This window comes from Klebsiella oxytoca NBRC 105695, assembly GCF_001598695.1.
GTDB classification, from domain to species: domain Bacteria; phylum Pseudomonadota; class Gammaproteobacteria; order Enterobacterales; family Enterobacteriaceae; genus Klebsiella; species Klebsiella oxytoca.
This window is the reverse complement of record NZ_BCZK01000024.1, coordinates 1-43,731: the sequence shown is the minus strand read 5'-3', so window position 1 is coordinate 43,731 and position 43,731 is coordinate 1. Positions and strand designations below refer to the sequence as shown.

Annotated in this window: 40 protein-coding genes; 18 read left to right on the top strand and 22 right to left on the bottom strand. The window is 53.5% G+C overall.

What is annotated here, in order from left to right; translation table 11 throughout:
* Window positions 1-12 precede the first annotated feature (12 nt).
* The 8 genes from oadA to mdh all read right to left on the bottom strand — a co-directional run bounded on the left by oadA (window position 13) and on the right by mdh (window position 7,713).
* Entirely contained in the window at window positions 13-1,788 is a 1,776-nt protein-coding gene (oadA, locus tag KO1_RS25825) for a sodium-extruding oxaloacetate decarboxylase subunit alpha (protein WP_064360169.1), read from the bottom strand.
* Window positions 1,789-1,803: 15 nt separating this feature from the next.
* On the bottom strand, window positions 1,804-2,058 hold the full coding sequence (locus KO1_RS27770; RefSeq protein ID WP_004106216.1) for an oxaloacetate decarboxylase subunit gamma: 255 nt from the start codon (window positions 2,056-2,058) through the stop codon (window positions 1,804-1,806).
* Window positions 2,059-2,331: 273 nt separating this feature from the next.
* Window positions 2,332-2,949, bottom strand: coding sequence for a L(+)-tartrate dehydratase subunit beta (ttdB, locus tag KO1_RS25815; RefSeq protein ID WP_004106218.1), 618 nt, complete (start codon window positions 2,947-2,949; stop codon window positions 2,332-2,334).
* The gene (gene ttdA, locus KO1_RS25810; RefSeq protein ID WP_004106220.1) at window positions 2,949-3,848 is read right to left on the bottom strand and encodes a L(+)-tartrate dehydratase subunit alpha; all 900 of its coding nucleotides are present in this window, start codon (window positions 3,846-3,848) and stop codon (window positions 2,949-2,951) included. Before ttdA ends, ttdB begins: the two co-directional genes overlap by 1 nt.
* A 32-nt stretch (window positions 3,849-3,880) precedes the next feature.
* Window positions 3,881-5,149 carry an SLC13 family permease gene (locus tag KO1_RS25805; protein WP_032729210.1) on the bottom strand — a complete coding sequence of 423 codons (1,269 nt, stop codon included), beginning with the start codon at window positions 5,147-5,149 and terminating at the stop codon, window positions 3,881-3,883.
* A 211-nt stretch (window positions 5,150-5,360) separates the two neighbouring features.
* On the bottom strand, window positions 5,361-6,026 hold the full coding sequence (locus KO1_RS25800) for a GntR family transcriptional regulator (protein WP_049593656.1): 666 nt from the start codon (window positions 6,024-6,026) through the stop codon (window positions 5,361-5,363).
* Window positions 5,998-6,642: a GntR family transcriptional regulator gene (locus KO1_RS25795; protein WP_004106223.1), complete on the bottom strand. Its 645-nt coding sequence runs from the start codon at window positions 6,640-6,642 to the stop codon at window positions 5,998-6,000. Before KO1_RS25795 ends, KO1_RS25800 begins: the two co-directional genes overlap by 29 nt.
* A gap of 132 nt (window positions 6,643-6,774) precedes the next feature.
* Complete coding sequence (gene mdh, locus KO1_RS25790) at window positions 6,775-7,713, bottom strand: malate dehydrogenase (protein ID WP_004106224.1); 939 nt, start codon at window positions 7,711-7,713, stop codon at window positions 6,775-6,777.
* A 411-nt stretch (window positions 7,714-8,124) separates the two neighbouring features.
* Here mdh and argR point away from each other — a divergent pair, with 411 nt between their 5' ends.
* From argR to yhcN-B, 3 genes are all read left to right on the top strand, one after another.
* Window positions 8,125-8,595, top strand: coding sequence for a transcriptional regulator ArgR (gene argR, locus KO1_RS25785; protein WP_004106225.1), 471 nt, complete (start codon window positions 8,125-8,127; stop codon window positions 8,593-8,595).
* 354 nt (window positions 8,596-8,949) lie between these two features.
* Entirely contained in the window at window positions 8,950-9,213 is a 264-nt protein-coding gene (gene yhcN, locus KO1_RS25780) for a peroxide/acid stress response protein YhcN (protein WP_004106226.1), read from the top strand.
* Between the two features lie 102 nt (window positions 9,214-9,315).
* Window positions 9,316-9,582: a DUF1471 family stress response protein YhcN-B gene (yhcN-B, locus tag KO1_RS25775; protein WP_004106229.1), complete on the top strand. Its 267-nt coding sequence runs from the start codon at window positions 9,316-9,318 to the stop codon at window positions 9,580-9,582.
* A gap of 50 nt (window positions 9,583-9,632) precedes the next feature.
* On the opposite strand, the gene KO1_RS25770 is transcribed toward yhcN-B, so the two are convergent.
* The 4 genes from KO1_RS25770 to aaeX form a co-directional block, all read right to left on the bottom strand.
* Window positions 9,633-9,911 carry a barstar family protein gene (locus KO1_RS25770; protein ID WP_049593657.1) on the bottom strand — a complete coding sequence of 93 codons (279 nt, stop codon included), beginning with the start codon at window positions 9,909-9,911 and terminating at the stop codon, window positions 9,633-9,635.
* A gap of 139 nt (window positions 9,912-10,050) precedes the next feature.
* Window positions 10,051-12,018, bottom strand: a complete 1,968-nt coding sequence (gene aaeB, locus KO1_RS25765) for a p-hydroxybenzoic acid efflux pump subunit AaeB (RefSeq protein ID WP_016808196.1) — start codon at window positions 12,016-12,018, stop codon at window positions 10,051-10,053.
* 5 nt (window positions 12,019-12,023) lie between these two features.
* Entirely contained in the window at window positions 12,024-12,956 is a 933-nt protein-coding gene (aaeA, locus tag KO1_RS25760; RefSeq protein WP_004106235.1) for a p-hydroxybenzoic acid efflux pump subunit AaeA, read from the bottom strand.
* 7 nt (window positions 12,957-12,963) lie between these two features.
* Entirely contained in the window at window positions 12,964-13,167 is a 204-nt protein-coding gene (gene aaeX, locus KO1_RS25755; RefSeq protein ID WP_004106237.1) for a p-hydroxybenzoic acid efflux pump operon protein AaeX, read from the bottom strand.
* A gap of 131 nt (window positions 13,168-13,298) precedes the next feature.
* Between aaeX and aaeR the strand changes: the two genes are divergently transcribed.
* Window positions 13,299-14,228, top strand: coding sequence for an HTH-type transcriptional activator AaeR (gene aaeR / locus KO1_RS25750; protein WP_004106239.1), 930 nt, complete (start codon window positions 13,299-13,301; stop codon window positions 14,226-14,228).
* On the opposite strand, the gene fucR is transcribed toward aaeR, so the two are convergent.
* The 9 genes from fucR to csrD all read right to left on the bottom strand — a co-directional run bounded on the left by fucR (window position 14,225) and on the right by csrD (window position 27,335).
* Window positions 14,225-14,971 (bottom strand): L-fucose operon activator, encoded by a 747-nt coding sequence (gene fucR / locus KO1_RS25745; protein WP_017145338.1) that lies wholly within the window; start codon window positions 14,969-14,971, stop codon window positions 14,225-14,227. The two genes, aaeR and fucR, sit on opposite strands and share 4 nt — an antisense overlap.
* A 58-nt stretch (window positions 14,972-15,029) precedes the next feature.
* Window positions 15,030-16,475: a metalloprotease TldD gene (tldD, locus tag KO1_RS25740; RefSeq protein WP_016808194.1), complete on the bottom strand. Its 1,446-nt coding sequence runs from the start codon at window positions 16,473-16,475 to the stop codon at window positions 15,030-15,032.
* Between the two features lie 88 nt (window positions 16,476-16,563).
* A complete protein-coding gene (yhdP, locus tag KO1_RS25735) occupies window positions 16,564-20,361 on the bottom strand; it encodes an AsmA2 domain-containing protein YhdP (protein WP_004106244.1) in 3,798 nt (1,265 codons plus the stop codon).
* A gap of 78 nt (window positions 20,362-20,439) precedes the next feature.
* Window positions 20,440-21,909, bottom strand: coding sequence for a ribonuclease G (gene rng, locus KO1_RS25730; protein ID WP_004106246.1), 1,470 nt, complete (start codon window positions 21,907-21,909; stop codon window positions 20,440-20,442).
* 2 nt (window positions 21,910-21,911) lie between these two features.
* Window positions 21,912-22,493, bottom strand: coding sequence for a Maf family protein (locus KO1_RS25725; protein ID WP_004106247.1), 582 nt, complete (start codon window positions 22,491-22,493; stop codon window positions 21,912-21,914).
* A gap of 7 nt (window positions 22,494-22,500) precedes the next feature.
* On the bottom strand, window positions 22,501-22,989 hold the full coding sequence (gene mreD, locus KO1_RS25720) for a rod shape-determining protein MreD (protein ID WP_004106250.1): 489 nt from the start codon (window positions 22,987-22,989) through the stop codon (window positions 22,501-22,503).
* Window positions 22,989-23,975, bottom strand: coding sequence for a rod shape-determining protein MreC (gene mreC / locus KO1_RS25715; protein WP_004106252.1), 987 nt, complete (start codon window positions 23,973-23,975; stop codon window positions 22,989-22,991). Before mreC ends, mreD begins: the two co-directional genes overlap by 1 nt.
* Window positions 23,976-24,045: 70 nt before the next feature.
* Complete coding sequence (gene mreB / locus KO1_RS25710) at window positions 24,046-25,089, bottom strand: rod shape-determining protein MreB (RefSeq protein WP_002918653.1); 1,044 nt, start codon at window positions 25,087-25,089, stop codon at window positions 24,046-24,048.
* Window positions 25,090-25,394: 305 nt separating this feature from the next.
* A complete protein-coding gene (gene csrD / locus KO1_RS25705; RefSeq protein ID WP_024274767.1) occupies window positions 25,395-27,335 on the bottom strand; it encodes an RNase E specificity factor CsrD in 1,941 nt (646 codons plus the stop codon).
* A 219-nt stretch (window positions 27,336-27,554) separates the two neighbouring features.
* On the opposite strand from csrD, the gene acuI reads away from it, so the two are divergent.
* From acuI to fis, 11 genes are all read left to right on the top strand, one after another.
* Entirely contained in the window at window positions 27,555-28,529 is a 975-nt protein-coding gene (gene acuI, locus KO1_RS25700) for an acrylyl-CoA reductase (NADPH) (RefSeq protein ID WP_004106258.1), read from the top strand.
* Between the two features lie 78 nt (window positions 28,530-28,607).
* A complete protein-coding gene (msrP, locus tag KO1_RS25695; RefSeq protein WP_004106261.1) occupies window positions 28,608-29,609 on the top strand; it encodes a protein-methionine-sulfoxide reductase catalytic subunit MsrP in 1,002 nt (333 codons plus the stop codon).
* Window positions 29,609-30,208, top strand: coding sequence for a protein-methionine-sulfoxide reductase heme-binding subunit MsrQ (msrQ, locus tag KO1_RS25690; RefSeq protein ID WP_004106263.1), 600 nt, complete (start codon window positions 29,609-29,611; stop codon window positions 30,206-30,208). The genes msrP and msrQ overlap by 1 nt, the downstream gene beginning before the upstream one ends.
* A 393-nt stretch (window positions 30,209-30,601) precedes the next feature.
* Window positions 30,602-31,075 (top strand): acetyl-CoA carboxylase biotin carboxyl carrier protein, encoded by a 474-nt coding sequence (gene accB, locus KO1_RS25685; protein ID WP_004106265.1) that lies wholly within the window; start codon window positions 30,602-30,604, stop codon window positions 31,073-31,075.
* Window positions 31,076-31,085: 10 nt separating this feature from the next.
* Complete coding sequence (gene accC / locus KO1_RS25680; protein ID WP_004106267.1) at window positions 31,086-32,435, top strand: acetyl-CoA carboxylase biotin carboxylase subunit; 1,350 nt, start codon at window positions 31,086-31,088, stop codon at window positions 32,433-32,435.
* Window positions 32,436-32,545: 110 nt separating this feature from the next.
* Window positions 32,546-32,788 (top strand): YhdT family protein, encoded by a 243-nt coding sequence (locus KO1_RS25675; RefSeq protein WP_004106269.1) that lies wholly within the window; start codon window positions 32,546-32,548, stop codon window positions 32,786-32,788.
* Window positions 32,778-34,229 carry a sodium/pantothenate symporter gene (gene panF, locus KO1_RS25670; RefSeq protein ID WP_004106270.1) on the top strand — a complete coding sequence of 484 codons (1,452 nt, stop codon included), beginning with the start codon at window positions 32,778-32,780 and terminating at the stop codon, window positions 34,227-34,229. The genes KO1_RS25675 and panF overlap by 11 nt, the downstream gene beginning before the upstream one ends.
* Before the next feature lie 11 nt (window positions 34,230-34,240).
* Window positions 34,241-35,122, top strand: a complete 882-nt coding sequence (gene prmA / locus KO1_RS25665; RefSeq protein ID WP_004115921.1) for a 50S ribosomal protein L11 methyltransferase — start codon at window positions 34,241-34,243, stop codon at window positions 35,120-35,122.
* Between the two features lie 138 nt (window positions 35,123-35,260).
* A complete protein-coding gene (locus KO1_RS25660; RefSeq protein WP_004106274.1) occupies window positions 35,261-36,001 on the top strand; it encodes a carbonic anhydrase in 741 nt (246 codons plus the stop codon).
* Window positions 36,002-36,329: 328 nt separating this feature from the next.
* On the top strand, window positions 36,330-37,295 hold the full coding sequence (dusB, locus tag KO1_RS25655; RefSeq protein ID WP_016808190.1) for a tRNA dihydrouridine synthase DusB: 966 nt from the start codon (window positions 36,330-36,332) through the stop codon (window positions 37,293-37,295).
* 24 nt (window positions 37,296-37,319) lie between these two features.
* The gene (fis, locus tag KO1_RS25650; protein WP_000462905.1) at window positions 37,320-37,616 is read left to right on the top strand and encodes a DNA-binding transcriptional regulator Fis; all 297 of its coding nucleotides are present in this window, start codon (window positions 37,320-37,322) and stop codon (window positions 37,614-37,616) included.
* Window positions 37,617-37,689: 73 nt separating this feature from the next.
* Here the strand turns inward: fis and envR are convergent, their stop codons facing one another.
* Window positions 37,690-38,331 (bottom strand): acrEF/envCD operon transcriptional regulator, encoded by a 642-nt coding sequence (gene envR, locus KO1_RS25645; RefSeq protein WP_004106278.1) that lies wholly within the window; start codon window positions 38,329-38,331, stop codon window positions 37,690-37,692.
* Window positions 38,332-38,709: 378 nt separating this feature from the next.
* Between envR and KO1_RS25640 the strand changes: the two genes are divergently transcribed.
* The 3 genes from KO1_RS25640 to KO1_RS25630 all read left to right on the top strand — a co-directional run bounded on the left by KO1_RS25640 (window position 38,710) and on the right by KO1_RS25630 (window position 43,482).
* Window positions 38,710-39,849 carry an efflux RND transporter periplasmic adaptor subunit gene (locus KO1_RS25640; RefSeq protein ID WP_004106280.1) on the top strand — a complete coding sequence of 380 codons (1,140 nt, stop codon included), beginning with the start codon at window positions 38,710-38,712 and terminating at the stop codon, window positions 39,847-39,849.
* 13 nt (window positions 39,850-39,862) lie between these two features.
* Complete coding sequence (locus KO1_RS25635; protein ID WP_064407174.1) at window positions 39,863-42,979, top strand: efflux RND transporter permease subunit; 3,117 nt, start codon at window positions 39,863-39,865, stop codon at window positions 42,977-42,979.
* 281 nt (window positions 42,980-43,260) lie between these two features.
* On the top strand, window positions 43,261-43,482 hold the full coding sequence (locus tag KO1_RS25630; RefSeq protein ID WP_004106283.1) for a putative periplasmic lipoprotein: 222 nt from the start codon (window positions 43,261-43,263) through the stop codon (window positions 43,480-43,482).
* Window positions 43,483-43,731: the final 249 nt, after the last annotated feature.

Below are 43,731 nucleotides of genomic sequence, written 5' to 3'. Positions count from 1 at the left end.
CGTTCCTTTTCCTTACGCCAGGGTCATCAGGGTGTCGCCCACCGCCACCGCATCCCCGGATTTCACCGCGATACCGCGCACGGTCCCGGCCTGTGCGGCGCGGATTTCGGTTTCCATCTTCATGGCTTCCAGAATCAGCAGCACGTCGCCTTCGGCCACCGTCTGGCCTTCCGCGGCAATGACCTTCCAGATAGTGCCCGCCAGCGGCGCGGTCACCGGCGTGCCGGCGCCTGCCGGGGCGGCCGCCTGAGCCGGGGCGGAAGAGGCTGCCGGCGCGGCCGCCGTCAGCTGGCTGATATCGCCGCCGTCGCTGACCTTCACCACAAAGGCTTTACCTTCCACTTCCACGGTGTAGACGCCGGACGCGGCCGGTTTATCGGCTTTTGGCGCCGGTTTTGTGTCTTCCGCCTGCGGCAGCGGCTCAAAGGCCGCCGGGTTGTGGCGGTTCGCCAGGAACTTCAGGCCGATTTGCGGGAACAGGGCCACGGTCAGCACGTCATCGATGGCGTTCTCCGCCAGAACGATGCCCTTCTCCTGCGCCTGACGTTTAACATCGGCTTCCAGCTGCGCCAGCTCCGGTTTGAGTAAATCCGCCGGGCGGCAGGTGATGGCTTCTGCCCCTTCCAGCACGCGGGCCTGCAATGCCGCATTCACCGGCACCGGGGTGTGGCCGTATTCGCCTTTCAGAATCCCGGCCGTTTCCTTCGCGATGGTTTTGTAGCGCTCGCCGGTCAGGACGTTCAGCACCGCCTGGGTGCCGACAATCTGCGAGGTGGGGGTGACCAGCGGGATGAAGCCGAGGTCCTCACGCACGCGGGGGATTTCCGCCAGCACCTCATCCAGACGGTGGGCGGCGTTCTGCTGCTTCAGCTGGCCCTCGAGGTTGGTGAGCATCCCGCCCGGCACCTGGGCCACGAGGATACGGCTGTCGGTGCCCTTCAGCTGGCCTTCGAAGGCGTGGTATTTCCTGCGCACCTCGCGGAAGTACGCCGCGATGCTCTCAAGCTTCAGGATATCCAGCCCGGTGTCGTGCTCAGTACCCGCCAGGGTGGCGACCAGCGCCTCGGTGGCCGGGTGGCCGTAGGTGGCGCTCATGGAAGAGATGGCGGTATCAACGCCGTCGACGCCCGCCTCGATGGCCTTCAGCAGGGCCATCTCCGCCATCCCGGTGGTGGCATGAGCATGCAGGTGCAGCTTCACGTCGTAGCGTTTTTTGATTTCACTCACCAGCTCAAAGGCGGCCCCCGGGGTGAGAATGCCGGACATGTCTTTAATCGCGATGGAGTCGACGCCGGTTTCCAGCAGCTGTTCGGTCAGGTCCAGCCAGGTCTGTAGCGTGTGCGCCGGGCTGGTGGTGTACGAGAGCGTCCCCTGGGCGTGGGCGCCGTGGCTGCGGACGGCCTGCAGGGCGGCTTTCATATTGCGCGGGTCGTTCATGGCGTCGAAGACGCGGAACACGTCCATGCCGTTTTTGACGGCGCGCTCAGTGAAGCGCTCCACCACGTCATCGGCGTAGTGGCGGTAGCCGAGGAGGTTCTGGCCGCGGAGCAGCATCTGCAGGGGGGTCTTCGGCATGGCCTTTTTGAGCTCGCGCAGGCGGACCCAGGGGTCCTCGCCGAGGAAGCGGATGCAGGCGTCAAAGGTGGCGCCGCCCCAGCATTCAAGGGACCAGTAGCCCGCGTCGTCGAGCTGAGCGGCAACCGGCAGCATATCGTCAAGGCGCAGGCGGGTGGCGAAAAGGGACTGGTGGGCGTCGCGCAGGACGACATCGGTAATGGCAACGGTCATGGATTCCTCCGTGAATTAAGGGTTAAGTCGGCGATGGTGGTGGAGAGCGGCGGCAATCACCGGCTTCAAGCGGGCGAAATCGTCAGCGTGCGCGGCGGCGGGCGCAGGTGCCGCCTTCGGCGCGACAGCCGGTTCGGGGAAGAAGCGGTTGACGGCGGCGGACATGCCCTGAATGGCGAAAATCAGCAGAAACAGAAACGCCAGCACGAACCCCATGCCGAGGAACATCAGGGTGAAGCCTTCGCCTAATAGCAGTGCTGCATCAGTCATAGAATAGCCTTCGAGCAGGAGGCACGATAATGATGTTATTTATCCCCGTCGTCTTTCAAGTTGCTTCTTTGTTGGCCAGGTTCATTCACCCCAGTCACTTACTTGAGTAAGCTCCTGGGATTCTCTCTTGCCGCCTCAAAGCAACTCAAAATCCATGGGGTATATAACGAAAATAATAAGGGTGGATTTCCCTGAACCGCCCCGGTCAGAGTCCCTGTTTATTACCGTCATAAACATAACGCCATCATTATCGTGCGAATGATATAAATCAGATTATTTGATAAAACTTACGTTCTGGCATATTTCATCAGCGACAATCTCTTTACGCTGATTGAAAATAACTTTGTTCTGTTCAAACAGGTTATTACCATGCGTATCAATAGAAACAATTAACGGGCCAAACTCTTTCACCCGGCATACCCACAGCGTTTCCGGCATTCCCAGATCGCGCCACTGCGCATCTTCAATCTCTTCCACGCATACTGCCGCCACTACCGCACAGCCTGCCGGGAATACGCAGTGCAGCGCTTTATGCTCCGCACAGCCCTCTTCGGTGCCTTTCCCCATTCCGCCTTTACCAACGATTAATTTCACACCCGTTTTGGCAATGAATTCTTTTTCGAATTTTTCCATGCGCATACTGGTGGTTGGACCAACGGAGACCATTTCAAACTTATCGTCTTCGCCTTTAATTGGGCGGACGATTGGACCAGCGTGCAAAATAGCGCCACCGTTAACGTCTACGGGTAATTCGCGGCCACCTTCAATTAAGCGACGGTGCGCCACATCGCGACAGGTAACAATATGGCCATTGAGGTAAATAATATCGCCAGCTTTAATATCGGCTAAATCTTCATCTTTAATTGGCGTGGTAAGAATTTTTTTAGTCATCAGAAATTCACTCCGCTGTGAGACGTAATGGTGTAGTTCAAGTCTTTATCAAAAACGATATGCCCTTTACGGTGCGACCAGCAGCCGACGTTCACCGCCACTCCGATGGTGGATGGATGGCGCGCGGTGTTTTCAATATTCACGCCCATAACGGAAGTATTACCGGACATGCCCTGCGGCCCGAGGCCAATTTTATTGATGCCGTCTTCAAGCATTTTTTCCAGCGAAGCCGCACGCTCATTCTCATTATGCGAACCAATCGGACGCATCAGCGCTTTTTTCGACAGCAGCGCCGCCGTTTCAACGGAAGTCGCCACGCCCACGCCCACCAGCAGCGGCGGACACGCGTTCAGGCCATAGCTGGTCATCACATCGAGGACAAAGCGAGTGACGCCTTCATAACCCGCGCCCGGCATCAGCACCATCGCTTTCCCCGGCAGGGAGCAGCCGCCGCCCGCCATATAGGTATAAATGCTGCACTGGTCGGAATCCGGGACAATCTCCCAGAATACCGTCGGCGTCCCTTTACCCACGTTTTTGCCGGTATTGTATTCATCAAAAGTTTCGACGCTGTTATGGCGCAGCGGAGAATCGACGGTCGCTTTGATCACCGCTTCACGCAGCAGCGCTTCCAGTTCGCCGATCAGCGGGAAGTTCGCCCCGCACTCCACCAGAAACTGAATCACCCCGGTATCCTGGCAGGAAGGACGATCCAGCTCTTTCGCCAGGCGCTGGTTCTCAATCATGGTCGTAAAGATGACGTCGGCCAGTTTACTGGTCTCTTTTTTATGCAAATCTTCCAGTTTTGCAGTGACGTCATCGGGCAAGACTTTGCCGGTGTATCCCACAAACTTGGCCATAATATTGGTCATATGGGATATCTGTTCACTTTTGCTCATAAATGCTCCTTAGTCAGAACAGCTTCCGTGAGTTACGGATGAAACGGGAAAAGGATTGGCAGCAGAATCAGGCTGACAATGGTGGAAACGATAATCAGAGGGATGCCGGATTTGGCATAGTCGACAAACTTATATCCACCCGCCGACAGCACCATCATGTTGGCAGGCATACCGATTGGGGTGGCATAGGCGCAGGAACTGCCAATCACCGTGGCCATCAGCACGGCGCGCGGATCGGCCCCCATACCGGCAGCAATCGACAGGCTCACCGGTACCAAAAGCGCAACGGTCGCAGTATTGGACATAAAGTTGGTCATAACGACGGATAGTGCGAAAACCACCACCAGCAGCATGAATGGCGAAGAGTTGTTCCCCAGCATGCCGATAACCTGATCGGCAACCAGCTTTCCGGCACCGGTCATTTCCAGCGCTTTTGCTAACGCCAGGGTGCCGCCGAAGATAAAAATAGTTTGTGAATCAATGGCTTTATAGGCCTGCTTTTCGCTCAGCACCCCGGTGATTACCAGCACCAGCGCGCCAATACAGCCCGCTACCGCCAGGCTAATACCGGTCTGTTTTTCGAAAATCATGCCCAGGATCGTGGCAATCAAAACGACCAGCGACAGGATCTGCTTCCAGCGCGGAACGTGGCTGTAATCGCGCTGTTCACCGATGCTGCCGACTTCGCTGCTATTCGGGTTATTGGGCAGAAACTTATAGCCAATCGTCAGGAAATAAATGATGCCGCAAACCAGCATCGGTAGACCCACTTTGGCATATTCAAAAAATCCGAAACCGCTGCCGATATTCTGCAACGCCGATTGTGCAATCAGATTGCCCGGCGCGCCGATCAGCGACAGGTTGCCGCCAAGCGCTGCGGCAAAAACCAGCGGCATCAGCAGACGAGAACGGGTAAAGCCGGATTTCGCCGCCACGCCGATGACGACGGGGATCAATACTGCGGCAGTACCGGTATTTGAAAGAAAGCCGGACATCACGCCGACCACCACCATAATCGTGAAAATCAGCTGCTTTTCAGTTTTGGCGAAGTGCGTAATCACGCCGCCAACTTTATTCGCCATCCCGGTTTCAAATAGCGCGCCGCCGACGATGAACATAGCGACGAAAAGAATAACGTTGGTGTCGATAAAGCCGGCAAAAGCCTGTTTGAGGTCAAGTACGCCGGTGAGAACCAGCGCTACGCAAACCACCATCGAAGTGACCGCAAGGGGAATTTTCTCCCACACGAACATGGCGATAGCAAACACCAGCAAACATAGAGTAATGGTAATCGGTTCCATATTTATAATTGTCCCATCAATGATATATGATATTGTATCCAATATTGACGAGAGGGAAATTATTCCCATGCAAAGAGTAAGTCAATGCGTTTTTCAGGAAAGCGTCAGGAGTGCGATCTTTATCAAAATATCGCAAAAGCAGTCACTTAGCGTAATTAATTGAGCAGATAAATAAGTAAGACGCCTGTAGCGATCGTACAGGCGGGGGGCGTCAAGCGCCGGGATCGTCAACGTAGCGCGTCAGCATATTCTCCATCGAACGGATAATATGTTCGCGCATTCGCAGGCGCGCCAGCTCTTCATCATGCAGCTCCAGGGCCTGTAAAATGCCCTTGTGCTCGCGTATCGAAATGGAAGCGTACTCTTCCTCAGTGACCTTATGTCCCATCGACAGCCCGTTCCACATATTGCTGAGCAAGAGCTTCATTTTAGCATTTCCGGCCGCATTCCATATCTCCATATGAAAGGCCTGATTCATGTCGGAATATTCAGCCGAGTTATTTTCGGCCAGCGCTTTTTCTGCTGAGTAGTGCACTTCGGCAATTCGCGAAATATCCGTCCCGGGATGAGAGGCTTTAGCGACCGCTTCACTCTCCAGCAGCGCGCGAATCTCATAATGCTCGCGAATCGTTTGTTCGTTAATCCCCAGCACGACCGCCCCTTTATTGGGCCGGACTTTAATCAGCCCATCCGCGGCCAGGATCTGAAATGCTTCACGCACGGGCATACTGGAGACGCCGACCATGCTGGCGATCCCTTCAAGGGTAATTTCTTGCCCTTCAACTAAATCGCGCGACAGTATAGCTTTACGTAATACTGCCGCGACCTGCTCTTTCGCTGAAAGAAGCTTAATTTTCCCTAATCGAGGCTTCTGCACTTTCCCAATCCTTCATGTGTTGACGCATTATTTCTGCCAGAGAGAGGAAATAACGCTGCGTTTCCTGCGCGATCTCATCACCATCGCCCCGACGGATAGCGTCCATCAGAGAGCTGAGTATTTGCGCCGACTCCTGATTATCCTCTTTCAGATACAGAATGACATAGCTGATATAGCCATCCAAAAACTGCTGATAAATCTTTTGCAGATAGCGGTTATCAATATATGAAATTAGCGTCTGGTGGAACGCCAACTCCCGCGACCGCTCACCCGGATGCGCCAGCGCGCGCGCGCGCGCAGCGAGCGATTCGCCTGCCGCCGCGGGCACCAATAAAAAAAGCTCCGTGGCCATCACCGCAATTGCCCGAAAAATGTGGCTGACATGGTCAGGCTCCAGCTTCGCGACCTGCATATGGCGGTTTGGCAAGCGCACCAGAAACCCTTCCTGCTCAAGGGCCTGTAGCGCTTCCCGAACCGGCATACGAGAGAGCCCCAGCTGTTCCGCAATACTTTCCTGCGCAAGCTCCTCTCCGGGTTTCATCCCACCGGAAAGGATCTCATAACGGATCATCTGAGTAATGTGGTCCCTGGTCTGCTTTCTTTCAATTTTTTTCACGATGTCCTCATTTGTAGCCGCTTAAGACGCGGGGGAGTTTAGCAGATTTACCAGGCGGGTGAGTCATTCAGAGGCAGGAGAAAACCATAAAAAAGCCGGAACCCAGGTCCCGGCTTCTCTTTTTATGCCAGATTATTTATTCACAAAATCTTCGCCAAGGGCGATATCTTTCTGCAACGTATCCAGCATCCCTTCAAGCGCCTGTTGCTCAAACGCACTGAGTTTGCCAATAGGCTGACGCTGCTCTACGCCATTTTTCCCCAGCAGTAGCGGCTGAGAGAAGAAACGGGCATATTGACCATCACCTTCCACGTAGGCGCATTCCACCACCCCTTTCTCTCCCTGCATGGCGCGAACTAAAGAGAGACCAAATCGGGCTGCGGCCTGACCCATCGACAGGGTTGCTGAGCCGCCGCCAGCTTTGGCTTCAACGACTTCAGTACCGGCGTTTTGAATACGTTTAGTCAGATCCGCCACTTCCTGCTCGCTGAAGCTCACGCCTGGAATTTGTGATAATAAAGGAAGAATAGTTACGCCTGAGTGGCCGCCGATTACCGGAACCTCAACATCGGATGAAGATTTGCCTTTCAGTTCCGCCACAAAGGTATTCGAGCGGATAATATCCAGCGTGGTTACGCCAAACAGCTTGTTCTTGTCGTAAACGCCGGCTTTTTTCAGCACTTCTGCGGCAATCGCCACGGTGGTATTCACCGGGTTGGTGATAATCCCGACGCAGGCCTGCGGGCAGGTTTTAGCAATTTGCTGAACCAGATTTTTCACAATACCGGCGTTAACGTTAAATAAATCGGAGCGATCCATACCGGGCTTACGCGCTACGCCCGCGGATATCAGCACCACATCCGCGCCTTCGAGTGCAGGGGTGGCGTCTTCGCCGGAAAAACCTTTGATTTTTACATCGGTAGGGATATGGCTAAGATCAACCGCCACGCCCGGAGTTACCGGAGCGATGTCGTACAACGAGAGTTCTGAACCTGAAGGCAGTTGGGTCTTAAGTAGTAGGGCAAGCGCCTGGCCAATTCCACCAGCGGCGCCGAGGACTGCAACTTTCATCCTAAACTCCTTATTATGGTTAAAATAATCTTTCGTTACTCCGTCGCCTGGACCTTAATTCACAAGATGAACAATTACAATAAGTATGGCTGAAGAATGCGTGGTCGTGCGCAGCGATGCAGCAGCTTCGCATTTTCCTCCCTGAGACTGACCATCCAGCAAAGTAGTACCGGATCGACTATTGGTTACAATACACCCAGCGTATTGAGCAGAACAACATCATTTAATAACATTTCATTTACTTTTGTAGCAACTCACACGCCGTGACGAAGGCATGTTCCTTATTAGAGTTTTTTGCTAAAATATGCGCCCTTCATAACATTATTTACGCTTCTCCCCTGTGGATTATTTGCATAAAAATGCATTGTTATGCATAATGATGTTGTTTTTACCACCATAATTGGGTGACTTATGCGAAGTTCGGCAAAACAAGAAGAACTGGTTAAAGCGTTTAAAGCGCTGCTTAAAGAAGAAAAATTCAGCTCTCAAGGTGAAATCGTCCAGGCACTACAGGAAGAAGGCTTCGATAATATCAACCAATCGAAAGTCTCACGTATGCTCACCAAATTTGGCGCTGTACGCACGCGCAACGCCAAAATGGAAATGGTTTACTGCCTGCCCGCCGAGCTTGGCGTCCCGACGACCTCCAGCCCGCTGAAAAATCTGGTGCTGGATATCGATTATAACGATTCAGTCGTGGTCATTCACACCAGCCCTGGCGCGGCACAGCTTATCGCCCGGCTTCTCGACTCGCTTGGCAAGGCTGAAGGCATCCTCGGGAGTATTGCTGGTGATGACACCATCTTTACCACCCCCGCCAGAGGTTTTACCGTTAAAGAGCTGCATGACGCCATTCTTGTTCTGTTTGAGCAAGAACTCTGATCCCCTCCCCTCAGGTTAACGCCAGAGGGGAACCCTTCAAAAAATTATCATTCCTTTAACATTTTGTGTGTTTTTCCGCTTCTATACATTCATTTACTTGATGAAATTAACGTAAGCGCACAAAAGATCAAATTATCCTATCTTCATGATTTAAAAAGCTATAAAAGCAATCCATGTCGAAAAAATGACATTTCTAATACTTATACGTTATAAAAACGACGTTTCTTTGTAATTATTTACATGAACAACAATTAGCAAGGTATTAATATTTTCAGTTATTAGTGTATACTTGATTTTGTGATGAGGGTCACGAAACAAAAGACCCCAACAAAAAGATTCGACGAGGTGAACATCATGAAAATCAAAACCACTGTAGCTGCATTGAGCATCCTTTCCGTTCTCTCCTTTGGCGCCTTTGCCGCTGACTCTATCAACAGCGAACAGGCTCAGGGCCGTCAGGCAATCGGCACCGTTTCCGTCGGCGCGGTAAGTTCTTCCCCGATGGATATGCATGAAATGCTGAACAAAAAAGCGCAGGAAGAAGGTGCTTCTTCTTATCGCATTATTGAAGCACGTACCGGTGACCACTGGCACGCAACGGCTGAACTGTATAAATAAGATTTAACGATTGTCGGTCATTAACTAAACAGAATCTCTTCAGCGGCCTCAAGTTGATTACAACTTTCCGCCGCTGAAAATATGAAGGTTGGAGAAAAGATTATGAAAAGCGCAATTATCATCGCATCCCTGGGTCTGGCTTCCGTTCTCTCTTTCGGTGCAAACGCCGCCGTTAACCAAGTGAACGCAGAACAGGCGCAAAATCTACAGTCCATGGGCACCGTTTCCGTTTCTCAGGTAGGCAGCGCACCGATGGATATGCGTCAGGAGCTGGCGGCTAAAGCTGAAAAAGAAGGCGCCAGCAGCTACCGCATCATTGAAGCCCGTACCGGCGATAACTGGCACGCTACGGCTGAACTGTACAAATAAACCCTCGTCGTCTTATCCGACGACTTGCCCCCGCTCTGTCGGGGGCTTTTTTATGAATGCCGCACATTAAAACGAAGCTCTCCTTCCAGCTCCTCTTCCGCCTCATCAAAAAGCAGAATTAATGCGCCGAATCGGCGTCGCTGATTATCGCTTAAATGAATAAACTCAATCTCCAGCGGTAGCGGCAGCAACCCGGCGATCACCGCATCCCATAATGAATCAAGGTTGTTCACTTTCTCACGCTCTAAGTGAAAAGTACGTGAAAACTCGCGATAAAAATCCTGCTGCTCAGCTATTTCGTCAAAATCAAAGGTATAGGTAGTCCTCATTGCCCGCATCCTGTCCACACCTGCAGCTCGTCTTAGCCCGATATTCCGGCGTATCGTCCCACTCTGCTGGAGGAATTCGTTTTCTGACGATTAAGTATAGCGATAAAAAAACCGACGCTTCAGGCGTCGGTTATGGATGCTAGCTGTTGGTGAGTACGTGCTGATACTTATGCAGCATATCCACCAGCCTTCGTACCGGCTCGGTCACCTGGGAAGAGGCTTCCCAGTGCTGTAATTTTTGCTGATAGATATCCAGTTCATCAAGCAAACGGGCAAAATAGTAGCGACGCTTATCATCGCTCTTCGCGGAAATGACGCGATCCGCCGTGCGACGCAGCTGCCGGTGAAAGGCGGACAGATCGTCGTTTATCGGTACCGGTGCATCGCGCAGCCGCTGATGGGCAATAATCAGGGTTAATGCCAGACGAAAGCGCGCGATGTCGCCAGGAAACTTATTCAGCAATAAAAAAAGCTGACGATACAGAGCGGGCAAATGGTTCTCTTTACGTCGCGCCGTATTGGTGGTCAACGATGATACCGCTGCCGAGACAAACTGGTTAAGCAGCACGCGTCCGGTGCGAGCCTGGGAGTTATCACGCACCAGCAGGATCACCATCAGCGCGAGGAAGCATCCTACGATCTGACCTAAGGCGCTATCAAGAAACTGGTTGAATTCAAACTTCATCGGGTTGTCGAGCACCAGGATATTAATCGTGCTGGCCAGCGCGCCCAACGACCCCAGGCGCCGCTTCTGTACCTCGATGCCGATAAAAAATGCCATCACCGCAAGGCTAATGCACAGCAGCAGCATACTTTGCTGCGTCGCAGGCATAATCACCAGGAAAAACAGCGCGCCCAGAGGTAAAGCCGCCAGCGTGCCATAAAGGAAATCAATAGCCACCATCCGCGGATTTGGCAAACGCATCGCCAGGGCCGTAACAACCGCAATCATCACCATCGCCCCGCTTCCCGAAGTCCAGCCGGTCCATAGCCAGAACAACGTACCGAGGATACAAGAGATGGAAGTTCGCCAAAAGTTCACCATCGCATGATGGCGCTCGGCGGATTCCACCTTCACCACCACTTCGCCCTGCAGTACTTCCTCTTCAATACGGCTGATTTTGGTATTGCCGACCACGCCCCGCTTCAAAAGCAGATAGCGCGTCGCAGCACCTACCCAGCTGTAGATCGTCACCGGCGTATTATGCTCCCCCTTCCAGGTCAAAAAGCGGCGCATACGTTTTAGCTGACGGTGCACGTCCTGCACGGTCTCAACCGGTTCAGCAAAGAGCTCCCGATAATCATCCGTCACTATCTCAGGCCGGGTGTTCTGAATCAGAAAGGTTTCACAGGCCTGAGTAATCAGGGTCAAAGAGAGGGTGTTGATCGCCTTCAGGCGTTGATTCACTTTAGCCCAGCGCGAAGACTCCATGATCAGGTTGGCGCGCATCCCCTCCAGCCCGTTGGTACGGCGTACCAGGGCGCTCCAGGCCTTATCGACCTCATCTTTATCGCCATGGGCCACGCAAAGCTGCATCAGGCGATATTGATCGATCAGCAGGTTATCCAGCTCAAGATCGATCTCTTTTTTTATCGATCGCGGAGAAAACAGCAGATCGGCCACAATGGCGCTGACGATACCGATGACAATCTCACTGCATCGTTCGACGGCGAACTGCGGCGCCAGCATCGGCTCTTCGTGAATAGTGATAATAATGATGAGCGCGGTATAACCCGCCAGACCCCACGCATAGGAGTTCTCAACCCGCACCAGCGAGGAGATCCAGGTACAGAAGCCCGCCCACAGGCAGCAGACCAGTACCATCAACAGCGGGGCGCGGATCATCAGGATGATAATCGCCAATGCGGCGATACAGCCGATAAAGGTGCCGACGATACGCAGCATCCCGCGATAGCGAATGGCGCCGGAGTAAGGCTCCCCGCCTGCGGCAAATGCCGGACCGGCAGCAACGATCGCTGCAGTAAGCACCGCCCAGCGCGGAGTTTCCAGCTGAAAATGAAAACCGACGAATAACGCCAGCACCACCGCGCAGGCTAACTTAACGGCGAAGCGGAGATGCCGGAGTTCGATGGTGAAGATCCCCATGGCGATTAACCGAACTCACGCAGGCGCATCGCCAGTTTCTGGAAGAAGTTTGCCTGACTGGTATCGCGATCCTCTTTACCCGTGATCACCACCGTCGCCGTGGTGCCCGCTGGCCAGAGATTGCCCTGCTGCTGATCAAGGCGAATACGTACCGGTACCCGCTGCGCCAGGCGCACCCACTCAAGATTAGAATCAATAGAGGCCAGCCCTTTTGAATCGCTGCTGCTGCTGGCATTGGTGACGCCAGCAGCGATGCTGTCGACGGTCCCCCTGAGGGTATGTACGCTTCCCAGAGGGGTAATTTCAGCACGAAACCCGGGGCGCACGCCTTCAAGCTTGGTCTCTTCAAGATAGGCCATGACATAGAAGGTATTTTGCTTCACCAGCGCAACCGCGGTGGAACCTCGGGTGATAAACTCGCCGCGGTACACGTTCAGGTTGGTCACCCAGCCATCGGCCGGAGCGCGAATCACCGTCCGTTCAAGGTCAAGCTTCGCCAGATCGCGACTCGCCGTCGCTTTGGCTAATTGATGTTCAACGGTTTGCAGGACGTTATTCGCCTGGTCTATCTCTTCCCGGGACATGGCCTGGACGCCAAGACGGTTACGACGACCGGCTTCCACGCGCTTCTCCTGCGCCAGAGTCTGGTAATAGGAGACATCGGCTTCGGCCTCTGCTAACGCTTTCTGGTAACGCGGTTGGTCAATGACGAACAAAACCTGGTCTTTCTTAACCAGTTGGTTATCCTTGATATTCACCTGCGAAATCAGGCCGGAAACATCGGGGGCAATGGCTACAATATCCGCACTAAAGCGCGCATCGCGCGTCCAGGGCGATGCGGTGTAGTACACCCATGCGCGAAAAATCGCCATAAATGCAAGGATAACCAGTATCACAGTGATTGCGGTACGGAGGATATTTCTTGTTAGTGTTTTCACATCAACCTCAAACGAACAAACGTGATATCAGATAAAACAAGCAGCAATATAGCGCGGTATTGAACAGGGCCGGGTGCCAGACAAAATCATAGATGCCCGTTGGAACCAGCAGGCGGTGCACCAGCCAGAAGACGGCGAGCGACAACAGCAACTCAAAGAAGATCGGCGGAAATGACAAGCCGAAAATCACAATGACAGGAAACAGACTCATGATGACCTTGATAAGAAGCGTGCAGGTGATATGCGCAATGCGTTTATTATTTAGCTAACTATATAGTACCGTAACAATTGCAGCCTTATCTACAATGTGTGATCTAAATCACTTTTAAGCCAGAGTGAATAATGGAACGATTAAAACGCATGTCCGTTTTTGCCAGAGTGGTCGAATTAGGGTCATTTACCGCCGCGGCTCGCCAGCTCCAGATGAGCGTTTCTTCCATCAGCCAGACGGTAGCCAAACTGGAAGATGAGCTGCAGGTTAAGCTGCTCAACCGCAGTACGCGTAGCCTTGGCTTAACAGAAGCGGGAAAAATCTACTATCAGGGCTGTCGGCGAATGCTGTTCGAAGTCCAGGATGTCCATGAACAGTTGTACGCGTTTAACAATACGCCCATCGGTACCCTGCGCATCGGCTGTTCTTCAACTATGGCACAGAATGTCCTGGCGCGCATAACGGCGGACATGCTTAAAGAGCACCCCGGACTATCGATAAATCTGGTCACGGGCATCCCCGCTCCGGACCTGATTGCGGACGGTCTGGATGTGGTTATTCGCGTGGGGGCGCTGCAGGATTCCAGCCTCTTTTCCCGCCGCCTGGGTTCGATGCCGATGGTGCTGTGCGCGGCGAAAAGCTATCTCCAGCATGCCGGATGTCCGGAAAAACCAGCAGATCTCGCCAGCCACTCCTGGCTGGAATACAGCGTCCGGCCGGATAACGAATTTGAAATCATCGCCCCGGAAGGGATCTCAACCAAACTGATCCCTCAGGGCCGATTTGTCACTAACGATCCAATGACGCTGGTCCGCTGGCTGACGGCAGGCGTCGGCGTGGCTTATGTTCCGCTGATGTGGGCGATCGACGAGATCAACCGCGGCGAACTGGAGATCCTGCTGCCGAGCTACCAGTCCGATCCGCGCCCGGTTTACGCGCTGTATACCGAGAAAGATAAGCTGCCTCTGAAAGTACAGGTATGCATTAATTATCTGACGGAGTATTTCGTCGGGGTGGCAAAAATTTATCAGGGCATGCACGGTCGGGGAATTGCCCGCTAGCCGTCCAAATCAGCCAAAGAGGGCATTAACTCATTATCAGGTCCGGCATCGGAAATGATTTGCGTCACTTCGCTGAGATTTCCGATGCGCACCTCGCCGGCACGATGAAATTTACTTTTGTCGATAAGCAATAGCGACTGCGCCGCCCGTTTCAGGAGCAAGGATTTGTACGCGGCATTGTTAACGCTGGAATCCCAGAGTACGCCATCGTTATCGATCCCTTCGCAGGAAAAAATAAACAGATCGATCTCCAGCGATTTGACCTGCGATAACAGCGCGGGGTTAACGTAATAGCCATATTGACGCAGAAGCTGACCACCGGCGCTAATTAACTGGAGCCGCTCGCGGCGGCCAAGTTCAACGCAGACCGGGTGGCTATTGGTAAATACCGTCAGGTTAATATCCGGCAGCTGACGCGCCAGAAACCAACAGGTTGAGCTGGCATCCAGCGCGATCGTCATGCCTGCATCAATCCACGCCAGCGCCGTACGCGCAATATCGGATTTATGGGCATAGTGGCTTTTCACGCGACGATGAAAAGGCTTCTCGCCGTGATGATTATCGCGTTGAAGAACTCGCGCCCGCCCGTGACTACGCTGAATGCTCCCCTGCCTCTGTAGCTCACTCAAATCGCGGCGAATGGTCTCAATGCTGACCTGCAGAAGATGGGACAACGCTTCGGTGGTTAAAGTGTGATGCTGATTGAGTAACTCAACTATCTGCTGCTGACGCGCGGCTTTCATCGCGACCCCGCGGAGGTAATTTGCGCTTTCGCGGAATGCGAAAGCGCATGATGAGGGATCAGGCGGTACCGCCGACGGTGAGTTTATCCACTTTCAGCGTGGGCTGACCGACGCCAACCGGCACGCTCTGGCCCTCTTTACCGCAAACGCCGACGCCGCTATCCAGCTTCAGATCGTTCCCCACCATCGAAATCTGCTGCATCGCTTCAATGCCGGAGCCGATAAGCGTTGCCCCCTTCACCGCTTTGGTCACTTTCCCTTTCTCAATCAGGTAGGCTTCCGAGGTAGAGAAAACGAATTTCCCGGAAGTGATATCTACCTGACCGCCGCCGAAGTTCGGCGCATAGATACCGTAATCGACCGATGCGATAATTTCCTGCGGCGTGGATTTACCCGCCAGCATGTAGGTGTTGGTCATACGCGGCATAGGCAGATGCGCGTAGGATTCGCGGCGACCGTTACCGGTTGGCGCCACGCCCATCAGCCTGGCGTTGAGCTTGTCCTGCATATAACCTTTCAGAATCCCGTTTTCGATCAGCACGTTATACTGCCCAGGCGTACCTTCATCGTCAATGGCGACGGAGCCGCGACGGTTGGCCATGGTGCCGTCATCCACAACGGTACATAGCTCAGAGGCCACCAGTTCCCCCATATGACCGCTGAACACCGAGGTTCCGCGACGGTTAAAATCGCCTTCCAGGCCGTGACCAACGGCTTCATGCAGCAGCACGCCAGGCCAGCCAGCACCCAGAACAACCGGCAACATCCCGGCAGGCGCTGCGACGGCGGTCAGGTTGACCAGCGCCATACGCACGGCTTCTCTCGCCCAAACATCAGCGCGCACTTCTCCCTCCAGCGAGGCCAGGAAATAGTCGTAGCCAAAGCGGCCGCCGCCGCCGCTGGCGCCGCGCTCGCGTTTGCCGTTTTCTTCCACCAGCACGCTGACGGAAAGACGAACCAGCGGACGAACGTCAGCCGCTAGCGTGCCGTCGGTGGCGGCAACAAGAATTAACTCATAGACACCGGTCAGACTGGCGGACACTTCCTGCACGCGTTTATCGGCCGCGCGGGCGGTTTTATCGACCCGGCGCAGAATATCCAGCTTCTCTTCGCGGCTCATGCTCTGCAGCGGGTCAATGCTGGTATAGAGGGAGCTGTACTCCACCGCTCCAAGGGTATGAACTTTACCATCACCGCGATCGCGCACGATGGTGCGTGCCGCCTGCGCGCTCTGTTCCAGCGCCAGCCGGCTAATCTGATCAGCGTACGCAAAGCCGGTTTTTTCCCCGCTCACCGCGCGAACGCCGACGCCCTGGTCGATATTGTACGAACCATCTTTTATGATGCTGTCTTCCAGAACCCAGGACTCGTGATAGCTCGACTGAAAATAGAGATCGCCGTAATCCAGACGACGCTCGGCCAGCTGGCCAAGAATGGTAAACAGATCCTGATGATTCAGGCCGTTTGCCGACAGTAATTGTTCACTTACCAGGTTCAGACTCATCGTTATGCTACTCGTTTGTTGCCGCCTCTCGGGCGGAAATAAAAAACGCTATCTATTGAGAGTGCGGTAATTCCCCGCAATCGTCAAATCATTGCTTTTTGTCGCTCCGCGCCTGGCGCAGCACTTCGTTAATTTGCGGCTGATCGATAGGACCGGTGATGCGATAGCGCAAAATAGAGACCTTATTCCATAGCGGTCCCAGCACCTTACTGGCGGCAAAGACCGCAGCACCGATTATCGGGTTAACGGCAAAGGCCGCCGCAACGCCTACGGTCGCGGAGATTTCCGGCGCAACCACGGCCTGCATATCCAGCTGGCGGCGAACAAGATCCACCGAGCCTTTCATTGCGATATCCGCTTCCAGACCATCGACCAGGGTATCATCGGTATGCAGAACGCCGTCTTTAATCCATGCCGTGCTGCGAATCGAATCGAAGTAGAACCCTTCGCTGAACGTATCGCTAAAGTCGAAGCGCAGCTTGCGCAGCAGCGCATCAACGCTCAGCAGGCGCAGAAGCTGGCCGGCGTGTCCGGTGCTGATATCGGTAAACTCTCCCTTCCCGAGACGGCTTTTAAGAATGCCGTTAAGCGAAGCAACGTCCGGCTGCCACGGCGGCGCGCGCCAGTGTAGATCGTAATCAATATCGAACGACGATCCTTTTACCGGTGTGGACACGCCGAAGAAGTTTACAAAATCATCGGTTTTATTCCCGTGCAGCTTACCTTTTAATGAGGTCCGTACGCCGCTCGGGGCGCTAACCCATACGCCATCGCTCGTCAGACGGCCAAAACCGGTATCCACCAGCCCGTTCGCCAGGGTCAGGGTATCGCCGCTGATCGTAAAATCGCCGTCGATACGACCATATTTTTGCCCCCACAGCCAGCACTCTGCGCAGCGAAGCTGGAGATCGGGCCAGCCGTGGAAATCTACTTTTGTCTCGGTCAGCGGAGCGCTGCTATTTTCCGTCCCGCTGCTTTTCGCCGAAGTTGGGTTGTAATAGAGGTAGCGAATGGCCGCCAGCCACGGGGCATTTTTGCGCATCGTCAGGGTAGCGTTGACTTCACGCCCCTGAGCTTCAATCTTCGTTCCACCTGCATCGGGCCGGGAGACCAGGCTGACGTTATTCCAGCTCTGACCCGCCATCGTTAACGTCGGCGTACGCAGCGTGACCTGCTGCGGGAAGACAATACTACTGCTGACGTCAGTTGCCGCACCGCGCTGGAACAGCGCCAGCCACTGCGCGCCATCCATCGGCGGCATATTCAGCTCGACGCCTGACTGCGCAGGCAGCGGAGATACGGCTTTACTGTCAGAAGTTAAAATCGCGCGATCTAGTGTGAGCTTATTGCCCAGCAGCCAGCGGCTATTAATGTGATTCTTCGTCCCCATGGAGCCGGTCAAATTAAAGCTGCTTAATCCGCCATCAACCTTAATTTTTACCGGTAAAGGCTCACCGGCCTGCTTATCAACCGGAGCAGGTAAGTGACTACTTACGTTTTTCAGCTCACCGTTAATATCGACTTTATAATTTGCGCTGCCGCGGTACGGAAGCTCAATCGCCACTTTACCGTCCCAGGGCACGCTGCCGCTCAGGCTGTTCTCCAGCGCTTTCGGCAACAGACCGGTACGCGCAGGCTCCCAGTTGGCGTTCATCCCGACGTTAACCAGGAACGCTTTCTCGCCCTCGGTGGTCGAGAAATCAACGTTCAGCGGCTGATTAAACCAGGTCGCGCTCATCGGTTCGCTTTTCAGATCGCCGTTTACAAAGCTGAATTTACCGCTCAGGTTTTGCAGCGTGGTATCGATAGGCTTGATAAACAGACTATTATTCTTCAGCTGGACGTCGCCTTTGGCGGTGGTCATCTCGCCGTCCAGCGGGATGTTCAAATGTAAGCGAGCGCTCACATCCCCATCCAACTGAAGCTCGTCCAGCGCCGCGCCCAGCGTCTCTTTCAACGGCGTCTCGTTAAAGTAAGGACCAACCTCTTTACCCGGGCCGTTAACATCGGCATCAATCAGCAGTTTTTCTCGCGAGTAGTCCGGTATCACCGCGTCCAGATTACTGGCCGTCACTTTGCCGAGCATCGCCTTATCGGCCTTCATCCACAGCCCGTCATTGATAAAGTTAAGATCGATATTCAGGCCGGTGAGCGCTGGCCAGTCAGGCTGAAAGGCGAAGGTGGCGTTTTTTAGCGGTACCGAGACCTGAAACTGACCTTCATTGTGCTTGTAAGGGAACAGATGGGGATTACCGCCGTAAGCCAGCGTGGCGTCGGTGGCCTGGCCGCCTTTAATCGCCCCGCTAAGATAATCCACCAGCTCTTTACCCATCAGATTTTCAGGGAAGTAGCGCCATGCCTGACCGCCATCATTGGTACTGATACCGGCCAGAATACCGAGCCAGGGTTCATCACCCTGCGGTTGCAGATAGCGGAAGCCGCCGCGGGCGCGAACGCCGGTAGCCTGCACGTCAATATCGCGACCGTCGAGCATAAAACCTTTGTCGTTCTTTATCCAACTGAGCGTCGCATCGCCTTTAGCGATCTCCAGCGGCGCGCGAAATACCGTCTCATAAGGCATTTTTGCCTGCTTTATGCTGGCATGCAGGATACCGTTCTCCACGCTCCCGGCAATGCTGCCGGAAAAATGCTCCGCGCCGGGCAACAGCTTCCACTGCTTCCAGGACATGTCGCTCCAGTCCGCTTTGAAACGCGTTTTCTCCGCCATCTGGAGAGGAATATCGAGCGCCAGAAGATTGATCTTGCCATCCGGCTGCGTTGTACGCCAGATTTCACCCAGCGACGGCGCCAGTTTATCCGCCATCGGCTGCAGCCCGGTCAGGCCGCTAAGATTAAGGTTGCTGGCGCGTATGCGCAGCTCATCGCTGCGTTGAGCATTTGTTCCGCCGACATCCTGGGCAGGTATCCACGCCATCGCCAGCGCGCCGCGCGGCCAGGGTTTATCATCCATGGAGATACGCGTGTCCGGGATGCGAAAGCCCCAGCTGTGGTTATCGCGATAGATGTGCGCGGTCAGATTATCGACCGACAGATGATGCTTATCTTTATCGCCCTGCCAGCTGGCGCCGCCTTTTTTCAGCCACACATCGCCACTGGCGACATCGCCTTTATCGATAGTCATCCAGCCTTCCAGGCTAAACTTCGCGCTCTGTAGGGCGATGTTGTCCTGCATCCAGCGTCCAAGCCAGGGCTTAACGTCGATATCATCGGCCTGAAGCCAGACACGCCCCTTATTGAGCAAACCGTCTTCGTCGCGCAGATCCATTCGCACCTGCATCACGCCATGCTGGCCGGTCAGGCTGCTGAGGCTAAGCTGTCCTTCCGCGCGATGGCGATTTTTACCGTTCAGCCAGGTAAGCTGCGGAATCGTAAGTTCTGCCCGCTGACCGGAAATCGTCAGGAAGCTCAGATGACTATCGCGAAGGGTAAAGTGATCGAACTGGCGGAGGAAAAGATCGCTGATGCGGTCAGTTTTCAGACCTTCGCCGCTGTTATTGGTTTGGATCGGCGTGTTGGTATGAACCTGTAGCTGCCAGAAGGTCAGGTCGCGAAACTGCCAGCGCATATGCAGCAGACTTTGCCATACGTCGAGCGCCAGAGTGACGCGTTTGACGGAAAGCTCACCGCCGTCGCTCAGGCCTGCCTTGATATCACGGACATCAAGCGTCGGGCCAAACGTCTGCCAGCTGGCGGTAATTTGTGAGGCATCGACCGGTACGCCGGCCATCGCCGATACTTTTTCCAGCACCTGCGGACGCCAACTGTTCAACTGCGGCAGTACGAGACGCAGACCGCTCACCAGCAGTGCGACGACAACAATCACTGTTGCCGCGGTGAGCAGTAAAATCCCGGGCAGTCGCCTCACGCATCTCTCCTTGTCAGCCTTTTACGCGCCATCCTTTTACCTGCCCCTGTCCTGAAGTGAGCCAGGCAAAACGGATGATTACATCATAACTACATCAAACTGCTCTTGATTATAGAGCGGTTCAATTTGTACTTTGACCTGCTTACCGACAAAGATCTCGACTTCCGCCAGCGCATGCGACTCTTCCCCTTTCAGAGTTTCCGCTACCGCAGGAGAAGCATAGACCAGGAATCGGTCGGAATCGTAGGCGTGGTGTACGCGCACGATTTCACGCATGATTTCGTAGCACACCGTTTCTACCGTTTTCACCGTGCCGCGGCCGTGGCAGGTCGGGCACTCATTGCACAGCACGTGCTCCACACTTTCGCGGGTGCGCTTGCGGGTCATCTCCACCAGCCCAAGCTGAGAGAAGCCGTTTATGCTGGTTTTTACCCGATCCTTGCTCAGCGCCTGTTCCAGCGAATGCAGCACCCGCCGACGGTGATCCTCATTATTCATATCAATGAAATCAATGATGATAATACCGCCAAGATTGCGCAGACGCAGCTGACGGGCAATGGCCTGGGTCGCCTCAATATTGGTATTAAAAATAGTATCGTCAAGATTACGGTGACCGACGAATGCTCCGGTATTGATATCGACGGTAGTCATCGCTTCCGTCTGGTCGATGATCAGATAACCGCCTGATTTCAGTTCAACTTTACGCTCCAGCGCGCGCTGGATTTCGTTTTCCACGTCAAAGAGATCGAAAATCGGCTGGCGGCCGCTGTAGTGCTCCAGCTTGCTGGTCATCTCCGGAATATATTCGGCGGTAAACTCAAGCAGCGATTCGTAGGTCAGACGGGAGTCTACGCGAATACGGTCAAGATGCGCATCGGCGAAATCACGTAGCACGCGCTGCGCCAGGGCCAGTTCACCGTACAGTTGATAACGCGTCTGCTGGCGCTTTTTGCGCTCCATGACTTTTGTCCAGACGCGCTTGAGGTAGGCGGCATCTGCGGCCATCTCCTGCTCATGTACCCCTTCAGCCGCGGTACGAATAATGAAACCGCCCTGTTCGTCACAGTATTCAGACACCACTTTTTTCAGGCGCTCACGTTCCGCTTCGCTTTCAATACGCTGAGAGACGCCGACGTGCGAAGCGCCTGGCATAAAGACCAGATAGCGAGAAGGAATGGTGATATCGGTGGTGAGACGGGCGCCTTTGGTACCCAGCGGGTCTTTCACCACCTGCACCATTAAATCCTGCCCCTGACGCACCAGTTCGGAAATATCGCGAACGGTGAACTGTTTTTGCTCTTCGCCTGCCACGCATTCGGTGTGCGGCATAATATCGGAAGCGTGCAGAAACGCGGCTTTATCGAGGCCAATATCTACAAAAGCCGCCTGCATTCCCGGCAGCACCCGACTGACACGACCTTTGTAGATATTGCCTACTATTCCGCGTCGCGCTTCACGCTCAATATGAATTTCCTGAAGAATACCGCCATCAATATAAGCGACGCGCGTTTCCGATGGCGTTACGTTAACTAATAATTCAGCAGTCATCTTTATCCCTTTTCTTCACGCAGTGAGTTAAAGTTACTCAGCAACTCATACGTCTCCACCAGCGGTAAGCCCACTACGGCGTGATAGCTGCCGTTTATCTTCCTGACAAAACAGCCACCCAACCCCTGAATACCGTATGCACCTGCTTTATCTAAAGGTTCGCCGCTGGCAACATAATCGGCGATATCCTGTACTGAGAGCACACGGAAAGTGACCTCCGTGACCACCAGGCAATCCAACGTCTGCTGCTTATCGGCCAGGGCCACGGCGGTCATCACCTGATGGGTTTTCCCGGAAAGCATACGCAGCATTTCGGCGGCGTGGCCGGCATCGCGCGGCTTCTCCAGCACTTCACCATTAAGGATGACAATGGTATCCGCTCCCAGTACGGGGAGATCAAGCGGCGCTAACGCCACTCCAGCCTGAGCCTTCTCACGCGCCAGACGTACAACATACTGCTGCGCGCTCTCCTGGGGACGGCGCTGTTCCTCAATACCGGGAATCACGCGTTCAAAAGAGAGACCGAGCTGAGTCAGCAGTTCCTGCCGACGGGGAGAGCCTGAAGCCAGATACAGAGTCGTCATATCAACCTTATTGCACCGCAAACTGCTGACGCACTTTACGCATTAGCAGGAAAATCCATGGCCAGAGCACACCGTTTACTACACTACTCCAGAACACTTCCGGGCGGAAAGAGACGTTGATCACTAAAAACTCTGCCCAGAAAACAATGATATCCACGGCGAGGGATAACATGACTACCACCAGCGCCTGTTGCCAGAGCGCCAGATTGCGGAACAGCTGATATTTCAGCGCAACCAGATAAGCCACAATACTTAATGATAGTGCGCGAACGCCAAGCGTCGAACCGCTAATGAGATCGAGGATTGCGCCCATCACAAAGCCTGTGCCGACGTTAACCCGATGGGGCAACGCAAGAATCCAGTACAACAGGATGAGAAATACCCAGTTTGGCCGGTAAACGCTAATGTCCGCCGGCCAGGGCATAATCTGCAACAAGAGTGCAATAAGGAACGAGAGCCAGATAACCCAGCGTCCCTGGCTACGGTAGCTTGCCACTATTGCCCCCCTGCAGGCAGAGGCTGCTGTGGCATACCGGTTGCTGGCGCCGGCATCTGCGGCCCCATCGCATCCGGCGCAGGCAGAACCTGCGGCATCATCTGCATCAGGCGCTCGTTCGCTACGCGATGAACCTCTTCCGGCGTCATGGGATTAGCTCCGTTGCGATCGGCGCCCCACAGCAGCAGCAGATAGCGCAAGCGCTGCAGACCGGCGGTCGGACGGGCCTGAATCACCGTGTACGCGCGCTGCGTATCCAGCTTAACGGAAGAGACCACGCCCACCGGATACCCTTCCGGGAAGCGGCCGCCGAGCCCCGAAGTCACAAGGACGTCGCCGACGCGAATATCAGTATTGGCCGGCAGATGTTCCAGCTGCAGATCGTCAGTACAACCGTTGCCTGCCGCAATCACGCGAATATCGTTACGCAGCACCTGAATCGGTAACGCATGAGTGGCATCGCAAATCAGCAGCACGCGGCTGGTCAGCTTCGCCACCGCGACCACCTGGCCGACGACGCCTTTATCGCTGATGACCGGTTGACCTTCATATACGCCGTTAACGCTGCCTTTATCGATAACAACCTGATCGCTGTATGGGTCGTTAACCGTTGAGATGACCTGGGTCACCATTTTTTGCTCGTCCTGACGCAGCGGAGAGCCCAGCAGCTCGCGCAGACGCGCGTTCTCCTGTTTATACTGACCCAGCATCAATAGATCGCTGTTTTTTAACAGCAGTTCCTGGCGCAGCGCGCGGTTTTCCAGTTCGAGCTGGTCGCGGGTGGCCAGCGTTTGCGAAACGCTATCCAGCAGTTCCCGGGGACCATTAGAGACAAAGTAGAAAGGGCTGACGGCAGTATCCATGTACGTTCGAATCTGGCTGAACGTACCCAGGCGGCTGTCGGCGATTATCACGCCAAGCGCCACCAAAACCGCCAGAATAAGGCGAATCTGTAGCGACGGGCCACGGCTAAAAATTGGCTTCATAGGCTATGCGTATTCTCGTGTCAGTTAAGACCGGGGCAGCCGTAAGCCAGCTACCCGGATCTCAGGCTGACTACTCTTCGCTGAACAAGTCGCCGCCGTGCATATCGATCATTTCCAGTGCCTTGCCGCCGCCACGAGCGACGCAGGTCAGTGGATCTTCTGCAACTACGACAGGAATTCCTGTCTCTTCCATTAACAGGCGGTCAAGGTTGCGCAGCAGCGCGCCGCCGCCGGTCAGAACCATACCGCGTTCGGAGATATCGGAAGCCAGTTCCGGCGGGCACTGCTCCAGCGCGACCATCACCGCGCTAACGATGCCGGTCAGCGGCTCCTGCAGCGCTTCGAGGATTTCATTGGAATTCAGCGTAAAGCCGCGTGGTACGCCTTCAGCAAGGTTGCGCCCGCGAACTTCGATTTCGCGAACTTCATCACCCGGATAAGCGGAACCGATCTCGTGTTTGATACGTTCTGCGGTCGCTTCGCCGATCAGGGAGCCATAGTTACGACGCACATAATTAATCACCGCTTCGTCAAAACGGTCGCCGCCGATACGTACGGAAGAGGAGTAGACCACGCCGTTCAGGGAGATGACCGCCACTTCAGTCGTCCCGCCACCGATATCCACAACCATCGAACCGGTTGCCTCGGAGACCGGCAGGCCTGCGCCGATCGCAGCCGCCATCGGCTCTTCAATCAGGAAAACTTCACGGGCGCCAGCGCCCTGTGCGGATTCACGAATCGCGCGACGTTCAACCTGAGTCGCGCCAACCGGCACGCACACCAGCACGCGCGGGCTCGGACGCATAAAGCTGTTGCTGTGCACCTGTTTAATAAAGTGCTGAAGCATTTTTTCGGTAACGAAGAAGTCGGCAATAACGCCGTCTTTCATTGGGCGAATAGCTGCAATGTTGCCCGGTGTACGCCCAAGCATCTGCTTCGCTTCATGACCCACCGCTGCGACGCTTTTCGGCGATCCGGCACGATCCTGACGAATGGCCACCACGGAAGGCTCATTCAATACGATGCCTTGTCCTTTTACATAAATCAGGGTATTCGCGGTACCCAGGTCAATGGACAGGTCATTGGAAAACATGCCACGAAATTTTTTTAACATACTAAGGGATAATCCTGAAAGCTGGGGCGGAAAACAAAATCCGCTTACTTTACCAACCACGCGCAGCAGCGACAAGGCGCAAAAATCATCTGCTGCGGTGAAAATTAGTGCAGTTCGTTACCTTTGTTACAAATTTGACTGAGTCCGTCCGATGCCGAAATCTTCAGCAGCGCTCCGCGCTTGAATCTGCAACCTGTCAAAGGTCATTCACTGGCATTTACATTGCGACAATCCGGCAGGTAGACAAGCACACCCCCATCACTATGGCGCGCATTATTCTACGTGAAATCACGCTAAACGGCAGATCAAACAGAGTATCTTTGCGAATATTTTTTCACATTTGTGTCAAGTGGCTGTGAGGCGGCAAAAAATTCCCCCTGACCGCCGGTGACACCGCATTGAGACAGCACCTGCCACTCGCTACGGCTGAGCACGCCGGTTGCGAAAACCTGAACCGGCATCCCCTTACAGGCTTCCACCAGACTCTGCACCAGCAGCTGATTCTCACTGCGTTTTTCTATATTGCGCGATAACCCCGAATGCAGCTTGATAACCTCAACGTCGAGCTGCTTAATCCAGCTGGTTCCAACCAGCGTCAGACCAGCCTGAACTACGGCAACTCGAACACCTAAAGCATTAACCAACCGCATAACCGGCTGCAGGCGGCCGATATATTGACAAACATCCGCCTCTGCAAGTTCAAAAATAATACGCCGACGTTGCGATTTTTCGCATTGCATCAAAGTATCGCGCAGCCAGCGCTGGAAGCGGGGGCGAATTAATGACTCAACCGTCACCTGTAGCGCGAGATTTTCTTCCGGCCAGAAGCCTAAAAACGGCAGCAACCGGGTGATTTGCAGGCGGTCATACTCTTCCGCCAGACCGAACTGCAGTACCATCGGCATATATTCCGCCGCGATAACTTCTTCCTTGCCATCGTAAAGACGACACATTAGCTCGCGGTGGTGTACGCGACCGTCACGCGTTACGGCAGGTTTTTGGTAGAGACGCGGTCCGCCGCGGCTGAGCATTTGCTCGATAAGCGTGCGCCAGCGGACGTTGCCGCGTCCCTTTTCCGGGAGAGAGTCATCGTAGACGGCCCAGCTGTTGCTACCCTGCAATACCGCATTGCGCGTTGCCGCTTCCGCATGCTCCATCACCTGGGCTGCCGTTTGTCCGCTACGGAAGGCGCAGATCCCGATATGCATCATGTCGTCACGATCGAGAATTCGCGTTGGCGGCAGGGCATCCATAGCCTTCAATAGCAATCCGGCGATGCTATCCGCCTCTTTTAACGTGCGATGAGGGAGCAGAACGGCAAAATCGCTTCGGTGATAGCGGGCCAGCAGCGCGCCGGGATAACGCATAATAAAGGTGGAAAGCATGTTGATCAGCGTAAAGTAATGCTCTTCAGTCGCTGTACGCCCCCAGTTATCGCGCAGCAGGTCGAAATCCGGCAGGCGGATCATCATAACAATACCGTACGACCCCACCTTCTCCTGATCTTCAAGCAGCGTCGACAGCTGATTATCAAAGAACAATCGGTTACTGAGTCCGGTTTTTGAATCCTGCGCAACGTAAGAACGAATCAGGGTATCCATGCGGCTTCGCTGATCGCTGGCAAACTGCAGTTCTGATAGCAGCGTATCTAACGCACTGCTGGTGTTGACTGGCCATTCGTGTACCGACCCGCGCACCTGCGGGCCGCGTTCGCCGTTAAGAATACGCACAGAGCGAAGCTCCAGTAGCTCCTGGCCCGCCAGCTGACGACGGATCCAGCGGACGGAAAAAAAGATAATCAGCACCATGAAACCAATGGCGATGGAAAGCGGCGCGGTAACGTGCAGCGAACGGAAATAATTGGCCATCGGATCCAGATAAACCAGATGGATAACCATGCCCGGGTGCTTGAGCGACGGCACGGTGATACTACGGAACTGATTGCTGCTGCCTAACGGACGATAGTTATCGTTGCGGGAATGGCTATAGACTGATTTGCCATTAAGCTGAAAATCAACGTGCACGACTTCGACCGGCGTCATCAGCTCATCCATCTGCGGTTCTAACTGGTCAAAAGATATAGAGACCAGGCGGTTATCCAGCATCGTTGCCACCGCCTGAACGCGGTTGGTCATTTTTAGCTGAATACCGTTATAAAAACTCAGCGAAGCGCCAATCAGCGTGACAAAGATAGTCAGGCTGGTGAGTAACGTGACAAAGGCTGAGAATTTCGTCGTTAATCGCATCCCTGTGTTAACTCCGCGAGTGAATGAGTGCCCGATAAACATCCGGGCTCCAGTGCTGGCGCCTAAACTAAAGTAAGCACTAACTTTCTAAAGAGCGACGCATACTACCAAAGCTGGCGTATCTGGCAATTTATTGCGTTACATCGGTGTAATAATGCCGTTAGCGAGTATAGTCTGCAGAAAAATTTTTCCAATCATCCAACCTACGAGGACCGGCGCATGCAGGCTTTAATCTTAGAACAGCAGGATGGCAAAACTCTCTCTTCGGTGCAAACCATTGACGCCAGCCAGCTGCCGCAGGGCGATGTGACAGTGGATATCGAGTGGTCCAGCCTCAACTATAAAGATGCGCTGGCGATCACCGGTAAAGGAAAAATCATCCGCAACTTTCCGATGATTCCTGGCATCGATTTTGCCGGTTCGGTCCACAGCAGCGAAGATCCTCGCTTTCATGCGGGCCAGCAGGTGCTGCTCACCGGATGGGGCGTTGGCGAAAACCACTGGGGCGGTCTGGCGGAACGCGCTCGCGTTAAAGGCGACTGGCTGGTAGCAATGCCTCAAGGACTGAATGGGCGTAAAGCCATGACCATTGGTACCGCGGGCTTCACCGCCATGCTGTGCGTGATGGCGCTGGAAGATGCCGGAATTCGTCCTGAAGATGGCGAAATTGTAGTTACCGGGGCCAGCGGCGGCGTCGGCAGCACCGCAGTCGCTTTGCTGCATCAGCTGGGGTACAAGGTAGCGGCGGTTTCCGGGCGCGAAAGCACCCATGAATATTTGAAAGCCCTCGGCGCGCAGCGCATCCTTGGCCGAGATGAGTTCGCCGAAACCCGCCCGCTGGAAAAGCAGCTGTGGGCCGGCGCTGTTGACACGGTTGGCGATAAAGTACTGGCAAAAGTACTGGCGCAAATGAACTACGGCGGCTGCGTTGCAGCCTGCGGCCTCGCTGGCGGATTTGCGCTGCCGACCACCGTGATGCCGTTTATTCTGCGCAATGTACGCCTGCAGGGCGTTGACTCGGTGATGACCCCGCCCGCCCGCCGGGCTGAAGCCTGGCAAAGGCTGGTTCGCGATCTGCCGGAATCGTTCTATGCGCACAGCGCAACCGAAATCACCCTCGCCGAAGCCCCTGAGTTTGCTGAAAAGATTATGACCAATAAGATTCAGGGCCGCACGCTGGTTAAAATCGCCTAATCTGCAATTTTTCGTGACATATTCGCAATAACGCCTCGCCTCCGTCATGCTTAGAAAAAACGCATGACGGAGGATGCTATGAAACCCAAAAAACTGACAGAAGCCGACGTTACGGCAGAATCCGTTTTTATGCTGCAACGTCGCCAGGTCCTGAAAATGCTGGGCATCAGCGCGACCGCCCTTTCCCTTACCCCCTCCGCGCAAGCCGATCTGCTGGATTGGTTTAAAGGCAACGATCGCCCGCCGGCGCCGGCGGGCAAAGCGCTAACGTTCGAAAAACCGGCGCAATGGCAAAATAACCTGCCGCTCACGCCGGAGGATAAAGTTGCTGGTTACAACAACTTTTATGAGTTCGGTCTGGATAAAGCCGATCCGGCGGCGAATGCCGGCAGCCTGCGCACCGATCCCTGGACGCTGACGATCGGTGGCGAAGTGGCAAAACCGCTCACGCTCGATCATGACGACCTGACCAGCCGATTCCCGCTGGAAGAACGAATTTATCGAATGCGCTGCGTAGAAGCCTGGTCGATGGTGGTTCCGTGGGTCGGTTTCCCGCTCCATAAGCTGCTGTCGCTGGTCGAACCCACCAGCAATGCTCGCTACGTTGCATTTAAAACGCTTTATGCTCCTGAGCAGATGCCGGGTCAAAAGGACCGTTTTATCGGCGGCGGTCTGGCGTATCCCTACGTTGAAGGACTGCGGCTCGATGAAGCAATGCATCCTCTGACGCTGCTCAGCGTGGGCGTGTATGGCAAGGCGCTGCCCCCGCAGAACGGTGCGCCGGTTCGGCTCACCGTGCCCTGGAAGTACGGCTTCAAAGGGATTAAGTCCATCGTCAGTATTGAGCTCACCCGTGAGCGTCCGCCCACCACCTGGAATCTGGCCGGGCCCGAAGAGTATGGCTTCTACGCCAACGTTAATCCGCATGTCGATCATCCCCGCTGGTCGCAGGCGACTGAGCGTTTTATCGGCGCCGGCGGCGTACTCGACGTTAAACGCCAGCCAACGCTGCTGTTCAACGGCTATGCCGAAGAAGTGGCGTCGCTCTATCGGGGCCTGAATTTGCGGGAGAACTACTAGTGCGCCTGAATGTAAAGCAGATAACCTGGCTGAAAGTGCTTCTCCATCTGGCTGGCTTTTTGCCCGTTGTCTGGCTGTTCTGGGCCGGGCAGCAGGGCTATTTCAGCGCCGACCCGGCAAAGGATATTCAGCACTTTACCGGTAGGATGGCTCTTAAATTCCTGCTGGCTACCTTGCTTGTTTCGCCGCTAGCGCGCTACGCTAAACAGCCGTTATTGATACGCACCCGGCGCTTACTTGGCTTATGGTGCTTTGCCTGGGCAACGCTGCATTTAACCAGCTATACGCTGCTCGAACTCGGGATTAACAATCTGGCGCTTTTGGGTTCAGAAGTTATCAGCAGGCCTTACCTGACGCTGGGTTTACTCAGCTGGCTGATTCTGCTGGCGCTGGCGGCGACCTCCACCCAGGCGATGCAGCGGAAATTAGGCCGCCGTTGGCAAACATTGCATAACTTCGTCTATGTTGTCGCGATCCTTGCGCCGATTCACTACCTGTGGTCGGTGAAGATTTTATCCCCGCAGCCGATCATTTATGCGCTGCTGGCACTGCTGCTTTTAGCATGGCGATACAAGAAGTTTCGCCAGTGGTGGCGCTGATTCCGGATATGTGCAGTTTCCCGCAGTTCTTTTATCAACCGCCCCACTTTACACGATAGCGGTTGATAATCTTCCCTGATAAGACCAGTATTTAGCTGCCAAATGCTACGAAATCGTTATAATGTGCGACTTTGGTTTTCCTTACGGGCTTTTTGAGTCCCGAAAAGGTGACAATCGCGTATCGAAGGTATATTTTGTTTTTTACCCGAGAATGGCAGAAGATGGCCGCATGTTGGCCGGTAAGTTTCGCTTTTTGCTTTCGGGCAGCCGGAGCGTAACCTGTCGACTTATGCCCAATGGCGGCGTCATGAATCAGCAGTAATTCATATGCTTTACAGACGGTGCTAACACGCCTGTCACAATCACACTAAACAAAGAGTACGGAACCCACTCATGGATATTCGTAAGATTAAAAAACTGATCGAGCTGGTTGAAGAATCAGGTATCTCCGAACTGGAAATTTCTGAAGGCGAAGAGTCGGTACGCATTAGCCGTGCCGCGCCAAACGCAGGTTTCCCGGTGATGCAACAGGCTTATGCCGCACCGATGATGCAGCAACAGCCGGCTCTGTCTAACGCAGTCGCAACTGCGGCCACTCCAGCAATGGAAGCCCCTGCGGCAGCGGAAATCAGTGGTCACATCGTACGTTCCCCAATGGTTGGTACTTTCTACCGCACCCCGAGCCCGGACGCGAAAGCCTTCATCGAAATCGGTCAGAAAGTTAACGCGGGCGATACCCTGTGCATCGTTGAAGCCATGAAAATGATGAACCAGATCGAAGCCGATAAATCCGGCGTGGTGAAAGCCATTCTGGTCGAAAGTGGTCAACCGGTAGAATTTGACGAGCCACTGGTCGTCATCGAATAACGAGGCGAACATGCTGGATAAAATTGTTATCGCCAACCGCGGCGAGATTGCATTGCGTATCCTGCGTGCCTGTAAAGAACTGGGCATCAAGACCGTTGCTGTGCACTCAACGGCGGATCGCGATTTAAAACACGTATTGTTAGCGGATGAGACGGTCTGTATTGGCCCGGCTCCGTCCGTAAAAAGTTACCTCAATATCCCGGCTATCATTAGCGCAGCTGAAATCACCGGCGCGGTGGCTATTCACCCGGGTTATGGTTTTCTGTCCGAAAACGCTAACTTCGCTGAGCAGGTTGAGCGTTCCGGCTTTATCTTTATCGGTCCGAAAGCAGACACTATCCGCCTGATGGGCGACAAAGTCTCTGCCATTACCGCAATGAAGAAAGCGGGCGTTCCAACCGTACCGGGCTCTGACGGCCCGCTGGGTGAAGATATGGACGTTAACCGCGCCCATGCCAAACGCATTGGCTACCCGGTGATTATCAAAGCCTCCGGCGGCGGCGGCGGTCGCGGTATGCGCGTCGTGCGCAGCGATGCTGAGCTGGCTCAATCCATCTCCATGACCAAAGCGGAAGCAAAAGCCGCTTTTAACAACGACATGGTGTATATGGAGAAATACCTGGAGAATCCTCGCCACATCGAGATCCAGGTACTGGCTGACGGTCAGGGCAACGCTATCTATCTGGCTGAGCGCGACTGCTCCATGCAGCGTCGTCACCAGAAGGTCGTCGAAGAGGCACCGGCGCCGGGCATTACTCCGGAACTGCGTCGCTATATCGGCGAGCGTTGCTCCAAAGCGTGTGTCGATATCGGCTATCGCGGGGCGGGTACTTTTGAGTTCCTGTTCGAAAACGGCGAGTTCTATTTCATCGAAATGAATACCCGTATTCAGGTAGAACACCCGGTAACCGAGATGATCACCGGCGTCGATCTGATTAAAGAACAGCTGCGCATCGCTGCTGGTCAGCCGCTGTCCATCAAGCAGGAAGAAGTTATGGTTAAAGGCCATGCGGTGGAATGCCGTATCAATGCTGAAGACCCGAACACCTTCCTGCCGAGCCCGGGTAAAATTACCCGCTTCCACGCGCCGGGCGGTTTTGGCGTACGCTGGGAGTCTCATATCTACGCAGGCTACACCGTACCTCCGTACTATGACTCAATGATCGGCAAGCTGATCTGCTATGGTGAAAACCGTGATGTCGCGATTGCCCGCATGAAAAATGCGCTGCAGGAGCTGATTATCGATGGCATCAAAACCAACGTAGATCTGCAGATCCGCATCATGAACGACGAACATTTCCAGAATGGTGGCACCAATATCCACTATCTGGAGAAAAAACTCGGATTGCAGGAGAAGTAATTCTCTTACTGCTGCAAAAGGCCGGATAATCCGGCCTTTTTTCTTTTTCTCTCCTCTCCGCTTTTCCATGCGGTACAATCCCCGCTTTCTTCATCCTCAAGGGACAAAAAATGGACAAACGTTTTGTTCAGGCCCATAAAGAGGCGCGCTGGGCGCTGTGGCTAACCCTTCTTTATCTTGCGGCCTGGCTGGCTGCCGCCTATTTGCCGGGCGTCGGTATTGGCATAACCGGCCTGCCGCACTGGTTTGAAATGGCCTGCCTGCTGGTACCGCTGGTGTTTATCCTGCTGTGCTGGGCAATGGTAAAACTGATTTATCGCGATATTCCTCTGGAGGATGACGATGCAGCTTGAAGTCATACTGCCGCTTGTCGCCTACCTGCTGGTGGTGTTTGCTCTCTCCATCTATGCGATGCGTAAGCGCGTAACGGGTTCCTTCCTGAACGAGTATTTCCTCGGTAGCCGCTCGATGGGCGGCATTGTATTAGCCATGACGCTTACGGCTACCTATATCAGCGCAAGCTCGTTTATAGGCGGCCCCGGCGCGGCCTATAAATATGGTCTCGGCTGGGTACTGCTGGCGATGATCCAGCTTCCTGCTATCTGGCTCTCGCTGGGAATTTTGGGTAAGAAATTCGCCATTCTGGCGCGACGTTATAATGCCGTAACGCTGAACGATATGCTCTTTGCCCGCTATCAAAGCCGCCTGCTGGTCTGGCTCGCGAGCCTGAGCCTACTGGTTGCTTTTGTTGGGGCAATGACGGTGCAGTTCATCGGCGGGGCGCGCCTGCTGGAAACCGCGGCGGGCATCCCCTACGAAACCGGCCTGCTGATTTTTGGCGTCAGTATCGCACTTTATACCGCGTTCGGCGGTTTTCGTGCCAGCGTCCTCAATGACACCCTCCAGGGGATGGTAATGCTGATAGGAACGATTGTTCTGCTGGTTGGCGTCGTGCATGCGGCTGGCGGGCTACATAATGCGGTAGAAACGCTGCAAACTATCGATCCTAAGCTGGTCTCTCCGCAGGGGGCTGATGATATTCTTTCTCCCACCTTTATGACCTCTTTTTGGGTGCTGGTCTGCTTCGGGGTGATTGGCCTTCCGCACACCGCCGTTCGCTGCATCTCCTATAAAGACAGCAAAGCGGTTCACCGGGGAATTATCATTGGCACAGTAGTCGTCGCGATCCTGATGTTTGGTATGCACCTTGCCGGAGCGCTCGGCCGCGCGGTGATCCCGGATCTGACGGTGCCGGATCTGGTCATCCCTACCCTCATGGTGAAAGTATTGCCGCCATTTGCCGCCGGGATCTTCCTCGCTGCGCCAATGGCCGCCATTATGTCGACGATCAACGCTCAACTGCTGCAAAGTTCCGCTACGATCATTAAAGATCTGTATCTGAATCTGCGCCCCGAGCAGATAACAAATGAAACCCGGTTGAAGCGGATGTCGGCAACGATCACCCTGCTGTTGGGCGCTTTACTGCTGCTGGCAGCCTGGCGTCCGCCTGAGATGATTATCTGGCTCAACCTGCTGGCGTTCGGCGGCCTGGAGGCCGTGTTCTTATGGCCGCTGGTGCTGGGCCTGTACTGGGAACGAGCGAACGCGAAAGGCGCATTGAGCGCGATGATCGTCGGCGGCGTACTCTATGCCATACTCGCCACTTTTAATCTTCAGTACCTGGGCTTCCATCCGATAGTGCCCTCGTTACTGTTAAGCTTATTGGCTTTCCTGGTCGGAAACCGCTTCGGAACCTCCGCCCCGCAAGCCGCCGTATTGACTACTGATAAATAAAGAGTTTTGCCATGCCATGGATCCAACTGAAACTGAACACTACCGGCGCGAACGCGGAAGAACTGAGCGATGCGCTGATGGAAGCGGGTTCCGTTTCCATTACTTTCCAGGATACGCACGACACGCCGGTATTCGAACCTCTGCCGGGCGAGACCCGTCTGTGGGGCGATACTGATGTTATCGGCCTGTTTGACGCTGAAACAGACATGCAAGAAGTGGTCGCGATTCTGGAGCAGCATCCGCTGCTGGGCGCCGGTTTCGTGCATAAAATCGAACAACTGGAAGATAAAGACTGGGAGCGCGAATGGATGGATAACTTCCACCCTATGTGCTTCGGTAAACGCCTGTGGATCTGCCCGAGCTGGCGGGATGTGCCGGATGAAAACGCCGTTAACGTGATGCTCGATCCGGGCCTGGCGTTTGGTACCGGTACGCATCCCACAACGGCAATGTGCCTCGAATGGCTGGATGGACTCGATCTCGCAGGCAAAACGATCATCGATTTTGGCTGCGGCTCAGGCATTCTGGCCATTGCGGCCTTAAAGCTGGGCGCAGCGAAAGCGATTGGTATTGATATCGATCCGCAGGCGATTCAGGCCAGCCGCGATAACGCCGAGCGCAACGGGGTCTCTGAACGCCTGGAACTGTATCTGCCTAAAGATCAGCCAGAGGCGATGAAAGCCGATGTCGTGGTCGCAAACATTCTGGCTGGCCCATTACGCGAGCTAGCTCCGCTTATCAGCGTGCTGCCGGTTACAGGCGGTCTGCTGGGGCTTTCCGGCATCCTTGCCAGCCAGGCGGAAAGCGTTTGTGAGGCATACGCCGACCTCTTTAATCTCGATCCCGTCGTGGAGAAAGAGGAGTGGTGCCGGATTACCGGTATTAAAAAGTAATCTCTCCTTGTGGCCTCATCGCAGGCCACAACTTTTCGCGTTTTCTGTACAAAATCATTCGCCCAATAAGAATAAGATGATGCGGTAACATATTGTAGTTACCAATAAAATCATCATCTTATTCATTGGACGAATTATATGAAAACATCTTTAGGCAAGGCGGCATTGTTGGTGTTAAGCATGATGCCCATTACGGTTTTTGCTTCCCATTGGGGCTATGAAGGCGAAGGTTCGCCGGAGCACTGGGGAGCGCTCAGTGAAGAGTACAAAACCTGCCAGAGCGGCATGAACCAATCTCCCATCAACATCGATACCACGTTCAAAGCGCACCTGTCACCGTTGGAAACCCACTATATTGATGGCCCAATTACGCTCATCAACAATGGTCACACCATTCAGGCCGGGTTAAAAACTACCACAGCGGACACCATTACAATTGACGGTACGCCATTTACCCTTCAGCAGTTCCATTTCCATGCCCCGAGCGAAAATACCGTTCACGGTAAGCACTATGCGATGGAGATGCACCTGGTCCATACCAACGCTCAAGGAGCCATCACTGTCGTAGCGGTGATGTTTGACCAGGGGGCGGAAAATAGCGAGCTGAACAAACTGTGGGCCACTATGCCGGAAAAAGCGGAGCAGAATGCGAAGATCAGCACGCAAATGGACCTCAACGCCCTGCTTCCTGCGGACAAGACATACTGGCGATTCAGCGGCTCTCTGACTACTCCGCCCTGCTCTGAAGGGGTAACCTGGATTGTCCTTAAGCATCCGCTAACGTTGTCTGCCGCGCAGCTGGCAAAATTTAGCCATACCATGCATCACGATAACAATCGTCCGGTGCAGCCGCTGAATGGTCGCGTCGTCATTGAGTAAACATCAGATACGCTTCACGATCATGTTCTGAAATGAGAGCTAACTCACATAAAGCCAAGATAATTTGCTGATTAATTCAGCAGATTATCTTGTCCACACCCCGGCCCGGGAAGAAAAAATGAGAAGTTATGCAAAAATATATGTGTAGATAAATTCATCACATATTTTTAATGCAATGATTTATAAAGCTAATTATTCATGAGCGCCGACCTGGACGGCGATTCTTTGATCCACCTCAGTGGATTGCTCAAAGTTTGGCCTTTCATCTCGTGCAAAAAATGCGTAATATACGCCGCCTTGCAGTCACAGTATGGTCATTTCTTAACTCATGCGCATCGGACACTACCAGCTCAGAAATCGACTTATCGCAGCGCCTATGGCTGGCATTACTGACAGACCATTCCGGACGCTGTGTTACGAGATGGGAGCAGGGTTGACCGTATCCGAGATGATGTCCTCCAACCCGCAGGTCTGGGAGAGCGACAAGTCCCGCTTACGGATGGTGCACGTTGATGAGCCCGGTATTCGTACCGTGCAAATCGCCGGCAGCGTGCCGGAAGAGATGGCTGCAGCCGCCCGTATTAACGTGGAAAGCGGCGCCCAAATTATTGATATCAATATGGGGTGTCCGGCTAAAAAAGTGAATCGTAAGCTTGCAGGTTCAGCCCTCTTGCAGTACCCCGACCAGGTGAAGTCGATCCTGACGGCGGTCGTCAAAGCAGTGGACGTTCCCGTAACTCTCAAGATTCGCACCGGTTGGGAACCGGAACACCGTAACTGTGTAGAAATTGCCCAACTGGCTGAAGAATGTGGCATTCAGGCTCTGACTATTCACGGACGCACCCGCGCCTGCTTGTTTAACGGAGACGCTGAGTACGACAGTATTCGGGCAGTTAAGCAGAAAGTTTCCATTCCGGTTATCGCGAATGGCGACATTACTGACCCGCTTAAAGCCAGAGCCGTGCTCGACTATACGGGGGCTGATGCCCTTATGATAGGCCGTGCGGCTCAGGGAAGACCCTGGATCTTTCGGGAAATCCAGCACTATCTGGACACTGGAGAGCTGCTGCCCCCGCTGCCCCTGGCAGAGGTTAAGCGCTTGCTTTGTGCACACGTTCGGGAACTGCATGGCTTTTACGGCCACGCAAAAGGGTACCGAATCGCACGCAAACACGTATCCTGGTATCTGCAGGAACACGCTCCAGATGACCAGTTTCGGCGCACATTCAACGCCATAGAAGATTCCAGCGAACAGCTGGAGGCGTTGGAGGCATACTTCGAAAATTTTGCGTAATAGAAATAAAGAGCTGACAGAACTATGTTCGAACAACGCGTAAATTCTGACGTACTGACCGTTTCTACCGTTAACTCTCAGGATCAGGTAACTCAAAAGCCCCTGCGTGACTCGGTTAAACAGGCACTGAAGAACTATTTTGCTCAACTGAACGGTCAGGATGTTAATGACCTGTATGAGCTGGTACTGGCTGAAGTAGAACAGCCCCTGTTGGACATGGTGATGCAATACACCCGCGGTAACCAGACCCGTGCTGCCCTGATGATGGGCATCAACCGTGGTACTCTGCGTAAAAAGCTGAAAAAATACGGCATGAACTGATACTAATCAGTTAAGTGTTTGATATAAAAGGCGCTCTTCGGCATGGGGAAGCGCCTTTTTTATTGCATCCGTTTTAATGATTGACTATCGCCTGTAGCCCGCGGGTTCCGCAAAGGACCGACATAATATTATCAACCAAAGCGGGAGCCTGATGATACAGGTCGAATTTTCCGGGCTCTACGAGCCAGTTTTTAATAATACCGACAAATGCGCTATGTAATACAATTAATGAAATTTCAACGTTGGTTTCCTCTGGTAATAATCCGTTACGAATGCAGAGCTGTAAAACACTGCGAATAACGGGATAGCTAAAACCAATTTTTTTGCGAATCTCAGCCTCGGATATCATCTCGCTGGAAAACTCACACTTCTGATACAGAATTTGCATTAGCGCACGTTGACGGGGATTAATGGCGATATATTGCAGACCGATAATAAATTTTTCTCGTAGCCTGCTGAGCGGGTCCTGAGCATGTGAAGAGGTAAATTCATGTTTAAGCAGATCACGTAACGGAAGCTGCTGTTGCCACATTTCATTAAAGAGTTCCGCTTTGCTGGAAAAGTGCCAGTAGACTGCTCCCCGCGTCACGCCAGCAGCATCAGCGATATCGGCTAACGTTGTACCGGTCACGCCGCGTAGGGCAAACTGTTGAATGGCTGACTCAATCAAAAGCTGCCGCGTCTTTAACGCATCTTCTTTCGTTCTTCTAGGCATACGGTGCTCCGCTCTACGCCAGATTAAGAGTGTGGGAAATAAGTGAATACGTATAAACCTAACATCTGACAATGAATATTGTTTAGCAAAAATACAGATAAGTTAAATCTCAAGTGAAATGCAAATAAATACACCACAAGAATAATTAAAAGAAATTTATTCACCGATTAAATATCAGTGTAAGCAAATTTTAAATTGAGATCATTCTCAAAACATAATCACCGATATTTTGTTTTTGCGTGCCTTGCTGATGGCTAAAAAATAACTATTTCTTACATCCACCGTTTTTTATTTGTAGGATACCAAACCGCATTTTAATTCATTATTTCTTGCACAGATTCGTGGCCAAGCCTGGCTCAAAATCTATAAGGAACAGCAATGACACGTCACGTCAGGGTTACACTTTTATCCAGCCTCATCATCCCGGCCCTCCTGCTCAGCGGCTGTGATGATTCAGGCGATCGGCAACCGCATGCGCAGATACCTCAGGTCTCCGTTTATGTGGTGAACAGCGCGCCGCTGTCCGTGACCACGGAGCTACCTGGCCGGACATCAGCTTACCGCGTAGCGGAAGTTCGCCCGCAGGTTAGCGGCATTATCCTGCATCGTAACTTTGTCGAAGGTAGCGATGTCGCCGCTGGACAGTCTCTCTATCAAATCGATCCGGCGACCTATCAGGCAGCTTATAACAGCGCAAAGGGTGATGAAGCGAAAGCAGAGGCCGCAGCGGCTATCGCCCATTTAACGGTCAAACGTTATGCGCCTCTTCTCGGCACAAAATATATCAGTCAGCAGGAATACGATCAGGCAGTAGCGACGGCCCGCCAGGCGGATGCCGATGTTATCGCAACAAAAGCCGCCGTTGAAAGCGCGCGCATTGATTTGGCGTACACCAAAGTGACTTCACCTATCGGCGGTCGCATCGGCAAATCCAGCGTAACCGAAGGCGCACTGGTGACAAATGGTCAGGCTGATGCAATGGCGACGATACAGCAGCTCGATCCTATTTATGTTGATGTTACCGAGTCCAGTAATGATTTCATGCGCCTGAAGCAGGAGAGTCTGCAGCAGGGCAGTGGCACTAAAAGCGTGCAGCTGATTATGGAAAACGGTCAACCTTATGCGCTGCGGGGCACCCTGCAGTTCTCCGATGTTACGGTAGATGAGAGCACCGGCTCTATTACGCTGCGCGCAATCTTCCCCAACCCACAGCATACTCTGCTGCCAGGAATGTTTGTTCGCGCTCGCATCGACGAAGGTATTTCACCAGACGCTATTCTCGTTCCTCAGCAGGGGGTAACCCGTACGCCGCGCGGTGATGCCAGCGTGATGCTCGTCAATGACAAAAACCAGGTTGAAACGCGGCCAGTCACCGCCTCGCAGGCGATTGGCGATAAGTGGTTAATCACGAGCGGTCTGAAAGCCGGTGAAAAGGTCATTGTCAGCGGTCTGCAGAAAGTGCGTCCCGGCGTCACGGTGAAGGCCGAAGAGGATACCGCGACGACTGTCGCGCAATAAGGTACGAATCCCTATGTCTAAGTTTTTTATCCATCGCCCGGTTTTCGCCTGGGTGCTGGCAATCATCATGATGATTGCCGGCGGCCTCGCGATTATGCAGCTCCCGATAGCACAATACCCGACCATCGCACCGCCTGCGGTCGCTATCTCCGCCACCTACCCTGGCGCGGATGCCCAAACCGTACAGGATACGGTGACTCAGGTTATCGAACAGAACATGAACGGCATTGATAACCTGATGTATATGTCCTCAACCAGCGATTCCGCCGGCGGCGTGACCATTACGCTGACCTTTACCTCGGGTACGGATCCGGATATTGCGCAAGTTCAGGTACAGAATAAACTCCAGCTGGCAACGCCGCTACTGCCTCAGGAAGTACAGCAGCAGGGGATTAGCGTCGAGAAATCAAGCAGTAGCTTCTTAATGGTCGCTGGTTTCATCTCCGATAACCCCAGCACCACTCAGGATGATATCTCTGACTATGTGGCCTCGAACGTCAAAGATACCATCAGCCGCCTTAACGGCGTGGGTGATGTACAGCTCTTCGGCGCACAGTATGCAATGCGCATCTGGCTGGATGGAAACCTGCTGAATAAGTACAATTTGACGCCTGTTGACGTCATTAACCAGCTTAAAATCCAAAACGATCAGATTGCTGCAGGGCAGCTTGGCGGCACTCCGGCCCTTAAAGGCCAGCAGCTAAATGCATCCATCATTGCCCAGACGCGATTGAAGGACCCCGCAGAATTTGGCAAAGTAACTCTGCGAGTGAACGCCGACGGGTCAGTCGTGCATCTGAAAGATGTGGCACGCATTGAGCTGGGCGGAGAAAACTATAACGTCGTCGCAAGAATCAATGGCAAGCCAGCTTCAGGCCTGGGAATTAAACTTGCGACCGGCGCTAATGCCCTTGATACCGCCGCGGCGATAAAAGCGAAGCTTGCCGAACTCGAACTGCAGCCGTACTTCCCACAGGGGATGAAGGTCGTCTATCCTTACGACACCACGCCGTTTGTGAAAATCTCTATCCACGAGGTGGTGAAGACGCTATTTGAAGCCATCATCCTCGTCTTCCTTGTGATGTATCTGTTCTTACAGAATATCCGGGCTACTCTGATCCCCACTATCGCAGTTCCGGTCGTTCTGCTTGGCACCTTTGCCGTGCTGGCAACATTCGGTTACTCCATCAATACGCTAACGATGTTTGGCATGGTGCTGGCAATAGGCCTGCTGGTCGACGATGCTATCGTGGTAGTGGAAAACGTCGAACGCGTGATGGTAGAAGAGAAGCTCTCCCCAAAAGAGGCGACGGAAAAGTCGATGTCGCAAATCCAGGGGGCATTGGTGGGTATTGCCATGGTGCTATCGGCGGTGTTTGTCCCGATGGCCTTCTTTGGCGGCTCTACGGGGGCGATTTATCGGCAGTTTTCTATCACCATCGTCTCCGCGATGGCGCTGTCCGTACTGGTGGCGCTGATCCTGACCCCCGCGCTTTGTGCCACCTTACTGAAACCCGCATCAGCCGATCATCATGAGAAAAAAGGATTTTTTGGCTGGTTTAATGCGAAATTCGATCGTAGCGTAAATCACTACACCAACAGCGTGAGTGGGATCCTGCGCTGTACCGGGCGCTATCTGATCATCTATTTGCTAATCGTTGTGGGTATGGCGGTATTGTTTATGCGCCTGCCCACCTCTTTCTTGCCGGATGAGGATCAGGGGGTATTTATGACCATGATCCAGCTCCCTTCAGGCGCAACGCAGGAACGCACGCAGAAGGTTCTTGATACGGTTACCGATTACTATCTGCATAAAGAGAAGGCGAACGTTGAAAGCGTCTTTACCGTTAACGGCTTTAGCTTTAGCGGCCAGGGCCAAAACTCCGGTATGGCGTTTGTCAGCCTGAAGCCATGGGAAGAGCGCAGCGGCGCAGAGAATGGCGTTGAGGCAATCATCAAACGGGCTACCGTTGCCTTTAGTCAGATTAAAGATGCTATGGTCTTTCCTTTCAACCTGCCGGCAATTATCGAGCTGGGTACGGCTACCGGTTTTGATTTTGAGCTTATCGATCAGGGTAACCTGGGCCATAGCGCATTAACCCAGGCCCGTAATCAACTTCTGGGTATGGTGAGAGAATACCCTGACCAGCTGGTACGCGTTCGCCCCAACGGGCTCGAAGACACGCCGCAATTCAAGCTTGATGTCGATCAGGAGAAAGCTCAGGCTCTGGGTATTTCGCTATCCGATATCAATGAGACCATTTCCGCGGCGCTAGGGGGCTACTACGTTAACGACTTTATTGACCATGGACGCGTGAAAAAAGTCTACGTTCAGGCCGATGCTAAATTCCGTATGCTGCCGAGCGATATCAATAATATGTACGTTCGCAGCGCGAACGGCGAGATGGTCCCGTTCTCCGCATTCGTGACCTCGCGCTGGGTTTATGGTTCACCGCGCCTGGAGCGCTACAATGGTTTACCCTCTATGGAAGTTTTGGGGGAAGCGGCGCCGGGGAAAAGTACCGGTGATGCGATGATTTTAATGGAACAGCTAGCCAGCAAGCTTCCTGCCGGTATTGGTTACGACTGGACGGGAATGTCCTATCAAGAACGTTTATCGGGTAATCAGGCGCCAGCCCTGTATGCCATTTCGCTGATTGTCGTCTTTCTGTGTCTTGCGGCGCTTTATGAAAGCTGGTCGATTCCCTTCTCTGTCATGCTCGTCGTACCATTAGGCGTTGTTGGAGCATTACTCGCGGCGTCGTTACGCGGGCTTAATAATGACGTTTATTTCCAGGTAGGTTTATTAACCACTATTGGCCTCTCTGCGAAAAACGCGATTCTTATCGTTGAGTTTGCCAAAGACCTGATGGATAAAGAAGGCAAGGGCATTATCGAAGCCACACTGGAAGCATCCCGTATGCGTCTACGTCCTATCCTGATGACTTCCCTTGCTTTTATTTTGGGTGTTCTGCCTCTGGTTATTAGCCATGGCGCAGGCAGCGGAGCTCAAAATGCAGTAGGTACCGGAGTTATGGGCGGAATGTTGACGGCAACATTGCTGGCTATATTCTTTGTCCCGGTCTTCTTTGTGGTAGTAAGGCGGCGCTTTACCAGGCACATAGACTAAATATTCTTTCCAGGGCACCCATCCGGTGCCTTTTTTCTTGCCTGAAAAATAAATACCTATCTCACTGATATTAAATATATTTATTATTCTTTAACCTACCCTCGCCCCGCAACCCACATTATTTACTCATGATCATCTGTCTTTCTTAATAATATTTACGTTAGTCATAAATTGAGATTATTTACTCTGGCGGCCAACTATATTTCTGATGATAAAATAAGCTGTTCCGTATGTACGTGGGTTCGCCACTACAGCGAAGCGGATTATTTAGAGGTAACATCATGAACAAATTTATTATAGTGGCATTGCTGGCTACGCTACTTGCCGGCTGTGCACATGACTCTCCGTGCGTACCGGTTTATGACTCTGAAGGTAGACTCGTCCATACCAATACTTGTGTGAAAGGAACAACTCAGGATAACTGGGAAACCGCTGGCGCGATTGCCGGCGGCGCAGCCGCGGTAGCTGGCCTGACGCTCGGTATTGTAGCTTTAACCCGTTAACGCCTTCTCTTCTCTGCCATAAAAGGTACCGGAGGGTTATCCGGTACCGCTTCCCCGAAGGTAAGTTCCGCGATGCTTAACGGTAGGTATCACCCGCGACTAAAGGCCGGGCAAAGCCCCTCCCCTCAGATAACGTCAAACGGATAAATTGCCATTACCAGCCAGGAAAAAGGATATTTACGCAGGAGCGAAAACGCAAAAAGCCCATCCTAACGGATGGGCTTTTTACTTGTTTGATGCCTGGCAATG

Bases quoted from the DNA above. Each gene is read 5' to 3' on its own strand.
- KO1_RS25630 (WP_004106283.1), top strand. From the start codon at position 43,261: ATGAACAAATTTATTATAGTGGCATTGCTGGCTACGCTACTTGCCGGC.
- argR (WP_004106225.1), top strand. From the start codon at position 8,125: ATGCGAAGTTCGGCAAAACAAGAAGAACTGGTTAAAGCGTTTAAAGCG.
- KO1_RS25660 (WP_004106274.1), top strand. From the start codon at position 35,261: ATGAAAACATCTTTAGGCAAGGCGGCATTGTTGGTGTTAAGCATGATG.
- KO1_RS25770 (WP_049593657.1), bottom strand. From the start codon at position 9,911: ATGAGGACTACCTATACCTTTGATTTTGACGAAATAGCTGAGCAGCAG.
- rng (WP_004106246.1), bottom strand. From the start codon at position 21,909: ATGACTGCTGAATTATTAGTTAACGTAACGCCATCGGAAACGCGCGTC.
- aaeR (WP_004106239.1), top strand. From the start codon at position 13,299: ATGGAACGATTAAAACGCATGTCCGTTTTTGCCAGAGTGGTCGAATTA.
- aaeX (WP_004106237.1), bottom strand. From the start codon at position 13,167: ATGAGTCTGTTTCCTGTCATTGTGATTTTCGGCTTGTCATTTCCGCCG.
- mdh (WP_004106224.1), bottom strand. From the start codon at position 7,713: ATGAAAGTTGCAGTCCTCGGCGCCGCTGGTGGAATTGGCCAGGCGCTT.
- mreB (WP_002918653.1), bottom strand. From the start codon at position 25,089: ATGTTAAAAAAATTTCGTGGCATGTTTTCCAATGACCTGTCCATTGAC.
- KO1_RS25805 (WP_032729210.1), bottom strand. From the start codon at position 5,149: ATGGAACCGATTACCATTACTCTATGTTTGCTGGTGTTTGCTATCGCC.
- KO1_RS25725 (WP_004106247.1), bottom strand. From the start codon at position 22,493: ATGACGACTCTGTATCTGGCTTCAGGCTCTCCCCGTCGGCAGGAACTG.
- accB (WP_004106265.1), top strand. From the start codon at position 30,602: ATGGATATTCGTAAGATTAAAAAACTGATCGAGCTGGTTGAAGAATCA.
- yhcN (WP_004106226.1), top strand. From the start codon at position 8,950: ATGAAAATCAAAACCACTGTAGCTGCATTGAGCATCCTTTCCGTTCTC.
- oadA (WP_064360169.1), bottom strand. From the start codon at position 1,788: ATGACCGTTGCCATTACCGATGTCGTCCTGCGCGACGCCCACCAGTCC.
- accC (WP_004106267.1), top strand. From the start codon at position 31,086: ATGCTGGATAAAATTGTTATCGCCAACCGCGGCGAGATTGCATTGCGT.
- fucR (WP_017145338.1), bottom strand. From the start codon at position 14,971: ATGAAAGCCGCGCGTCAGCAGCAGATAGTTGAGTTACTCAATCAGCAT.
- KO1_RS25635 (WP_064407174.1), top strand. From the start codon at position 39,863: ATGTCTAAGTTTTTTATCCATCGCCCGGTTTTCGCCTGGGTGCTGGCA.
- aaeB (WP_016808196.1), bottom strand. From the start codon at position 12,018: ATGGGGATCTTCACCATCGAACTCCGGCATCTCCGCTTCGCCGTTAAG.
- KO1_RS25675 (WP_004106269.1), top strand. From the start codon at position 32,546: ATGGACAAACGTTTTGTTCAGGCCCATAAAGAGGCGCGCTGGGCGCTG.
- mreC (WP_004106252.1), bottom strand. From the start codon at position 23,975: ATGAAGCCAATTTTTAGCCGTGGCCCGTCGCTACAGATTCGCCTTATT.
- acuI (WP_004106258.1), top strand. From the start codon at position 27,555: ATGCAGGCTTTAATCTTAGAACAGCAGGATGGCAAAACTCTCTCTTCG.
- panF (WP_004106270.1), top strand. From the start codon at position 32,778: ATGCAGCTTGAAGTCATACTGCCGCTTGTCGCCTACCTGCTGGTGGTG.
- ttdB (WP_004106218.1), bottom strand. From the start codon at position 2,949: ATGACTAAAAAAATTCTTACCACGCCAATTAAAGATGAAGATTTAGCC.
- yhcN-B (WP_004106229.1), top strand. From the start codon at position 9,316: ATGAAAAGCGCAATTATCATCGCATCCCTGGGTCTGGCTTCCGTTCTC.
- prmA (WP_004115921.1), top strand. From the start codon at position 34,241: ATGCCATGGATCCAACTGAAACTGAACACTACCGGCGCGAACGCGGAA.
- ttdA (WP_004106220.1), bottom strand. From the start codon at position 3,848: ATGAGCAAAAGTGAACAGATATCCCATATGACCAATATTATGGCCAAG.
- dusB (WP_016808190.1), top strand. From the start codon at position 36,330: ATGCGCATCGGACACTACCAGCTCAGAAATCGACTTATCGCAGCGCCT.
- msrP (WP_004106261.1), top strand. From the start codon at position 28,608: ATGAAACCCAAAAAACTGACAGAAGCCGACGTTACGGCAGAATCCGTT.
- KO1_RS27770 (WP_004106216.1), bottom strand. From the start codon at position 2,058: ATGACTGATGCAGCACTGCTATTAGGCGAAGGCTTCACCCTGATGTTC.
- tldD (WP_016808194.1), bottom strand. From the start codon at position 16,475: ATGAGTCTGAACCTGGTAAGTGAACAATTACTGTCGGCAAACGGCCTG.
- csrD (WP_024274767.1), bottom strand. From the start codon at position 27,335: ATGCGATTAACGACGAAATTCTCAGCCTTTGTCACGTTACTCACCAGC.
- fis (WP_000462905.1), top strand. From the start codon at position 37,320: ATGTTCGAACAACGCGTAAATTCTGACGTACTGACCGTTTCTACCGTT.
- envR (WP_004106278.1), bottom strand. From the start codon at position 38,331: ATGCCTAGAAGAACGAAAGAAGATGCGTTAAAGACGCGGCAGCTTTTG.
- KO1_RS25640 (WP_004106280.1), top strand. From the start codon at position 38,710: ATGACACGTCACGTCAGGGTTACACTTTTATCCAGCCTCATCATCCCG.